The following is a 57,499-nucleotide window of genomic DNA, read 5'->3' on the forward strand; positions in this document are numbered from 1 at the left end:
TGTCCAGTCTCTCACTTTCCCCCCCCCCCCCCACCAAATATGCGTCGCGGAATCACATTCGTCACAGACTCAATTGTCGGAATTATTCGGAAAGATCAGTCTGCACGCGGCCCGCAGCGGCCCAGTCCCGTTGTTTGCTGTTTTCCACCGCACCGGCCCGCACGGCGCGGATTTTTGTAAGGGCTGCATCTGCCGGTTCCCCCAGTTCCACCATCAGGCGCATGACCATCATACCCGACCGCCCGCGACCGCCAAAACAATGGGACAACACCTTGCCGCCGTTTTGCAACACACGCCGCGCCGCGCGGGAGGCTTCGGGCCAGTTTTCCTCGGTATTGCTTTTGGGTGCGCCGAAATCCGCTATGGGCAGATGTATCCACTGCACGCCAGCCTCTGCCAGACGGTCTGGCAGATCGTTTGATCCGGCCCGCTCCATTTCGGCGCGGGTGGTCATGGTCAGAACCAGATCTGGATTCCAGCGCAGCAGCGCAATCATATCCGCATCCATCCGGCCCCCGCGTCCGGGAAGCGGGGAAATGCCCAGCGTTCCGCGCGAAAGGGGGATCGGGTATATGGTGAAGTCTGGCATGATGCTTTAGGGTTTTGTAAGGGATACGAATCTAACGTGGTACAGGGTAGGTTATGACGCAAGAGGCAAACACAGGCTATCAGGTTCTGGCGCGCAAATATCGTCCCGCCACCTTTGAAGACCTGATCGGTCAGGATGCGATGGTGCGCACCCTGAAGAACGCTTTTGCAGCGGACCGGATCGCCCATGCCTTTGTTCTGACTGGGATTCGCGGCACTGGCAAAACTACGACAGCACGGATTGTCGCCAAGGGGATGAACTGTATCGGGGCGGACGGGCAGGGCGGGCCGACCACGGACCCTTGCGGTGTTTGCGATATGTGTGTCTCTATTTCCGAGGGGCGTCATGTGGACGTGATGGAAATGGACGCAGCCTCTAATACCGGTGTGGCCAATATCCGCGAGATTATCGATTCCGTGCATTACCGCGCAGCATCTGCACGGTTCAAGATTTACATTATCGACGAGGTTCACATGCTGTCCAATGGCGCCTTCAACGCGCTGTTGAAAACGCTGGAGGAACCCCCCGAACACGTCAAATTCATCTTTGCCACGACCGAGATTCGCAAAATTCCCGTCACGGTGCTCAGCCGGTGTCAGCGGTTTGATTTGCGCCGGATCGAACCGGAAGTGATGATCGCCCATCTGCAAAAGATTGCGGAAAAGGAAAACGCACAAGTGGCCGAGGACGCGCTGGCGCTAATTGCGCGGGCCGCAGAAGGTTCGGTGCGCGATGCCATGTCGCTGCTCGATCAGGCGATTGCCCACGGGGTTGGCGAAACCAGCGCCGATCAGGTGCGTGCCATGTTGGGGCTGGCGGATCGCGGGCGGGTGCTTGATCTGTTCGACATGATCATGAAGGGCGATGCGGCCGGGGCGTTGAACGAATTGTCGGGACAATATGCCGAGGGCGCCGATCCGCTGGCAGTGCTGCGGGATCTGGCGGAAGTGACCCATTGGGTTTCCGTCATCAAAATCTCGCCCGAAGCCGCAGACGATCCCACCGTTTCACCGGATGAACGGACGCGGGGCAAGACCGCTGCGGAAAGCCTGCCGATGCGGGCGCTGACGCGCATGTGGCAGATGCTTTTGAAGGCATTGGAAGAGGTCTCGGTCGCGCCGAACGGGATGATGGCGGCTGAAATGGCGATTATCCGGCTGACCCATGTGGCCGAACTGCCAAGCCCCGAAGATCTGGTGCGCCGTTTGCATAATTCTCCGCCGCCCCCCCCGATGCCCGGAGGTGGCGCAGGCGGCGGTGCAGGCGCCCCGACACAGGGCGGTAGCATCCCCAATGCAGGCACGATCGGCGGCGGTCCGGCGTCCGGTGCACCTGTTGCGATGATCGCCGGCGGCGGCGCTATGGCGTCGGGCCAGCCGGAATCCGAACAGGCGCTGGCGCGGTATGTGTGTTTTGATCAGGTGGTCGATCTAATCCGCGCACGGCGGGATATGAAGCTGCTGGTGGAGGTAGAAAACTATCTGCGACTGGCCAAATACACACCGGGACGGATTGAATTCCAGCCCACCGATGATGCGCCGACCGATCTGGCCTCGCGGCTGGCGGCGCGGTTGCAAACATGGACCGGGGTGCGCTGGGGGGTGTCGGTTGTCTCTGAAGGTGGTGCGGAAACTGTCGCGGAACAAAAGGCCGCCCATCGCAGTGATTTACAAGGCCGCGCCATGCAGCATCCGCTGGTGATGGCGGCGATGTCCCGTTTTCCGGGGGCAGAAATCCGCGATATTCGCTCTTTGGAAGAAATCACCGCCGATCCCGAAGAAGAACTCGAAGCGCAAATGCTCGACGATGACTGGGACCCGTTCGAGGACGATTGAGCCGGCGAAAGGCGCTATTGGGACAGCACAGGTTCGATGTAAACCGTGGCTTCCATCGGGAAATGGTCTGATCCCACATGCGGACCGCGCCCGAAGGACACCATTTTAACCTTTTCAGTCACGAAAAGCTGGTCGATGGGAAAGCGCAGCAGCGGATGTGTCGCATCAAAGCTGGAATAGAACCCGCGCCCCACACGGGGGTCGAGGAAATCGCCCTTTTCCTTGATGTGTTTGGAGGTGCGGGACCAAGCCACATCGTTGAAATCCCCCATGCAAATTACCGGAAGGCCGAGTCGGTGGGCGATGGTTGCCGCTTTTAGAAGCTGCGCATCCCGTTCGTCCGTGTCCTCGCCCGGAATAGGGGGTTTGGGGTGCAGCCCGATATAGCTGAACCGCGCCCCGTTCGGGGCCACCAGCAGGGCAGTTGCCGTGGGGGTGTCATTGCTGCTGAGAAGTCGGAAGGCGAATTCCTCCACCACAAGGTTTGTGGCAAAGATCATTCCGTAGTGGGTTTTGTGGGGGTGATATTCCACAGTTTCATACCGGGACAAGGCCTCGGCCAGTGATGCACGCCAGGTGTCATCCGTTTCCATCAGCAACAGAACCGCGGGCTGCTCTTTTTTGATGTAATCGGCAATCCGGTCGCGGTCTTCGTTTTCTTTCAAAACGTTGATCGAGGTCACGGTAAAGGTTTCCGCCTCGGGGTGAAGCGGCTCCAGTGCCAGTTCGCTTGGGTAAAGCGAGGTGTAGGGCATGATTTTGGCCGACTGGTAGCCAAGGATTGCAAGGCTGAGGATGGTGATCCACAAGAAACCGGCCGGACGCAGCCAGAGCGTTGCAAGGCAGCAGACTGCGGCCAATGTTGCAATATGTAAACGCGGAAAGTCCCAACCCCTGATCCACCACTCGTTTGACGGGATGAACGGTAGCGCTGTTGTTATGGCGACGGACAGAAAAACCAGCCAGAGCAGCGCCTTGTAGAGTGTGACCATTAACGAGCTTTCCTTTGTGTTTCGGAACCTTGGCTTCAAAAAGCTAGTGCGCTGGTGCCTTATAGGAAAGAGTTTTGCATGTTCTTCGTTAAATTACCTGCGTTTTGACGCGTTGCAGCGGTGTTTTGAGTATTTTTGGAACATTGAAGCCCTTGGGCGTCAGGCCGCGGCGGGCTTGGGGGCAGGGCGGAGCACTTCGGTGAGCGCGGCGCAGATCACCAGCGCCGATCCGGCCAGTTCAGGCCAGCCGAACGGTTCGGACAAAAAAAACGCGCTGGTGGAGATGCCGGAAATGATTTCGCCGGTGAGCAGAAAAGACAATAGTGTCGGGTTTAACCGTCTGGCGGACCAGAGCGTGACAACCAGCACGGGCGCGATGTAAAGCATGCCACTGGCGAGGGCGAGCAGCATGGGTTCCAACGGATCAGCCGGTGTTGGCAGGCTGTGGCCGGTGCCAAAGGCAAGGATGGCCCCGATCACCATGCCGCCGGTACATCCGAACAGACCAAGGGTTCGCGCGCCAATGTCCGGACCGGTGAAGATCAGGGCAGAACCAACGGCCCAGCACATCCCTGACAGCAACGCCAGCAAATCGCCGGCGTTCCAGTGGGACAGGCTGATCTGGCCCCGAAAGATCAGGGTGACGCCGCCTGCCGCAAGCAATAGCGCCAGCCCGTTGATCCAGCGCAGGCGGCGGCCCATGAACATCCATTCAATGGCAATGGCCCAAGCCGGTGCGAGATAAAACAACAGAACTGCGCGGACCACCGTGGTTTCGGTAATTGCGGCGGAATAAAGCATCATGGCTCCACCGATCAATGCACCGCTGGCCATGACCCGCAGATCAATGCGGCGGTTTGCGCGGCGGGCGAAGAATAACAGCAACAGGACCGGAAGCGCCCCTGCGTTCATGGCTGTGCCAGCCCAAGCCCCGTCCAGTCCGGATGATTCGAGTGCGCGCACCGGAAGCCACCACAGCCCCCAAAACAGGGCGCAGATGAAGGCGAGCCACACCGGAAGGTAGGAAGTTCTGGTCATTTAATATATGCTTTCGTCAATCGATGGCCGGCGACGACCAATTTTTGCAATAAAAACTTGTCAGGTGCCGGGCAACTCTATTTATATTGATTCATCAGTCAATAAAAACACAACAGGGAGAAACACATGAAGAAACTATTGTTGTCCGCCGTCTCGGTTATGGCACTTTCCGCTGCGGCGCAAGCGGCTGAACTGGGGGCTGTTGACGAGCCGATCAAACTGGCGGTGAATGAATGGACCGGTCAGCATATTTCGACCCATATGGCGGGGCGGATGCTGGAAGCGGCAGGTTACACCGTAGAATACACCACGGCGGGCTATATGAACATGTGGCAGGCGATGGCCGATGGCGAGGTCCATGCTGCGGTTGAAGTCTGGTCGTCCAACGTGTCCGACCAGTTTGCCAAACTGCAAGCCGAGGGCACTGTGACCGAAATTTCCGATCTGGGTCTGGTGGCACGGGAAGGCTATGCCTATCCAAGCCACGTAGAAGAAATCTGCCCCGGTCTGCCTGCGTGGGAGGCATTGAAGGACTGTGCAGGCAAGTTTGCCACTGCAGAAACCCTGCCGATGGGCCGTTTGGTGGATTATCCGGCGGATTGGGGCACACCGGGTGCAGATCGTGTGACGGGGCTTGGCTTGCCGTTCAAGGCGGTTCCGGCAGGGTCCGAAGGTGCGTTGATTGCGGAATTGCGGGCCTCTACCGAAAAGAAATCCCCCTTGTTGATCGTGTTCTGGCAACCCCATTGGGCGATGTCGGCTTATGATGTGAAATTTGTTGATCTGCCTGCGGCGGAAGAAGCCTGTTTCACCGATGCGTCATGGGGCGTGAACCCGAATGAAACCAGTGACTGTGATTTCAGCGCTTCGCGGGTGTTCAAAACGAGCTGGTCTGGCTTTGAAGAGAAATGGCCTGCGGCTTATGAAATCCTAAAGAATTTCAAGCTGGACACCGAAACTCAGCAACCGCTCATGGGGGCTGTAGATGTGGACGGCAACGCGGTTGAAGAGGTTGTCGCGGAATGGATGGCTGCGAATGAATCCAGCTGGAAACCCGTTGTAGATGCGGCGATCAACTAAACCATGACAGGGACAGGCGGGCCGGACACTCCGGCGATTGCGGTGGATGGTCTGTGGCAGGTCTTTGGCGAGGGTGCCAGACCTGCGCTGTCCGAGCTATTAACACCCGGTGCGGCCACAACGGATGGTGTGGCCCGCCGGTTAAAGGAGCAGGGGTTGATCCCTGCGGTGCAGGACGCCAGCTTTACGGTGAAAGAGGGCGAGCTGTTTGTGATTATGGGGCTGTCGGGGTCGGGTAAATCCACCCTGATCCGCTGCATGTCCCGTCTGGTGGAACCGACGGGCGGTAGTGTTCTGATGGCGGGCGAGGATATACTTGCCGCCAGCAAGCGCCGGATGATCGAATTGCGCCGCGAGAAGCTGGGCATGGTTTTCCAGCATTTCGGTCTGTTTCCGCACATGAGCGTCATCGACAATGTGGCCTTCCCGATCAAAATGAAGGGGGTTGGCCTGAAGGAACGCCGTGCGCGGGCGATGGAGGTGATCGAGCTTGTCGGGTTGGGCGGGCGCGAGGATGCCTACCCGCGTGAGCTTTCAGGCGGGCAGCGGCAGCGTGTCGGCATTGCACGGTCGCTGGCGGTGAATCCTGACGTGTGGTTTCTGGATGAACCGTTTTCGGCGCTGGACCCGTTGATACGGCGGCAGTTGCAGGACGAGTTTTTGAATATTCAGGCCACATTGCGTAAATCCATCGTGTTTATCACCCATGACATCGGGGAAGCGCTGAAGCTGGCCGACCGGATTGCGATCATGCGGGACGGGGTCATTGTGCAGATCGGCACGCCGAGCGAGATCGTTCTCAATCCGGTGGATGATTACGTGGGCGAATTCAGCCGCGACATTCCTAAGGGCCGCCACATGACCCTTGCCGCACTGATGGAACCTGTGCGGGGCGAGACCGATGCGGGCGGGCCGGAGTTGCGCACTGCAATGACACTTGATGACGCGCTAAGCGCCTGTGCCCTGACCTTCCAGCCGATGGCTGTGCGGGACGGGGATGGCAAAGTGGTCGGGGTGCTTCGCCCCGAGGCACTGGCCCGCGCGGTGGGCGAGGCGCATTCCTCATGACGGCGCGATCACCCCTGAAGGGGGCTTTGGACAGCAAGGGCAAACAGGCGGCGGCGCTGGTGGTGCTTGTGGGGCTGGTTTGTCTGCTGGCGACCCCCTATGCACCGTGGCTGGTGGCCTGGCCTTCGGTGCTGACGGTTCCGATGTCCGACTGGATTTCCCAAGGGCTCGGCGTGTTTTTCGAGGCTATTAAACCGGCGATGCGCTGGGTGAGCTGGGTGCTCGGCTTTGGCATGGCGGGGGCCAACTGGCTGCTGGTGTCAACGCCTTGGGTGGTGGTGATCGGCGTCACAACCGCCATTGGCTGGTATCTTGGCGGTCTTAAAATGGCGGCACTCGGCTTTTTCGGTCTGCTGTTTGTGCTGGCCTCCGGTTACTGGGTCGAAAGCATGAACACACTGGCGCTGGTGTTTGTCTCGGTGCCGCTGGCGCTGTTGCTCGGCACGGCGATTGGTATTCTGGCCTATGAGGTCAGCCGCGTGAAAAAGGCGGTTGAGGCGGTGCTGGACCTGATGCAGACCATCCCGACCTTTGCCTATCTGACACCTTTGCTGTTGTTGTTCGGCTTTGGTCCGGTGGTCGGGCTGATTGCCAGCGCGATCTATGCGGCCCCCCCTATGGCGCGAAATGTGCTTTTGGGGCTGGAACGGGTGGACTCTGACATCAAGGAAGCGGCTGTCATGTCCGGTGGCACCCGTGCGCAGCAGTTGTTTCTGGTGGAGTTGCCCAGTGCCATGACGCAGATCATGGTCGGCGTGAACCAGAGCCTGATGGCTGCGCTGTCGATGGTGATCATCGCCGCCGTTATCGGCGGATTTAACGATATTGGCTGGGAAGTCCTGCTGACCATGCGCAAGGCGCAGTTCGGGCAATCCTTTCTGGCAGGGCTGGTGATTGTGGTTTTTGCCATCGTGATCGACCGCATGTCCGGTGCCCTCGCGCAGGAGCGTCGCCGCTATTCCACACGGGTGGTCTGGTGGATCATCGTGGCCTCGCTTGTGGCGGCGATTGCCTTGCGGGACATCCTGCCTGCGGCTGGAACGCTCAGCTATTTTGGCGGTGTTGCGGATACGGTTGATCAGTCTGTCGGGGATTTTACCCGCAATTACGGGTCCACGCTCGATACTGTGAAGAACACGGCTATGTTTTATGTGCTGCTGCCGTTGCGGATCGGGCTGGATGATGCGGTTTTGCCCTTCACTTGGGGGTTCCAGTGGACTTCGGCCATGTCCGCTTGGGTCTATGCGATCGGTGTAGTTGTTGCGGCGGTGCTTGCCTGGCAGGGACGCCTGACGCTGGGACTGTGCCTGCTGGTGCTGATCGGGGTGATTGAAACCGGTGTTACACAACTGCCGTGGATTTTTGTGCTGGTGGGCGTCGGGGCTTTGGGATGGGTGTCTTCTGGCTGGCGGTTGTCGGTGCTTTGTGTCGGTCTGTTGGGGTTGATCCTGATTTCCGGCCTTTGGGACCGCGCCTTGCTGTCGCTTTATCTTTCGGGTGCGGCGGTGTTTACCTGTGCGGTGCTTGGCGGGGCGCTGGGGCTATGGGCCGCGGTAAGCACGACCGCTTGGGCGGTGATCCGTCCGGTCTGTGACATGTTGCAAACCATCCCACTGTTTGTCTTTCTGATCCCGATGCTGATGTTCTTCCAGATCGGAGAGTTCAGCGCCTTTCTTGCGATCATTGCCTATGCCATCGTGCCGATGATCCGCTACACACGGCACGGGCTGGTGACAACGCCGGACGACATGATCGAGGCAGCAACCTCAAGCGGGGCGACGGAGTGGCAGATCCTGCGCGAGGTGCGGGCACCTTACGCGGCACCGACGATCCTGCTCGGGTTGAACCAGACGATCCTTTATGCCTTTGCCATGCTGGTAATTGCGGCCCTGATCGGCACCACCGGACTGGGGCAATCCATCTACATTGCGCTTGGCCGCGCGGATGTGGGGCTTGGTATTACTGCAGGGGCGGCGATGGCTATGCTTGCACTGGTGGCGGACCGGCTGGTGCAGGGGTTTGCCGAAGAACGCCGCAACGCGCTGGGGCTGTAGCCTGCGCGGGCACTGAAATCATCGGGGGGGGGCTTGCGTCCCTCCCGAACCGCGACCCACAGGCAGGGTGAGGGTCGAAAGTGTTTACTTGGCGGAAATATCCTTTAAGAAGACCACAGGAACAGCGCAGGTGCGTATGGTTCCCGCCGGGGGATGGCCCTCGAAACATGCGCGATGACGGGATGACACGGGCTACATTGCTAGCTGCTGAAGCCCCCTCTCCAGAACCCCCGCCCGCTGAAGGGTGGTTAATCGAATAGGATGTTTGCGGCCCTGAGGCAGATCGGGAGAGCGGAGCATCTCTAACATGTTTGAGAAAGGAACACCGGATGGATAGCAAAACCTGTATCTTGATCGGCGCACCTGTAGATTCCGGCAAGCGCCGGCAGGGGTGTCTGATGGGACCGGATGCCTACCGCGTTGCCGGTCTGGCCGATACGCTGACGGCGCTTGGTTTTAACGTAGAGGATCGGGGTAATGTGGCGATGGGTCCGGTTGAGCCCGCCAGCAGCGAAAATCCCGAAGTCTTTGCGCTGGGCGAGACGATTGCTTGGACCAAATCCCTGAAAACGGCGGCGCGGGATGCGATGGCACAGGGGTTTCCCATATTTATGGGGGGCGATCACAGCCTGTCGCTCGGGACGGTTTCGGGTGTTGCTTCTTTTGCGAAAGAAAAGGACCGGCCGCAGTTCGTTTTGTGGCTGGACGCCCATAGCGATTACCACTCGCCGCTGACCACCGCATCGGGCAACCTGCACGGAACGCCGGTGGGGTATGTCTGCGGGCGGGACGGATTTGTCGGTTTCCCCGAACTCGAAGCGCCGGTGCCGCCGTCGCAGGTCTGCATGATCGGGCTGCGCTCTGTGGACGGGGCGGAAAAGGCGGAAATGGCCCGTCACGATTTTATCCTGCATGACATGCGGGCGATTGATGAAAACGGTATCGCGCCGCTGCTGCGGGGGTTCTTGCAACAGGTGGCAGAGCAAAACGGGCTGCTGCATGTCAGTCTTGATGTGGATTTTCTCGACCCCTCTATCGCACCTGCGGTGGGCACAACCGTGCCGGGTGGTGCGACCTTCCGCGAGGGCCATCTGGTGATGGAGATGCTTTGTGACAGCGGGCTGGTCAGCTCCCTCGATCTGGTGGAGCTGAACCCGATCCTTGACGAACGCGGCAAGACCGCCACGCTGATGGTGGATCTGGTGGCAAGCCTGATGGGACGGCGTGTCTTTGACCGCCCCACCGAGAGCTTTTCCGGCCTGAAAACCGGCCCCGGCGTGCATTGACGCGCCCTAAGACAAGATGACTGGAGATATGAAAATGACCAAACTGAACCCTTCAAAGCTCGCCATGGTGCCCTTTGTCAGCGTTGAAAACATGATGCGGCTGATCCATTACGTCGGGCTGGAAACTATGCTGACGGAAATAGCCGATTATATCGAGGAAGATTTCAAACGCTGGGAACTGTTCGACAAAACCCCCCGCGTGGCAAGCCATTCTTCCGAAGGGGTGATCGAACTTATGCCCACCTCGGACGGTGAGGTTTACGGTTTCAAATACGTAAACGGCCACCCCAAGAACACCAAAGAGGGATTGCAGACCGTGACGGCATTCGGCCTTCTGGCAAATGTCGGCAACGGCTATCCGGTGCTGCTGTCGGAAATGACAATCCTGACGGCCCTGCGCACGGCAGCGACCAGCGCGATGGTGGCTAAACATCTGGCGCCCAAAGGGGCGAAGACCATGGCGATGATCGGGAATGGCGCGCAATCAGAGTTTCAGGCGCTGGCGATGAAAGCCATTGTCGGGGTGGAAAAGCTGCGGATGTATGACATCGACAGCGCCGCCACAGCCAAAGCGATGAAGAACCTGGAAGGGCAGGGGCTGGAACTGGTGGCCTGTAAGACGCCGGAAGAGGCGATTGAAGGCGCAGAGATCATCACCACCTGCACCGCCGACAAGCAATATGCCACGATCCTGACCGACAATATGGTTGGTGCAGGTGTGCACATCAACGCCATTGGCGGCGACTGCCCGGGCAAGACGGAACTGCATGCAGACATCCTCAAGCGGTCGGATGTATTTGTCGAATACCCGCCCCAGACACGGGTAGAGGGTGAAATCCAGCAGATGCCGGAAGATTTCGCCGTGACCGAGATGTGGCAGGTGATCAACGGCACCGCCAAGGGCCGGAGCTCGGACCGTCAGATCACCCTGTTTGACGGTGTCGGCTTTGCGGTCGAGGATTTCTCTGCCCTGCGTTATGTGCGGGACCGTTTGAAGAATACGATGTTTTATCAGGATCTCGACATGCTGGCCGATCCCGACGATCCGCGCGATTTGTTCGGAATGGTCCAGCGGGCCGGATAACCGGACACAGAAAGATCCCCCTCCGGTAAGGAGGGGGATGCCTGCGGCGCGGATATTTGTCGAAAATGGAAGCGGAGTCTACCCTTCCACCGAGGCAAGCAGGGCGGCGTTGCCGCCTGCGGCTGTGGTGTCGATACAGATGTGGCGTTCCAGCTTGCAACGATCCGCCAGATCGTCGCCAGTCACCAGCGGGATCAGGCGGCCTGCACGGGCGGCGAGGGCGCGGCGGGCGGCGGTTTGATCTTCGGACGTGGACCACAGGGCGACGAGATCGAAGCCTTGCAGGGTTTTCAGGGCCTCCGGTGACAGGGTGCCGTCAATTCCGTTCGTAACTTTCGGTGCAACCTCAAGTGCTGCACATCCGTTCTGGCGGGCGATGCGGGCCTGATCGGCTGCGGCTTGCGCGGTTGGGCCAAGGCACAGGACTGTGCCCCGTCCAAAGACCGAGAGCTGGTTGCTTTCGCCCGTGGGTCCGGGCAGCAGTTCGGACGACAGGCGCGGGCGGCGGGTTGCATTCATCGTGTCGAGCGCGGATTGCACCGCTGACACCTCTGCCGCTGCACCGTCAGTGGCGGGCAGGTGGGTTGTTTTGGTCGCCGTGAACCGTTTGACATAATTCGGGCCGCCGGCTTTGGGTCCGGTGCCTGACAGTCCCTCACCGCCGAAGGGTTGGGAGCCGACAATCGCGCCGATCTGGTTGCGGTTGATATACATATTGCCCACATTCAGACGGGCCGTGACCTGATCAATCCGGTCGTCAATCCGCGAGTGCATTCCGAATGTCAGGCCAAAGCCGGTGTCGTTGATGTCATCGACAATGGCGTCGAGCTGGTCAGCGCGGTAGGTGGCCACGTGGATCACGGGGCCAAAGATTTCCTGTTCCAGATCCTTGATGCCGTTCACCTTTATAACGGTGGGTGCAACAAAGGTGCCAGTGTCGGGCGTACGCAGTTCTTTCAGCACGCGGCCTTCCTTGCGGGCAGCGGTGATATGGTCGCGAATGCCCTTGGCAGCGCCTTCATTGATCACCGGACCGACGTCTGTGGCGTAACTCCACGGGTTGCCCAGAACCAGTTCGTCCATCGCCCCGAAGAGCATTTCGAGGAAGGGTTCAGCTACGTCTTCCTGCACATAGAGGACACGGAGGGCCGAACAGCGCTGGCCTGCGGATTGAAAGCCCGAGGCGATGATGTCGCGCACCGCCTGTTCGGGCAGGGCGGTGCTGTCCACGATCATGGCGTTCAGCCCGCCGGTCTCTGCGATCAGGGGCGCATCAGGGCTGGCGTGTTCGGCCAGCGATTTGTTGATGGTTTGCGCGGTCGCGGTAGAGCCGGTAAAACAGGTGCCGTTAATCTGCGGGCTGCCGGTCAGCGCGGAACCGATGTCGCGGCCGCGACCGGGCAACAGTTGCAGCGCGGACAGGGGCACGCCTGCGCGGTGCAGCAGGGTTACGGCAATAAAAGCGGTCAGGGACGTGGGTTCTGCCGGTTTGGCAAGCACTGCGTTTCCGGCGGCTAGGGCGGCTGCGATCTGGCCGGAAAAGATGGCGAGCGGGAAGTTCCAAGGGGAAATGCAGGTGAAAATGCCACGGGGCTCGGTCGGGGCAAGGCGTTCGGCCTCATCCGCGTAGTAGCGTAGGAAATCCACCGCCTCGCGCAGTTCGGCAATAGCATCCATCGGGGTTTTGCCCGCCTCGCGGGTCAGAACCGCAAAAAACTCTCCGAAGTTGTCTTCATAGAGGTCGGCAGCTTTGCGCAGGGCTTCGGCCCGCTCAGAGGCTGGCGCGCTCCAGACCTGCGCCTTGGTGATAGCGGTTTCGGCGTCTTCGCGGCTGGCTTGTAGCACATGGCCCACCGTGTCTTCGGGGCGCGCCGGATTTGTGACCTCAAGGGATTCCTGTCCCTGCACATCGGCCACCAGCAGCGGTTTACCCTGCCATTGGTGATCCAGAAACGGGGTGCGGGCCGCGTCGATTTCCGCCAGATCGTCCAGATCGTGCAAATCCCAGCCACGCGAGTTTTTGCGGGGCGCAAAGATGTCCGTTGGCAGGGCAACCGGACTATGTGGCGTTGTGGCAAGGGCTGCAAAAGGATCGGCGGCGACTTCCTCTGGCGGGGTGTTCTCGTCGATAATCTGGTTTACAAAGCTGGAGTTCGCACCGTTTTCCAACAGGCGGCGCACCAGATAGGCCAGCAGGTCCCGATGGGCCCCCACCGGGGCATAGATCCGGCAACGGGTGCCTTCGTTTTGCAGAACGATGTCATGCAGCGCTTCGCCCATTCCGTGCAGGCGCTGGAATTCAAAGTTTGTCTTGTCCTCGGCCATTTCCAGAATAGCGGCGACGGTGTGGGCGTTGTGGGTGGCGAACTGCGGATAGATGCGGTCTGTCATCCCCAGCAGCTTTTTCGCGTTGCAGATATAGGCCACGTCCGTTGCGACCTTGCGGGTAAACACGGGGAATCCGGTTGTGCCTTCCACTTGGGCCCGTTTGATTTCCGTGTCCCAATAGGCCCCTTTTACCAAACGCACCATAATCTTGCGGTCCAGATCAACGGAAAGCTGGTACAGCCAGTCAAGCACTGCTGAGCAGCGCTTTCCGAACGCTTGGACCACCACGCCGAACCCGTCCCATCCTGCCAGATCGGGATCGCGCAGCACGGCTTCGATCACGTCGAGGGACAGCTCCAGACGGTCTGCTTCTTCGGCGTCAAAGTTAAAGCCCATACCGGCCTTGCGCGCCATTCGGGCGAGACGGCGGGTGGAGGCGGTCAACTCGCGCATGACGCGCTCGCTCTGGCCGACTTCGTAGCGGGGGTGCAGGGCGGAGAGCTTGATCGAGATGCCCGGATTTTCGCGGATGTCATCGGATTTGCAGTGTTTTGCCAGTTGGGTGATGGCATCGGCGTAGCTGTCGTAAAACTTGTCCGCGTCTTTTGCAGTCAGCGCGGCCTCACCCAGCATGTCATAGGAATAGGTGAACCCCTTGCGGGCCTTGGCACTGCCGCGAGAGACGGCTTCCTTGATGGTTTGCCCCAAAACGAATTGCGCCCCCAGTTCCCGCATGGCGCGGGAAACTGCGGTGCGGATCACGGGTTCCCCAAGGCGGCGCACGGCGGATTTCAGCGTGGCGGCGATACCGGGTTCTTCGTCGTGGAGCACCTTGCCCGTCAGCATCAGCGCCCATGTAGACGCATTCACCAGCGAGGAGGAGGATTTCCCCAGATGGCTGCCCCAGTCCGAGGGGGCGATTTTATCCTCGATCAGCGCATCTACGGTTTCGGAATCCGGCACCCGCAGCAGGGCTTCGGCCAGACACATCAGCGCGATGCCTTCATCTGTGGACAGACCGTATTCGGCCATGAACACTTCCATCATACCCGTGTCACCGCTGCTGCGAATGTCTTTGACCAGCGTGCAGGCGCGATCGGTGGCGGCCTGTTTTAATGCATCCGGAATTGCGCAGTCGGTTTGCAGGTCTGTCAGAATCCGGTTCTCATCCGCGAGGTGCAGGTCACGGATATTCTGGCGCAATTGGGTAAGAGAGGTCATGGCGTTTCACCTGAAAGAGTTATGCTGGGGTGATAATACCACGTTTGTTTCGGGCAGATTGCCTAATGTTATTGCCCCTGATCCCGAAATGATCCAAATATAGGCGGTAAATCAGTCCAAAAGGGTGTCGAGATGGCAGTTGATGGGCAAATAGACGGATTTGATCGAAAGATCCTTGCAGCCTTGCACAGGGACGGGCGCATGGCGATCACGGAACTGGCGGCTTTGGTGGGTTTATCCAAGACGCCCTGTCAGTTGCGGGTCAAGCGGTTGCGTGAAACCGGATACATTCGCGGATTTCGCGCTGTACTGGATCTGGACAAGCTGGGGCTGGATCACATTGCCTTCGTCGAGGTCACGCTTTCGGACACGCGGGAGGCGGCCTTGCAAGCCTTTAACGCGGCGGTCGGTGCGGTCACAGAGATCGAGGAGTGCCACATGATCGCGGGCGCCTTTGATTACCTTTTGAAAGTGCGCACCAGAGACATCAAAAGCTATCGCGCGATTCTGGGCGAGGTGATTTCCAACCTGCCCCATGTTGCAAACAGTTCAACCCATGTGTCGATGGAATCGGTCAAGGATGCGGGGCAAAACCCGGCGTTTTAAGGGGGAAACCTTTCCCGTTCGAAATCCGCGTCATGGAACTGTTACACAAACGCGGAACAAGTGTCACATAACTGCAATATGAGCGTCACATCGGCTGCGTATCACCGCCTCATCCGAGACGAATCGGACCGTATGAAAAAATGGGAATGGACCTCATGTTTACAAAAACGCTTTGCGTATCCGCTATTGCTCTGGCCTCTGCTGCTGCTGCGCCTGCTTTCGCCCGTGATCAAATCAAAATCGTTGGATCATCTACAGTATTTCCCTTCTCCACGACTGTTGCCGAACGCTTTGGCAAATCCACAGAATTTAAAACCCCCGTTGTAGAGTCCACAGGCTCCGGTGGCGGTCTGAAACTGTTTTGTGCGGGTGTTGGCGATGAAACACCGGACATCACCAATGCGTCCCGCCGGATCAAAGAATCCGAAGTGCAAATGTGCGCCGATAATGGTGTGACAGATATTGTCGAAGCGAAAATCGGTTATGACGGCATTGTTCTGGCCAACTCCAAAGAGTCCGCGCAAATGTCGATCTCTCTGGGTGATCTGTTCATGGCGCTGGCCAAGGATGTTCCAGGCGCAGCAGGGGAGACAACTCCGAACCCCTACACAATGTGGAATGAAATCAACCCTGATCTGCCAGCGGTGAAGATTGAGGTTCTGGGCCCGCCACCCACTTCCGGCACACGGGACGCCTTTGTTGAACTGGCTATGGAAGGCGGTTGTAAGACTGTTGATTGGGTCAAGGACCTGAAGAAGTCCGACAAGAACGCCTATAAATCCCTGTGCCACACCATCCGCGAGGACGGGGCCTATGTGGAAGCTGGCGAGAACGACAACCTGATCGTGCAAAAGCTGCAAGCCAACCCGAATGCCTTTGGTATCTTCGGCTACTCCTTCCTTGAACAGAATGCTGATGCGGTTCAAGGGTCCATGATTGACGGTATTGCCCCTGAATTTGAACTGATCGCTGAGGGTGACTACCCCGTATCCCGTTCCTTGTACTTCTATGTGAAGAAAGCCCACGTTGGCGAAGTTGCTGGCATCGAACAGTTTCTTGCAGAGTTCACCTCTGAAGATGCTTGGGGTGAGGAAGGTTATCTGGCGGACAAAGGTCTGATCCCGATGACCGAAGCAGAGCGTGAGCAAGGCGCAAAAGCAATCAACGGTCTGATGAACCTGTCGATGTAACCGACCTGAACTTTCGGGGCGCCTGACATCGGGCGCCCCTTAGCCAAGACCAAAGGATATGGCAGATGGCCACTTCTGAAAGCGCGACCATTGATCTGGTTCATTCCCAGCGCAAAAAAGGGTTTGAACTGTTTGTGATGGGGGTGTTGATCCTGTGCTCACTGGTGGCAGTTGCTGTCACAGTGGGCATTGTTTTGTCTCTCCTGTTTGAGGCTTTCCGCTTTTTTGAACGGATTCCGCTGACGGATTTCCTGTTTGGCACCCAGTGGAGCCCGCAAACCGCCCTGCGTGCCGATCAGGTCGCCGCAGAAGGCGCGTTCGGGGCGGTGCCGCTGATCACCGGCACGCTGCTGATTTCATTCATTGCCATGTGTGTGGCAACGCCGCTTGGGTTGATGTCCGCGATTTACCTGTCGGAATACGCCAGCAAGCGCAGCCGTAACCTGATCAAACCCGCGCTGGAAATCCTCGCCGGTATTCCTACGGTGGTTTACGGTTTCTTTGCAGCCCTGACCGTTGCGCCCCTGTTGCGCGCCGGCGGGGAAAGTGTCGGGCTTAACGTGTCCTCCGAGAGCGCGCTGGCAGCGGGGTTGGTTATGGGAATGATGATCATCCCGCTGATTTCCTCTCTGTCGGACGATGTGATCAACGCGGTGCCACAGGCGCTGCGGGATGCGTCGCTTGGCATGGGGGCGACCCATTCCGAAACCATTCGCAAAGTCGTGCTGCCTTCGGCCATTCCGGGAATTGCCGGTTCACTGCTGCTGGCGGCAAGCCGTGCGATCGGAGAAACCATGATCGTTGTGATGGCGGCGGGGCTTGCGGCCAATCTGACCGCCAATCCGCTAGAGGCTGTCACCACGATCACCGCACAAATCGTTGCGCTTTTGACCGGCGATCAGGAATTTGACAGCGCCAAAACCCTGTCTGCCTTTGCCCTTGGTCTGGTGCTCTTTGTTACGACGCTGGTGCTGAATGTCATCGCCCTGCGCATCGTCAGAAAATATCAGGAACAATATGACTGATTTCATCACTCCTTCCACCCAGTTAAAGAGCCGCAAATCGGCGGAACAGCGGTTCCGGTGGTATGGTCGCGGTGCGATCTTTGTCTCGCTTGCCTTTCTCGTCGTGATGGTCGGTTCGATCCTTTACAAAGGCTCCGGCGCGTTTACGACCACGGATGTGGCGATCGTCGTGGACCTTGGCCCTGATGCTGTGGACCCTGCCAACCCGCAGGACGCACGGTTTGAGAAAATCGTAAAAGACGCGCTGAAAGCCCGCTTTCCCGAGGCCACCAAACGGGCCGACCGGCGCAAACTTTACGGTCTGGTGTCCAATGATGCAGGATTTGAACTGGAGCGTTTTGTTCTGGCAAATCCGGATGCAATCGGCACACAGGCGCGGGTCTGGTTTCGTGCATCGGATGATTTTGACATCCTGTTGAAAGGGACTGTGGATCGGGATGTCGATGAATCAGAACGCCGGTTGAGCGATCAGGAAATCGGCTGGATCGACAGGCTGGTTGCGGATGGCGATGTGAAGCGCGGCTTCAACTGGTCTTTCTTTACCAACGGCGACAGCCGCGAGCCCGAGCTCGCCGGTATCCTGAGCGCGCTGGTTGGCTCGGCGTTGACCCTGCTGGTGTGCTTTTGCTTTTCCTTTCCTGTGGGCATTCTCGCTGCGATCTATCTGGAAGAATTTGCGCCGAAGAACAGGTTTTCCGACATTATCGAGGTGAATATTAACAACCTTGCGGCGGTGCCTTCGATTGTATTCGGACTGCTGGGGCTTTCGATGTTGCTCAACACCTTTGGCATGCCGCGCTCTTCGCCGCTGGTGGGGGGGCTGGTGTTGTCCCTGATGACATTGCCGACGATCATTATCGCCGCAAGAGCCAGCCTGCGGGCAGTGCCACCGTCCATCCGCGAAGCCGCCCTTGGCATGGGGGCGAGTCCGGTGCAGGCCACTTTCCATCACGTCGCACCACTGGCCCTTCCCGGTATCCTGACTGGGACGATTGTGGGCATGGCGCAGGCGCTGGGGGAAACGGCGCCGCTGCTGATGATCGGTATGGTGGCCTTTATCGTGGATGTGCCCCAATCCATTCTCGAACCGGCCACAGCGCTGCCGGTGCAGATTTTCCTCTGGGCGGATGCGCCGGAACGGGCCTTCCTTGAAAAAACATCCGCAGCGATCATCGTTTTGCTGCTCTCCCTGATAACAATGAACCTGCTTGCAATCGTCTTGCGCCGCCGGTTCGAAAAAAGGTTCTAAGAATATGTCGAAGACTGCCATTATCTCGGCCAAGGACGTGAACGTCTTTTACGGGGAAAAACAGGCGCTGGACAAAATCAATCTGGATATCCCCGAAAACAAGGTGACATCCCTGATCGGCCCGTCAGGGTGCGGCAAGTCCACCTTTCTGCGCAGCATCAACCGGATGAACGATCTGGTGGACATTTGCCGCGTGGAAGGCAGCATCACCATTAAAGGGCAGGATATATACGCGCCCGAAGTGGACGTGGTCGCGCTGCGGGCCAAAGTGGGGATGGTGTTTCAGAAACCGAATCCGTTCCCGAAATCTATCTACGAAAACGTTGCTTATGGGCCAAAGATACACGGGCTGGCCAAATCCAAGACGGATATGGACGAGATCGTGGAATGGTCACTGATCAAGGCAGGGCTCTGGAAAGAGGTGAAGGACCGGCTTGACCAGCCGGGCACCGGACTGTCGGGGGGGCAGCAGCAACGTCTGTGTATTGCGCGCACCATCGCGGTCAAACCGCAGGTGGTTCTGATGGATGAACCCTGTTCTGCGCTCGACCCGATTGCCACGGCGATCATCGAAGAGCTGATCGACGAGTTGCGCAGCAACTTTACCATCGTGATCGTGACCCATTCCATGCAGCAGGCCGCGCGGGTGTCCCAGCGCACCGCCTTTTTCCACCTTGGAGAACTGGTAGAGAGCGGTTCGACAAAAACGATCTTTACCTCTCCGGAAGATGAACGCACACAGAATTACATTATGGGCCGGATCGGCTAGGAGCAGAGACATGGAACACACGCATATTGTAACCCGGTTTGATACCGACCTGAAGAAAATCGAAGCGATGCTGGTGGATATGGCCGCAAAGGTGGGCGATCAGGTTCTGAACGCTGGCAAGGCACTGGTGGACGGCGATGAAGCGCTGGCCAAAAAGGTTGCCAAGTCGGACAGTGAAATCAACGCGCTGGAAAACAAGATCGACGACAAGGCGATCCGTTTGATTGCCCTGCGCCAGCCAATGGCCGAAGATTTGCGCAGCGCGATTACCACGCTGAAAATCTCCTCCTCGCTGGAGCGGATGGGCGATTATGCCAAAACCCTGTCTTACCGCGTGCGGGCGGTGGATGATTTCTCTGCAATGAATGCGGTCCTGCGCACCTTGTCCGAGACCTCGGGCAAGATCGCGGCGATGCTGGCGATGGTGATGGAAGCCTATGTAGAACGGGATCTGGCCAAAGCCGAAGCCGCCAGTGCGATGGATGACGAAATCAACGATCGCACCGACGCGCTGTTCCGCGAATTGCTGACCTACATGATGGAAAATCCGCGCAATATCGAACCCTGCACCCATTTGCTGTTCATTTCCAAAAACATGGAACGCTCCGGTGATCAGGTTAAAAACATAGCCGAGCAGGTGCACTATCTGGTTACAGGGGAATTGTACGAACAATGAGTGGTGGTCCGAAAATACTGGTTGTTGAGGATGAAGCCTCTCAGCTTGAGATGCTTGTCTATAACCTAAGCGTGGAAGGCTATGAGGTCTTCAAGGCAGAGACCGGCGAAGAAGGGCTGTTGATCCTCGAGGAACAGTCCATTGACCTGATTGTCTTGGACTGGATGCTGCCCGGAACCTCGGGGCTGGAAGTCTGCCGGCAGGTGAAGCGGAACAAGGACACCAAGACTATTCCGGTGATCATGCTGACCGCGCGGGGGGAGGAAGACGACAAGATTCGCGGGCTGGATACCGGCGCGGATGATTATGTGGTTAAACCCTATTCCGTGCGCGAGTTGATGGCGCGGGTGCGCGCCGGATTGCGGCAGGCCACGGGGCAGTTGGGGACCGATTTGCTGGTCTATCAGGGGCTGAACATGGACCTTGTGCAGCACAAGGTCACGCTGGCCGATGCGGTGATCCCGCTGGGCCCGCTGGAATTCAAACTGTTGCGGGTGTTTATGGAAGCGCCCGGACGGGTCTGGTCACGGGATCAACTGCTGGATCGTGTTTGGGGCGACAACCTGAACGTGGATACCCGCACCGTAGATGTGCATATCGGACGGCTGCGCAAGCAACTGGCCAAGGTCAGCGATCTGGACTTTGTGCGCACGGTGCGCGGCTTTGGCTATTCCCTTGATACCACCGCTTGAGAACGCCACGGTTTACCCCTAGCTTGCGCAGATGGAATGGCGCGATGAAGGGGTGATCCTGTCCGCACGGCGGCACGGCGAAAGCTCTGTGATACTTGAGGTTCTGACCAAGACCCACGGGCGGCACGCTGGCGTGGTGCGCGGTGGTGCGTCCCGCAAGCTGGCCCCTGTATTGCAACCGGGCAACCAGGTAGAGGTCGAATGGCGGGCGCGACTTGAGGAACATCTCGGCGGTTTTCATGTGGAATTGCTGCATTCCCGCAGTGCCATTATGGGCGACCGCGCCGCGCTGGCGGCCCTTGGTTCGATCTGTGCGCTGGGCGGGTTTGCGCTGCCAGAGCGTATGGAACTGCCGGAAATATACCAGCGCACCATTGATCTGGTCGATGCTTTGGAAACGGGGCAGGGCTGGCAGGCGGATTATGCCATCTGGGAACTGAGACTGCTGGAGGAACTGGGCTACGGGCTGGATCTGGGGTCTTGTGCGGCGACAGGTTCGACGCAGGAACTGATCTATGTTTCGCCCAAAAGCGGGCGGGCGGTAAGCCGCTCCAGCGGTGCGGCCTATGCGGACCGGATGCTGCCCCTGCCGGTATTCCTGCAACTAGAAGGGGCAGAGGCGGAGTCGCCGGAGATTCTGGATGCGCTCAAAACCACCGGTTATTTTCTGGAGCGCTGGCTGGCACCGGCCCTTGGCAACCGCCCCCTTCCAGAAGCCCGCGGGCGTCTGGTGCATCTGCTGGCGCGGCGCGCGAAAAAAGACGCAGCAGAGGATAGCGGAACGGGGTAATCACCCGAAGCGTTTATTGCAGGCGGTATTCCAACAGGCCGCCGGCGTCATTGGTTAACAACAGCGTGTCGCCCTTGCGCTCGACCATGGTCACTTCGCTGAAGGCTTTGAAATAACGTCCCTCAAGCTCCATTTCCGGACAGGCCCGCCGCGTGGCTCCAACAGCATTCGTATCAAACCACGGCAGCGGGGCGGTCTGTTCGCCAAAATAGCTGTTACAGGGCGCTTGCCCTGCAAGTCGGCCTTTTTCGGGGAAGGTCAGGGTGATCGGCACCTCAATCGCTTCTCCGTTCAGGCGCACCAACTGCCATTGGTCTTCAGGCCCGCTGACACCGGAGATGGTTTCATCCTTCTGGCAGGCAGACAGGGACAAGGCAAAGGCGAGGGAGGCGAGGAGAATTTTCATGGGGGGTAAGTCTCAAAAAAACCGCGCTTCAGCAAGCGCGGTTCACAAGGACCGGCGGAAATCCGCAGAGGGAGCTTGGCACTCCCGTCTGCGCCGGAATCGGGATCAGTTGCGGCCCACTTCAAGCAGGCGGCGGGCGATGACTGTCGCCTGAATTTCTGCGGCCCCTTCAAAGATGTTGAGGATGCGGGCGTCACACAGCACGCGGCTGATGGGGTATTCCAGTGCAAAGCCGTTGCCGCCGTGAATTTGCAGCCCGTTGTCCGCAGCCGCCCATGCCACGCGTGCGCCAAGCAGTTTTGCCATGCCCGCCTCAAGGTCGCAGCGGCGGTCGTGGTCTTTTTCCCAAGCGGAGTGATAGGTCAACTGCCGTGCGATCATGATCTCGACCGCCATCATGGCGATTTTGGATTGAATGCGCGGGAAATCCAGCAGTTGTTTGCCAAACTGCTTGCGTTCCTGTGCGTATTGCAGCGCGATTTCCATCGCGTTCTGCGCCACACCAATGGCGCGGGCCGCTGTCTGGATGCGGGCGGATTCGAAGGTCTGCATAAGCTGTTTGAAGCCTTGACCTTCCGCACCGCCAAGCAGGTTCTCACCCTTCACCTTGAAGTTGTCAAAAGCCAGTTCGTATTCTTTCATGCCGCGATAGCCCAGCACCTCGATCTCGCCGCCGGTCATGCCTTCGGTGGGGAAGGGCGCGTCATCCGTACCCGGTGTCTTTTCCGCAAGGAACATGGACAGGCCGGAGTAATTGGTGGTGTCAGGATCGGTGCGCGCGAGCAGGGTCATCACATTGGTGCGCGCGGCGTGGGTGATCCATGTCTTGTTGCCGGTGATCGACCAGTCGTCCCCGTCCTTGACCGCGCGGGTGCGCAGGGAGCCGAGGTCAGAGCCGGTGTTAGGCTCGGTAAAGACCGCTGTTGGCAGTGTCTCGCCGGAGGCAAGCTGGGGCAGCCATTTCTGTTTCTGTTCTTCGGTGCCACCGCCGATAATCAGTTCAGCCGCAATTTCCGAACGGGTGCCAAGCGAGCCGACCCCGATATAACCCCGCGACAGTTCCTCGGAGACGACCACCATAGAGGCTTTGGACAGGCCAAAGCCGCCGTATTCTTCGGGAATGGTCAGGCCGAACACACCCATTTCCGCCAGTTCCTTGATGATCTCCATCGGGATCAATTCATCCTTCAGATGCCATTCATGGGCGTATGGCATCACCTTGTCGTCGGCAAAGCGGCGGAACTGGTCGCGGATCATTTCCAGTTCTTCGTCAAGTCCGGTGGCGCCAACAGTCGCGGCACCCTCCCGTTCCAGCATCAAAGTAACCAGACGGGCGCGGGCGGCCTGTGTGTTGCCTTCCTCTGTCAGGGTCTGGACGCTCTCCACCGCCAAAGCCTTCTGGTCCTGTTGCGACAGGCCAAGATCCTGAAGCCGGACCACTTCGCCTTGGGACATGGGAATGCCGCCCCAGATCTGCCAGAGATATTCGCCAAAGCCGATTTGCAGCAGCAGCTGTTCCAGCTCGCTGAATTTGCCGTCCTGTTCCAGTCGCGCGGCCCATTTATGCATCTGCCGCAGGGATTCCAGATAGGTCGCGAACCACGCAAGCCCGTGTGTCGCGAACTGGTGTTCCTCAAGCGCTTTGCCGTTCAGACGCCCGTCGATGTTGACTTGCTCGGAAAGTTTCTGACGGGCGCGATCCACCACGTTTTCAACAGCAGGGATGGCAGCGGCGCAGGTGTTCAGCAGATTGGGCAACAACATATTGGATTCGTCCTTGTGAAGGCTTCAGGTGTTGCCGTCTGAAGTAAGTGGACTGCCGGAGTGGGTCAATGCTGCAACGCAATAAAAATGCTGTAATGCGGCAAAATGTGTAAGATTGTTGCGGCTCGTGGGTCCAGCGGTCCTGCGCTACAGGGCTGCCCGCAAAAGCTGGGCGGCAACGATCACGACGATTGACCCCGCCGCAAGTTCGAGAACCGGCACCGCCACGCGCAGCACCGGGGCAGAGCGCAAACCTTGCAGTGTGCTTTCACGCAGACCCACGGCAGCCAGTGCTACAGCGACTGTGACGCTGGCAGTGCCCAATGCCATTGCAAAGGTGCCCATGATGCCAGCGGTCACAATTCCCATCCGCCACGTCAGGATCAGCAGGAAGATCGCGCCGGTGCACGGACGCATTGCGATGGCCCCTACCAGCACCAGAAGATCGCGCAGCGAAGAAACCCGTGCTGCCTCTTCGGGGGTGGGGCCGTGTCGGTGGCCACAATCGGCGCAGACTTCGCCGTGCCCTGTGTGGTCATGGGGCTGAACATGGGCGGCAATGTGGGGCTGACGGTCACGCCAAAGCCTGCGCAATCCGCGCAAGACCAGCCACGCGCCCACCAGCAGGATCGCGGCATAGCTTGCCGGGGCGAAAAAATCCTCTGCCGCCCCGACCAGTTGTTTGCTGCCCCATCCCAGTATCAGAATACCGCAATAGACCAGAACAACCGCCGTAACCGCCTGCGCCAGACTGGACACCAGCGCAATTCCGGCAAGCCGGAGCATCGCTACACGCGCGCCCAACCCGTAGCCGCCGATCAGGATTTTGCCATGTCCCGGACCGACCGCATGGAAGAACCCGTAGGCAAAGCAGACCCCCATCAGGCCGAGCGTCGCCCCCGGATCTCCCGCACGCAAACCGCGCAGCGCACCAGCCATGGCGTTCTGGAAGTCCCGTTGCATGGAGGCGGCCCAAACAGCGATGGCGTCAAACCCGCCGCCGATCCACAAAAGAAGCATTGCCGCCGCCGCTCCAACGGCGAAAATCAGGAGGATGCGCATTCTAGAAATACCGTATCTGCAAAGAGTTCACCAACCTCGGGGAAGCTGTCATCCCCGTCATATTGCGCAGAGTTTTCGCCGTAGAGCAGGCTTTCGACTGCATCATAGGCTTTGGGTAAATCGGCGGCTGTGATGGCCAGTGAACAGGCGGGGTTGTCGATGACTTCGACCCCGTGATCGAGCGTATAGGCGCTGTAAAACGTGGGGTCGTAGACTTTGACTATGGTTTCGCCAGCTGACGGTTCGATACGGTTCAGCAGGGGACGGATGTGCCATGTCAGCAGGCGACCGTCCTCAAGCGCGGCTCCGGGTTCCAGCGGCGGGCCGAGCGCGACCGCGTCATCGTTATGGGTGACATAGAGATCGCCTTCAAAGCCTTCGACCCAATTCGTATCAAAACCGGCGAGTTTTTCCTGTTCTTCCACAGTGATGGTGCCGTCGCCGTCCTGATCGAGTTCCAGTTCTTCCAATTGGAGGAGGGAGTAAAATTCGTCATAGGACCAGAACACACGCAACGCGGCCAGCTTTCCATTGTCGTCAAACAGAAAATGGACACCCGCATCCACATAAACATGGGGATGGGTCACAGCCGGTAACGGGGTGAGAGCCAGCAGAGCGGTAAGGGTGAAACGTTTCATAGCAGAATTTTAGGCAGGCTGTGCGGTACGGGCAAGCGGAGAGTTCAGGACATAGGCGCAACACCGCTGGTCGTGCGGCGGCGGCGGTGAGGCGTAGATGAGAGGTGCTAGGGCCGGGGCGGAGTCATAGGGCAGGGGCGCTTGATCACCCTGCAAATATGAAGCGTCATAAATGAAGCTTCATAATAGAAGCTTCTTATATGAAGCTTCACAATTAAGGGTTTGTTAAGAAATGCGCCCCCCCGCGCAGGTAAGGGCTTCGACCGCGGCGGGTGTGTCTTTGTGACGGGCGCTTGACCTGACCGCTACAGCCTTCAGGACAGCAGCATCTGCCGTGTGGTGGGGATAACCAGCAGTACGACCAACAGGATCTGCGCAATCAGGATCAGGTTCAGAACCAGTGCAAACGGCTGTTTGCGGGTCTTGTGGCGCAACGCATATTGCCCCCATTTCGCCCCAAGCGATCCGCCAAGAATAGCCAGCGCCAACAGTGTATTTTCAGGCACCCGCCAGCCGCGTTTTTCGGCCTGCCGCTTGTCATGTTGAAACAAACCAAAGGTAATCAGATTGATCACGCCCATATAGGCGCCAAGCAGAAGGAAGAAATTTATCATGGCATCCGCAAGAAAAAATGGCCGGAGCAGAGACTCCGGCCAATTCAATTAACCGTCAGCGCAGGCTTAACCGGCTTTTACTTTTTCCGCCAGCACATCATCGCTCACATAGTCTTCGTATTGGGCGAAGTTGTCGCTGAACATCTGCACCAGCTTGGCCGCATTGCGGTCATAGCTTTCCGGATTGTCCCAGGTGCGGCGCGGATCAAGCAGGACATCTGCAACCCCTTCGCAAGAAGTTGGCACGTCAAAGCCAAAGTTTTCATCCTTGCGGAATTCCACATCCTTCAGCGTCCCGTCCAAAGCCGCTGTCAGCAAGGTGCGTGTGGCGTGGATCGGCATCCGCGAGCCGGTGCCATAGGCGCCCCCAGTCCAGCCGGTGTTCACCAGCCAGCAGGTCGCACCGGATTGCGCAATCCGGTCGCGCAGCAAGGCGCCATAGGCTTCGGGACGGCGCGGCATGAAAGGCGCGCCAAAGCAGGTAGAGAATGTCGGCTGCGGCTCGGTCACGCCCCGTTCGGTGCCAGCCACCTTAGAGGTAAAGCCAGACAGGAAATGGTACATCGCCTGCGCCGGTGTCAGCCGCGCGATCGGGGGCAGGACACCAAAGGCATCACAGGTCAGCATGATGATGTTGCGCGGCGTGCCGCCAAGGCCGGTGTCCGAAGCGTTGGAAATATAATGCAGCGGGTAGGCGCACCGCATGTTGGCGGTCAGGCTGTCATCGTCAAAATCCAGCTCTTTGGTGAACGGATCGTAAACCATGTTCTCGATCACGGTGCCGAACTTCTGCGTGGTCGCATAGATTTCCGGCTCTGCCTCTTGGGACAGGTTGATCGTCTTTGCATAGCAGCCGCCTTCAAAGTTGAAGGTGCCGTTGTCCGACCAGCCGTGTTCGTCGTCCCCGATCAGCACACGGTTCGGGTCCGCAGACAATGTCGTCTTGCCGGTGCCCGACAGGCCGAAGAAAACTGCCACATCGTCTGTGTCGTCCTTGGCGTGGTTGGCAGAACAATGCATCGGCATGACACCCTGATCCGGCAGCAGATAGTTCAGCAGGGAGAAGACGGATTTCTTGTTCTCGCCGGCGTATTCCGTGCCACCGATCAGAATCAGCTTCTTTTCGATAGAGATCGCAATGACCGTATCGCTGCGACAGCCGTGTTTGGCTGGGTCGGCCTTGAAGGACGGGCAGTTGATCACGGTATATTCCGGAACGAAACTGTCGAGCTCTTCGGGTTCGGGGCGGCGCAGCATGGTGCGGATAAACAACGAGTGCCAGGCCAGTTCGGTGATCATACGCACGTTGACACGATAGTCGGGGTCGGCGCCGCCGAACAGATCCTGCACGTAATAGTCCTTGCCCCCCATATGGGCGCGCATATCGGCGTGCAATTGGTCAAAGGCATCTGCAGCCATAGGCGGGTTGTTTTCCCACCAGATAGTGTCTTTGACCGATGGCTCGTCGACCACGAATTTATCTTTGGGGGAGCGGCCGGTGAATTTGCCGGTGGAGACGAGAATCGTGCCGCCCTGACCCAGCTCACCTTCGCCTTTTTTGATCGCAATCTCGATCAGCGCAGATTCCCGCAGGTTGTAATGTGCAGTTGCGACGCCGGTAATACCGGTTTTTTCCAGCGTCTGGGTCGGATTTACGCGACCTGCTTCCATATTAATGCTCCTCAAAGCGGGCGCGGGTTTCGCGGCCAGCACTTGAATTTAACGATTATGGTCGTTGGGGACCCATGGTTTTGTGCCGTTCCAGCACCGCGGTTTGTATAGCACCATCGTCTTTGAATGGAAGGCTCGGGGGCGGGCAATACCGCGCAGTTAACGTTAACTTTGCGAAAAAGTTTTTCTTCGAACGTTAAGAAAGTGTGACTCAAAGGACAAAATTAGCAAAAATTGTGGCGAAAAATAGACCACTTAACCCAAAACCGTTTGCTTCGTTAACCGAGCATAACCTAAATGAGCGTAATTATAAAAATAATGCAGGCAAGTATCGAGGGCAAAAATGGCACGAATTGCGTTGGTCGATGACGACCGGAATATCCTCACTTCAGTCTCTATGACGCTGGAAGCAGAAGGATACGATGTTTCTACTTATAATGACGGGCTACAGGCGTTGAACGCCTTCACGGACGAGCTGCCGGACATGGCCGTGCTCGACATAAAAATGCCCAGAATGGACGGTATGGATCTGCTCAGCCGCTTACGGCAGAGAACGGACATGCCTGTGATTTTCCTGACCTCCAAAGATGACGAGATTGACGAAGTGCTCGGTCTGCGCATGGGCGCTGACGATTACGTGCGCAAACCCTTCTCCCAGCGTCTTCTGGTGGAACGGATCCGCGCGATTCTGCGCCGTCAGGAAGCCAAAATTTCCGACGCCGGAAAGACCGACGATGCACCGAATGAAAACCTGATCGAACGGGGCGATCTGACGATGGACCCGTTGCGCCATGCGGTGACATGGAAGGGTAAACCGGTCAGTCTGACCGTCACGGAATTCCTTTTGTTGCAGGCACTTGCCAGCCGTCCGGGGTTTGTCAAAAGCCGCGACCAGTTAATGGATGTGGCCTATGACGATCAGGTTTACGTTGACGACCGTACCATCGACAGCCACATCAAACGCCTGCGTAAAAAGATGCGTAGTGTTGATGACGACTTCTCGGCAATCGAGACGCTCTACGGTATCGGGTACCGGTACACCGAGTAATGGCGTTGCTGGCGGACGAACATATAACGGAAAAACCGCGCGGGGGCCGGGGATTTTCGTTGGGACGCATAGCAAAAGCTATCGGATTGCGCGGCGGCTCCGGCTTGCTGCGCTCTTTCGGGTTGGAACATCTGACGCGCGTCCGCACGTCGGCGCTGGCGCGGCGCATTATTACCTTCAACCTGATTGCTTTGTGCATCCTTCTTGTGGGGATGTTGTATCTTAACCAGTTCAAAGGCGGTGCGGTTGTTGAAAAACAGACCAGCATGCTGATCGAATCAGAGCTGTATTCCAGCGTGATCGAAGCAAGACTGCTGGATGAACGCACGCCGAACAGCGCCCTGATCAGCGGTCTGCCGGTATCCGAAGGTTTGATCGCGCGGGTTTATCTTGGTGACAGTGCGCTGGCAGCGCAGGTTGACGGCGGACCAAGCCCGTTCAAGGCGGGCAGCGGTATTCTGGCGTGGCTGGGCCGCGCGATGGATGTGCTTCCCGGTTTGCGGAACATGGGGGGCGGGAATACCCGCATGTCCGAGCAGTTCTTCGCGGACGAACTGTCCCGCGCTGCATTGTCCGGTCAGGAACTCATCCGCCGCGCCTCAACCCAGAGCCACGAAACAGTGCTGGGGGTCGGGCGTCCGATTCTGGTGGACGGAAATGTGGCGGCGGCGATGGTGCTGACCTCGCAGCCGGGCTATCTGGACGGGTTGATCCATACGGAACAACAGGCCGTGTTGCGCCTGTTCCTGCTGGCGGTTGTTGTCTCGGTCGTGCTGTCCGTTGTTCTGGCCAATACGATTGCGAATCCGATCCATGATCTGGCGCGCGCAGCCGAGGCCGGAACCACCCGTGAAGGGCGTCAGGGCGATGCGGCACGGGTGCGAATCCCTGATCTGTCGGGGCGTCCGGATGAAATCGGCCGTCTCAGCCGTGCCATGCGGGACATGACCTCGGCGTTGTATGACCGGATCGACACCAACGAAGAATTTGCAGCCGATGTTGCCCATGAGATCAAGAATCCTCTGGCCTCGCTGCGGTCTGCGGTGGAAACCCTGCGGATTGCCCCCGAAGGCGATGGCCGCCAGAGGTTGCTAGATGTGATCGAACATGATGTGCGGCGTCTGGACCGTCTGGTCAGCGATATTTCCAATGCCTCCCGTCTGGATGCGGAACTGGTCAAGGAAGAGGAAGAACCCTTCGATCTGACGCTGATGCTCAGCCGGATTTCCGATTTCCACAGCCATGAAGCCAATGACAAAGGTGTGGAACTGATCTGGGATGCACCGGCCAAGCCGATCGTCTTTGACGGGATGGAGGCACGACTGGCGCAGGTCTTTGTGAACCTGATCTCCAACGCTGTGTCCTTCTGCGGCGAAGGCGATGCGGTGCGGGTTTGGGCACGGGAAAAAGACAACCGTGTGTTGGTCGTGGTGGAAGATACAGGTCCGGGCATCCCCGAAGAGGCCCTGACCAAAGTCTTCACTCGCTTTTATTCCGAACGCCCCGAGAGCGATTACGGCAATAACTCCGGTCTGGGGCTTTCGATCTCCAAACAGATCGTCGAAGCCCATAAAGGCGTGATCTGGGCGGAGAACATCCATCCGCAAGATGCTGAAGACGGCGATGCCCCGTTGGGGGCCCGCTTTGTGGTCGGCCTGCCGGTCTGATCCGGCGGCAATGACCGACTTGATTGAAAAAAGCCCTGTCCACGGCACTGCGGTTGCAGTCAACGGGCAGGGCTTTTTGATTATGGGGCCGTCGGGATCAGGTAAATCCGGTCTCGCGCTGCAAATGATCGCGCTGGGTGCCGATCTGGTTGCGGATGATCAGGTGCTTCTGACGCATCGCGCGGGTCAGGTCTGGATGTCCTCACCAGCCCCGCTGCACGGGATGATAGAGGCCCGCGGCATCGGATTGCTGCGCCAGCCCGCGGTACAAGCGGCCCGCCTGAGCCGTGTTGTCGATCTTTCAGCCGAACCCGAGACGCGAATGCCACACCCCCGAAGTGTTCACGTAATGGGGAGCAGAATTGACTTGCTAAAGGGGCGCAATATTCCAAATCTGGCATCTATTCTGCTACTCTTGGGACGTGATGGACCAGTCGATGGGCGTTAGGCGCACGACGGTCCGCCGCGCATTGGGCTGTTATGATTGAAAGACCGATCAAGGATGTGAACACGACGGTAGTTCTTGTCACCGGACCGTCCGGCGCCGGCCGCACCACCGCTATCAACGCCTTTGAAGATCTGGGCTATGAAACCATCCACAACATTCCGCTGGCGCTGTTGCACCGTCTGATCACGGGGCCGTCTGTCGGGCGGCCTATGGCGCTCGGGATTGATGTGCGGACTCGGGATTTCTCGGTCAGCGGTGTGTTTGAAATTCAGGAAGCCTTTGCCCAGAGCAGTGAATATGAACCCTCGCTGCTTTTTCTGGACTGTCAGGCCGACCGTCTGTTGCAGCGCTATTCCGAAACGCGCCGCCGTCATCCGATGGCGCTGGCCGAAACGCCGGCACGCGGTATTGAGCGGGAAGCTGAACTGCTGGCCCCGTTGCGGGACCGTGCGGATATACTGATCGACACCACGACTTTGACGCCTCACGAGCTGAAAGCGGATATTGGCGAGTTGTTCGGGGCGGAAAACTCAACCGGTCTGGCCGTTTCGGTCCAGTCGTTTTCTTACAAAAGGGGGGTGCCGCGCGGTGTGGACATGGTCATGGACTGCCGCTTTTTGCGCAACCCTTACTGGGATGAGTCCTTGCGCGGTAAAACCGGCATGGATGCAGAGGTGCTGACCTATGTGCGCGGGGATGCCCGCTATGAGCCGTTCTTTTCAAAGCTGAAAGATTTGACCTCACTGCTGTTGCCTGCCTATCGTGACGAAGGAAAAGCGCATTTCAGTATCGGGCTGGGATGCACAGGTGGACAACACAGGTCTGTGGCTCTGACAGAAGAATTGGCCAAAGCCCTTGCGGCCGACGGTTGGCAGGTGTCTAAGCGGCACCGGGAAATGGAACGGCGCAAAAACGCCTGAAGGTTTGTGAAGGAGTGATCCGGTTGATCGGGATCGTGATAGTTGCGCATGGGGGGCTGGCCAAGGAATATCTGGCCGCAGCCGAGCATGTGTTAGGTAAGCTGGAAAATGTCGAAGCCATTCCAACCGCCGCTGAGGTGGATCGGGACGCCAAGCAAAACGAGATTTGTTTGGCCGCGGACCGTGTGGACGAAGGCGACGGCGTGGTTGTGGTGGTGGATATGTTCGGGTCCTCGCCAAGCAACCTTGCCATGAAAGCCTGCTCCGGTTCGGGACGCAGGATCATGTATGGCGCCAATCTGCCAATGCTGGTAAAACTCGCCAAATCCCGCCGGTTGCCGCTGGATGTGGCCGTGGAACAGGCGATTACAGCCGGCAAGAAATACATCAACGCCAGTAATGGCCTTCAAATCCCTTAAAGAAAAGGTGCTCTGTGCGTTTGGATCTCGATATCATTAACGAAAAGGGCCTGCACGCGCGGGCTTCGGCCAAATTTGTAGAAACGGTGGAAGCCTATGATGCGCAGGCAGTCGTGGCCAAAGACGGCATGGAAGTGGGGGGCGATAGCATTATGGGTTTGATGATGCTCGCGGCTTCCAAAGGCAGTCAGATTACGATAGAGACCAGCGGAAACCAATCGCAAGAGCTGGCAGAAGCGCTGCGTGAGCTCGTGGGCGACTTCTTTGGCGAAGGAAAGTGATGACTGAAAAGCAAAGTGTGATCCTTGAGGCCACAGGCGGGACCGAACCGTATAAGGCCTCGGAGCTTACTTATGCAGGTTCATTCGATTCTCCCCTCAAGCGGATATTGATCCAGGTCATCGAGAATCTGACAGGGCGTCTGAAACTGTTGTGGCTGGTGCGCCAGTGGGAGCGGGACGAAAATCGTGATCCGGATTTTTGGAAATCGGTTCTGGACCGGCTGGACATCAAACTGACCACGCCGCAGGCGCAGCTCGATTATATCCCGAAGGAAGGTCCGCTGGTTGTGGTGTCCAACCATCCGCACGGGCTGGTGGACGGGATCGTTATGGCCCATCTTCTGAGCCATGCACGGGACGATTATAAAATCCTCGCGCGTGCCTTTCTGCGCCATGTGCCACGGATCGACAAATATCTGTTGCCGGTGGCCTTCCCCCATGAACCGGATGCCATCCAGACCAATATCCGCATGCGCAAGGAAGCAATCAGCCATTTGAAAGAGGGCGGATGTATCGCGCTGTTTCCGGCCGGTACCGTGGCCACCAGCGACACGTGGTTCGGCCCTGTGGTAGATCCCGAATGGATGCCCTTCACCGCGAAAATGATCCGCCAGTCCGGTGCGCAGGTCTTGCCGGTGTTCTTTCCGGGTGCCAACAGCCGCGCCTATCAGATTGCCAATAAATTGTCGGTGACGCTGCGCCAGTCGCTTTTGCTGCATGAGATCAAACACGCCATGCACAAGGATCAGGCTGTGGTCGTCGGAGAGCTGATTTCGCCTGAGGATCTGAAGTCTTTTGAAAAAGACGGCCCCGGTTTGATGAAGTTTCTCAAACAGAAAACCTATGATCTGAAACCGGCCTGAGGGTTTGAGTATTTCCGGAACATTGAAGCCGGTGGTTCAGATGTCTTGCGAGCGGTCGCCCAAGAGATAGCGGGGGCCTGTGCCCCGTGTGGCGGCCTTGTCAGCGGGATTATAGAGCGCGCAGGATTTCAGGGACAGGCAGCCGCAGCCGATACAGCCGTCCAGCTTGTCCCGCATGGCTTGCAGGGCGGTGATTTTTGCGTCGAGATGGCTTTTGAAATGGGTGCTGATCTTTGCCCAGTCCCGTTTTGTCGGGGTGCGTCCCTGTGGCAGCCGGTCCAGTTGCTGTTTGATCTGGGCGATGGAAAATCCGAACTGTTGGGCAATCAGAATGAACGAGACGCGTCGGATGTCGGCCCGCAGAAAGCGTCTCTGGCCGCCGGAATTGCGATTGGGGAACAGCAAGTCTTGGGATTCGTAGTAGCGCAATGCGGAAACGGCCACGCCGGTCCGTTCGGATAAGTAACCGATTGATATGGTTTTTTCGACTTTCGGGGGCATTGAAAAAATTCCTTGACCTAAAGTTAGGTTGAGGTCGTAGCCTAGTGTTGTCAAGCGATCAGATCAAGAAGGAGACTGTTATGGCCGAGGTAAGACTGGAACATGCAAATATTACCGTAAGCGACCCGGCACGGACCGCGAAGATGCTGGACGATATATTTGGCTGGAAGATCCGATGGGAGGGCGAAGCGATTGATGCGGGACGGTCCATCCATGTGGGCGGGACAGACAGCTATCTGGCGCTGTATCACAGTGGCACATCGCAAAATGCCGCCGGTGACAGTTATACGACAGTCGGCGGATTAAACCATCTGGCGGTGGTTGTGGATGACTTGCAGGCGGTGGATCGCAAGGTCCGCGCCGCCGGGTTCACCCCGGGCGAACACTATGACTACGAACCCGGAGAGCGGTTCTATTTCCACGATCACGACGGGATCGAATTTGAAGTGGTCAGTTACCGCTGACCACTTCGCAGTTCCGAACGAAGCTCTTGGAGCGTGGCCTTTGCCGAGTTGGATTTTGGTGTCCAGAGGCCGCGCTCGATGGCTTCGAGCAGCCTTTCGCAGATTTCGCGCAGGGCCGGGGCATTGTGGTCATTGATGAAATCGCGGGTGTCTTCATCCTCGATAAAGGCGGCGTGGACCAGATCGAAATGATGCGATTTCACCGCGCCTGTGGTGGCTGAGAAGGCAAACATGTAATCAACCGTGGCGGCGATCTCAAACGCCCCTTTGTAGCCGTGGCGTTTCACACCGTCGATCCATTTCGGGTTCACCACGCGGGAGCGCACCACACGGGAGATTTCTTCGTCGAGCGTGCGGATGACAGGGCGTTCGGGGCGGGAGTGATCGTTGTGATAGATCGGGCGGTCCTGTCCCTGAAGCGTGGAAATTGCCGCCGCTGCGCCGCCTTCGAACTGGTAGTAATCATCGGAATCGAGCAGATCGTGTTCGCGGTTGTCCTGATTCTGCACGATGGCTTCGGTTTGGGAGAGGCGCGTTTTCAACGCTTCCTTGGCGCGGGTGCCTTCGGTTTTTGCGCCATAGGCATAGCCGCCCCATTCAAGATAGGCTTCACCCAGATCGGCTTTGTCTGCCCAGAGCCTTTCGTCGATCATCGCCTGCAAGCCTGCGCCATAGGCGCCCGGTTTAGAACCGAAGACGCGGAAGGCGGCTTCCTCGGTGGCCTCGTCGCGCAGGCGGGCGGCGGCGGGGTTCTGATCGGCGGGTTCGTCCAATGCCATCACCGCGCGAGCTGCGGAATCCACCAGTGCCATTTGCTGCGGGAAGGCATCGCGGAAGAAGCCCGAGACCCGCAGTGTAACATCGACGCGGGGACGGCCAAGCACGGATAGCGGCAGGATTTCAAATCCGGTCACGCGGCGGTTTGCGCTGTCCCATTGGGGTTTGACCCCCATCAGCGCCAGTGCTTGTGCGATGTCGTCGCCACCGGTGCGCATGTTGGCGGTGCCCCATGCGGTGATCAGCAGGGTACGGGGCCAGTCACCAAAGTCTTGCAGGTGGCGTTCAATCAGCAGGTTGGCGGATTTCCAGCCGAGCTTCCATGCGGTGGGCGTGGGCACGGCGCGGGAATCCACCGAGAAAAAGTTGCGTCCCGTAGGCAGGACGTCCATCCGGCCCCGTGTCGGTGCGCCAGAGGGGGCAGGGGCGACGAACCGACCGCTTAGTGCTGTAAGCAGGCCCTCTGTTTCGGCAGGGCCACAGGCGCGGACGGTGGGGCGGATGTGGGTTTCGATATGGGCAATGACTTTGGCCGTGGTTGGCAGGCCCGTGACATCTGCGCCCGTGATCAGGCGGGTTGCGAGCAGTTCGATACGTTCCACCGTGTCGCCATTCGTGCGCCACGGGCTGTCATCCAGATCGCTTAACTGTTGCGGGCGCGGGCCGTTCCAAGGCTCGGCCATAGCGCAGTCCAGCGGATCAAAGCCGAGGGTCAGGTCAGTCGCAATCGCCCGTTGCAGCGACGCATCCCCGCCGGTTCCATCGCCGCGGGGCACGCGGGCCAGTGCTGCGATCAGGTCGGTTTCCAGCCGGTCGGTGGGGGAGGCGCCGAAAATGTGCAATCCATCGCGAATCTGGGATTCTTTCAGTTCGCACAGGTATTCGTCCAGTTTGGCGAGGTCGTTTTCCTCATCCCCAGAGGTCATGCCTGCGTCCGTGTCGATGCCGGTGGCCGAAGTCAGGGCCAGAATTTCGCGGCGCAGATGGGTCAGGCGGCGGGGATCGACCCCTGCGGCCTCATAGTATTCATCAACGAGGGCTTCAAGATCGCGCAGCGGGCCGTAGGTTTCGGCGCGGGTCAGGGGCGGTGTCAGATGGTCGATAATAACCGCCTGTGCTCGGCGCTTGGCCTGTGTGCCTTCTCCTGGATCATTGACGATGAACGGGTAGATATGGGGCATCGGGCCGAGGATCGCCTCTGGCAGACAGGTTTCAGACAGGGCCAGCGCCTTGCCCGGAAGCCATTCAAGGTTGCCGTGTTTGCCCATATGCACGATCGCATCGGCGCGAAACTGGTTGCGTAGGTAAAAGTAGAAGGCGAGATAGTTATGCGGCGGCACCAGATCGGGGGAGTGGTAGGTATCGGTCGGGTCGATGTTGTAACCGCGTGCGGGTTGCATGCCCACCACTGCGTTGCCGAAGTGGAAAATCGACAGGGCGAAATGCCCGCAGTCGAGTTCTCCGGCGGTGTAGAACGGGTCGGCTTCGGGTTTGCCCCAGCGGTCCTCGATTTGTGCCCGCACATCGTAGGGCAGTTGGGCATAGGCGATCTGGTAGTCTGCCATCGACATTTCCACGCCGCCCGTCCGGTCTGCGCGGTCGGTCAGCCAGTTTGTCGGGCCCGCCATGATCTGCGTCATCAGCGCATCGCTGTCTTCGGGGATGTTGCGGATGGTATAGCCTGCACTGTCGAGCGACTTTAGCGCCGCCACTGTGGAGGCAGGAGTGTCGAGGCCGACGCCATTGGCCAGCCGGCCGTCTTTGTTCGGGTAATTCGCAAGGATCAGGGCAGCGCGGCGGTCCTGTGTCGGGGTGTGGCGCAGGCTGGCCCAGTTTTTCGCCAGTTCGGCCACAAATTCTATCCGGTCCCCGACCGCGCGGTAGGTGGCAATGGGGCATTCGGTGGCTTCGTCAAAATAGGCTTCGCCCTTGAAGGACACGGCGCGGGAGAGAATGCGACCGTCCACTTCGGGCAGGGCAACGTTCATGGCGATGTCGCGGGCCGACAGCCCGTTCAGACCGGAGGCCCAGCTTTCTTCGGAAGCGCCCGAAAGGACCACCTGAAACACCGGCGCTGCGTTGGCAAAAGCTGCGGCAAGCGGGTTGGTCGTCGGTGCGTCACCGGCATGGGGGGAGCCGACCGCGAAAGATGTGCAGTTCAGGATCACCGCAGGCGGTGCGGCGGTGAAGAGGGATTCAAGCGTTGCGGTTGAGATCGGGTCTTTCAGCGAAGCCACAAAAACCGGCAAGGGGTTGAGACCGGCCCGCAGCAGGGATTTGGTCAGGCGGTTGATCGGGTGCAGCCCTGCGCCCTGCACCAGCGCGCGGTAAAAGACGAGCGGAACCACCGGGGCATCCGGTGTCCAGCTTTGCTGTAGGGTTGCGAGGTCGGCAATGCCTGCACCCGGCCAGTAGATACCAGCCCGCAGCAGGGGTTTGGCGGGGGCGGGTTTTTCGCTGCCCTGTACCATCGCATTGGCGTAGGAGAGGAAGTTGGCGTTATTCTCGGGGCCGCCTTCGACCATATAGGCCCAGAGGTTTTCCCAATCCTCGCGCGGGACGGTTGAGAGCCGCCAGAGGTCCTCGTCCGGTTTGTCATCTCCGGGGAGCGCGGCAAAGGGAATGCCCTGCTGCCCGAGGTGTATGGCGTATTGTTCCAGCCCATATTTCCAGTAGCCTGTACCGCCAAGGCATCGCGCAATGACCAGTCTGGATTTTGTTGCACAGTTTTCGATGTGCAGGTCCACAGACATCGGGTGTTGCAGGTGGGTCAGATTGGCCAGCCGCAGGGTCGGGGCGTCGGCCAGTTCTGCACGTGCTTCCGACAGGCCGGCCAGTTCGGTATCAGCGGCAGAGATGAACACCACATCGGCCGGGGTCTGGCCCAGATCTACGGGTTCATTGTCGTCAATCGTGCCGGGCTGGGCGTTCAATAGGTGCATATCGGGCAGGGCCTGTGTTTGGCGCGGGGGCCGGATTTGAGTATTTGTGGAACATTGAAGCGGGAGAGCCGCTTAAACTTTGCGTTCCATGAAGAGGCTGGCGGGGTGGTCGGGATAGTCGCCAAAGGGTCCGCAATAGGTAAACCCGTGCTTCTGGTAGAGCTTTTGTGCAGCGGTCAGCGTATCCCCCGTTTCAAGCCGGACCAGTGGCAGGTTCTGGCTCCGCGCGATTTTGACCAGTTCCGAGACGAGCGCATCGGCGGCACCTTTGCCGCGGGCCTCCGGGGTGGTGAACATGGACTTGAGTTCGCCGTAGCCGCCCTTGTTGGCCAGCGCCCCGCAGCCGATGGTGTCGGTGCCGTCCTTTACCACCAGAAAGGTGATTTGCGGCGTGCAAAGATCGTCGATTTCCAGATAATGGCAGCTCTCGGCGGGGAAGAGTTCGTTCATTAATGCGTGGCTGGCCTGAAGCAAACGGGTTGCTTCAGGGCTGCGGGGATCGCCTTTTAGAACGGTGAGGCTCATGCGTTGAGGGCCGTGGTGATGGCCGCCTGATCGAGACCGGATTCACCGATCACCACAAGGCGGGTTGTGCGGGTTTCTTGGGCCGTGAAGGGACGGTCGAAATAGGTGTCCACACGGGGACCAACCGCCTGAAGGGTCAGGCGCATCGGTTTTCCCGACACTGCAGCAAACCCTTTGAGGCGCAGGATGTCGTGCTGGCGGATCACATCGGCAACCTGCTTGGCAAAGGCGCTAGGGTCGGTGATTTCGGCCCGCTCAACCACGAAGGATTCAAACTCGTCGTGACCGTGGCTGTGCTCGTGGCTGTGCGCATGATCGTGGTGGTGATCGTCGTCATGATGGTCGTCTTCATCGTGATGGTGATGGTGGTGGATTTCGTGACGGGCGTCGAGGTCGTCCTCTGCGCCGATCCCCTGACCGAGCAACACGTCAACGGGCAGCGCACCCATAGAGGCTTTGACCACCTGCACGCCGTCGCGACTCTCGGATTTCAATTTGGTCACAAGGCTGGCGGATTCATCGTCGGACAGCAGGTCGGACTTATTCACAACGATCATATCGGCACAAGCGATCTGGTCTTCGAACAATTCGGACAGCGGGGTTTCGTGATCAAGGTTTTCATCCATTGCGCGCTGCGCATCCACCGCCGCCACGTTATGGGCGAAACGGCCTTCGGTTACGGCTTTGCCGTCGACTACAGTCACAACACCGTCAACCGTCACACGTGTGCGGATTTCCGGCCAGTTAAAGGCGCGGACCAGCGGTTGGGGCAGGGCAAGGCCGGAGGTCTCGATCACGATATGATCGGGGGCGTTTTCACGCTCCAGCAGCTTTTCCATCGTGGGAATGAAATCATCGGCCACGGTGCAGCAGATACAGCCATTGGACAGTTCCATCACATCGTCTTCGGTGCAGGTTTCATCGCCGCAGCCTTTGAGGATGTCTCCGTCCACGCCAAGATCGCCAAATTCGTTGATGATCAGCGCGATGCGTTTGCCATTGGCGTTTTGCAGCATGTGGCGGATGAGGGTTGTTTTGCCTGCGCCCAGAAAACCTGTGACGACTGTGGCGGGGATTTTAGCGGGCATGGAATGATCCGTTGTTGTTGGTGAATGGGGTTTGCGCTATGCGACGTCGGGAACGGGTCTAACGCGGGAGAGTGCTGTGCGCCATAGGGTGATTGTTTGCGCCACGTGCCGGAACAAGGGCGAGGCGGATTTTGCCGGACCGGAACTGGCCAAAGCGCTGCGGGACAGTTTTGCAGCGGACCCTTTGTTGCAGGATTTTACGGTGGAAACCCATGACTGCCTGTCCGCCTGTGCCAAACCGAACAGCCTGTCATTCAGGGCAGACGGCAAAGCGGCGTATCTGTTTGCGGGGGTCGATCCCGTGGCGGATCGCAGCGATATTGCGGCTTTTGCGCGACTGTATGCACAATCTGGCGATGGCTGGATTGAGGATGCGCGGCCCGCAGGCCGGTTGCGGTTCTGTCTGATCGGGCGAATACCGGCGTAGGCTCCACCTGTCGGGGTTGGGCATGTCAGCGGGCTCATGGGGCGTTAACTTGCAATTCGACCCGCACGGGTTGGCCGTTGACGTGGATCGGGCTGTGTGAATTGGCGTTTAGCTCTACGGCAATTACGTGATCCCCCGGTGTCAGATCGTCAAGGTGGAACCAGTTGCCGTAAAGCCGCGCGCGTTTTACGCCGTCCACATAAATATGCGCATGGCCGGTGTTGGGGGTATCCGCTGCGTTCACAGCATCCGGCGTGAAGGTGAAGTTCTGCGTTGTCAGTTCCAGATTGAAGCCTGAAACAGAATCGGGATGCAGCACCGCGCCAAGTGTCGGGGCCGTGCCGTCATCCGCCACGCTAAGAGCCTGCATCGCGCTGTGATCATGCGCTCCGGTCGCGCCGTGGCCGGTGGCATGGTCGTGCCCGTCCAATGTGATCCCCTGGGACGCCGCCCAGAGGAACCCGATGCCTGTTCCAAAGAACAGGCCAATGACGAGAAAGGCAATCGGATTGCGCATGGCTCAGGCTTCCTTGTTCCAGAAATAGCCTGCGAGCATGCCAAGGATTGACCAGCTTGCCAAGCCCACGCCAAGCGCACGGGCTGCGAAATGTGCGGCGATTTCAGGGGGCACAGGACCGGTGAAAACATCCGGTTCGGGGGCGCCGATGATATGAGGCACCGCAAGACAGAGCAGTGCCACCGCCCAGATTACCGGAGATCTTCCAAAGGCCACCAGCCACAGGCCAAGCGCGCTGAGCGCAACCGTGCCAAACCACCAGACCTGCCGTGCAGCCACATCCGCAGCAGCGGCACCGGGCAGTTCGGGGGGCAGACCCATCGCAGGGGCCAGTTGAACAGCAACGAAGCCGGCGATGCCCCAGAGAATACCCCTGCGCGGTGTGATTTCGTGGCCCTGTTCGCTGGCGAGTGCGATGCCAGCCACCAGCAGGAACGCATAGCCGGTGTAGATCACGGCGGTGAACAGGACGCTCAGCCCGTCGCGCAGGGGATCAAAGCCCGGCAGTTCCGTATGGGCAGGGGTTCCGGCACCCGATGTGCCGAAATGCTGCATCACGCCGCTTTCAAACAGTTCGGAGTGGAGCAGGAGGGGTTGGACAAGCAGGAACTGCAACAGGGCAGCGGCGAAAGCAGTGATAAATCCGGCGAAAATCGCCGTGGTCAGAATACGGGTCAGCATAATAAATCCATAGATGCCACAAGGATCGTCCCGCTCGGGATAATCCGCTTGCAGCTGTTACTGGAATCCGCAGACCGGCAGTACGCGCAGGACCAGAGGTTCACCGCGACGCATACACCGAAAGCCAGTACGCAATTGCGCGCTGGCTATCCTGTCGGATTGATGTTGTGAGTTGCGCCGGTGATCCGGCGCCGCTGCACGCTTAGTGGCAGGGAAAGCCGGTGGCGTGACGCACATCATGGGCGGCATCGTGCAATGTGGTCGCCTGCACATGGCCTGCAATTGCGATCAGCCCTGCGCCGACAAAGGCGGCAAAGGCGATTGCAAGAATGTTGCTGCCAACGCGGGCTTGGGATTTTACTGCGACTTTTGCTTGAGTATTCATATATTGGTCTCCTTGTGCCGCCACTCCCGACAGCATGGGTTAAGGTCCGGTGCCGGGCTGGTCTCCTGACTCGCGGGTCGTAACGATTGTGCGGCCTTCCCGGAAACACCCAGTGGCTTGTTTGCACATCGCTCTCCGCACACAGTCGCGGGGGCGGTTGTGGCGTCGGGCCCCGGAGTTCGGTCCGCCCTGTCCACATTCCCAATTAATCCCCGACGCTTCGCGCCTTAGTGGGGAACCTTGCCCTTTCTTTTTGACCGCAATCGGGGGGGCAGGTCAAGCTGCTTTGCGACAGGATGGACGAAAGCTGCGGCAGCCCGCGCCATACCGGTCCCGCATTGGCAATATATTGTGGATAACTTTGACGGGCGGCCCAAATGCAGGGGAAGGCGGTTGACTCGAAAGCCGCCGTTCCAGATTTTGGCGGTTCATAAAGAATCAACAAGGCTGGCCCGTTGCAGTTTTCCAAAATCCGTCTGACCGGCTTCAAAAGCTTCGTGGACCCGACCGAGTTAATCATCTCGGACGGGCTGACGGGGGTTGTGGGGCCGAACGGCTGCGGCAAATCCAATCTGCTGGAAGCCTTGCGCTGGGTTATGGGGGAAAACCGTCCGACCGCCATGCGGGGCGGTGGCATGGAGGATGTGATCTTTGCGGGTGCGGCCTCCCGTCCGGCGCGTAATTTTGCAGAAGTGATGCTGACGCTCGACAACAAAGAGCGGCTTGCACCGGCGGCCTTTAATGACGCGGACACGCTGGAGGTGGTGCGCCGGATCACGCGGGATGCGGGATCGGCCTATAAGACCAACGGCAAGGAAGCCCGTGCGCGGGACGTGCAGATGCTGTTTGCCGATGCCTCTACCGGTGCGCACAGCCCTGCACTGGTACGGCAGGGGCAGATTTCCGAACTGATCAACGCCAAACCCAAAAGCCGCCGCCGTGTGCTGGAAGAGGCTGCGGGGATTTCCGGACTGTACCAGCGCCGCCACGAGGCAGAACTGAAGCTGAACGGGGCGGAAAGCAACCTTGCGCGGCTTGACGACGTCATTGAACAACTCGACAGCCAGTTGAACGCGCTGGCACGACAGGCGCGGCAGGCGGCACGGTATCGCGCCATTCTGGAAGAGCTGCGCCAGTCCGAAGGGCTGCTGCTTTATCGTCGCTGGCGCGAGGCGGACCAGTCGCTTGCCAAGGCAGTGGAACAATTGCAACAGGCGACACAGCTTGCAGCGGCAGGGCAGGGCGGTGCGGCCAAGGCTGCGGCGCTGCGCAAGGAACTTGAAGGCAAGGTGCCGCCGTTGCGCGAAGAAGAAACCGTCGCGGGGGCCATCTTGCAACGGCTGAGCGCAGAGCGGGATGCGCTCGGGGATCAGGAGAGCCGTGCGCGGGCGACGATTGAAACCTTGCAAAACCGGATCGAACAGCTTGGCAAGGATATTGACCGCGAAACCGGCCTGAACCGCGATGCGGAAGAAACCATCAAGCGGCTCGACTGGGAGCAGGAGGCCCTGCTTAAAGCGTCTGAAGGGCAGGAAGAACGGATCGAAACAGCAGCAGCCGAGGCCAAAACCGCTGCGGCTGTGATGCAGGAAAAAGAGGCGGATCTGGACCGGCACACCGAAGACGTGGCCCGTCTTGCGGCCCGTCACCAGTCTGCCCACCGTCTGTTGCAGGACGTGCGCGGCGCACAGAAAAAACGTGAAGAACAGGCGGAAACCGCCGCCCAAGCAGTGACCAAGGCCAAAGAGGGTCTGGCACAGGCCGAGGCGCGTTTGTCCGAAGCCAGCAAAACCCATAGCGTGGCACAGGAAGCGGCTTTGCGGGCTGAAGCACGGTTGGGCGAAATCGAAATCCGCCGCGCCGAGGAACAAGCCCGCGACAGCGATGCCCGCGCCGCCCTGTCCGAAGCTGAAGGGGAGGCGAATGCCCTGAACGCCGAAGTGGGCGCTTTGGAGCGGGTGATCGCGCGGGACCAGTCGGGCGGTGCGCAATTGCTGGACGAGGTTCGTGCGCGCAAGGGCTATGAGGCGGCGCTGGGGGCGTCGCTTGCGGATGATCTGAAGGCTCCGGTTGTGGGGCCCGCGGGTGTGTCCGGTTGGGCGCAAATGCCCGATTACGAAGCTGCCGCCGCGCTGCCGCAAGGGGCAAACCCGCTGGCGGAATACGTGACTGCGCCCGATGTTCTGTCGCGCCGTTTGTCGCAAACCGGCGTTGTCGCGCGGGAGCAGGGCGCGGCCTTGCAGGGCGCGTTAAAACCGGGCCAGCGGTTGGTGAGCGTCGAGGGCGATCTGTGGCGTTGGGACGGCTACCGTGCGGGTGCCGATGACGCGCCGACGGCGGCAGCTTTGCGGTTGCAACAGGTCAACAGGCTCGAAGATCTGCGCGAGTCCCATCAGTCTGCCGCGCAAGCTGCTGCCACCGCGCGGGAGGTATTTGAAACCGCCCATGCCGCGTTGCAAGACACAATTGCCGCCGATCAGGAAGCCCGCCGCGCCCGCAAGGTAGCGGATGAAACCGCCAACAGCGCCACCCGCGCCATGAGCCGCGCCGAGGCAGATCGTGATATGCTGTCAGGGCGTGTCGAAACCCTGACCCAGACGCTGGCCCGTTTGCAGGAAGAAGCCCTGGCCGCGACCACAGCCGTGAAAGAGGCCGAAGCCGCCGTGCGCGAACTTGGCGATCTAGATGCGGCGCGGGAAACGGTTGAGGCATTAAAGGTAGCGGTTGAGGCGGCGCGGATGACCATGCTGACCAAGCGCAGCATCCACGACGAACAGCGCCGTGACGGCGAGGCGCGGGTCAAGCGCCGTCAGGAGATCACACAAGAAGTCAGCGGCTGGCGGCACCGTCTGGAAACCGCAGAGGCCCGTATTGCAGAGCTTGCCAGCCGCAAGGAAACCTCCGAGCAGGAGCTGAAAGACGCTACAGCAGCGCCGGACGAAATCCGCGCCAAGCGCGAAGAACTGGGCCGCGAGATCGAAAAGGCGCAGGAGCGGGTAAAGGCCGCGTCTGACGCGCTGGCGGTGGCGGAAACCAACTTGCGACAGGCCGAACAGGGCGAGCGGGACGCCGAGAGAGCCGCTTCCGAGGCCCGCGAAGCCCGCGCCCGTGCCGATGCCGTTGCCGACTCAGCCCGCGTTCAGGTGGACACCGCTGCGGATCGTATCCGCGAGGAGTTGGAAATCTCGCCAGAAAGATTGCTGGAACGTTTGCAGGCCGATCCCGAAGACATGCCCCCCGTGCAGATGATCGAAAACGATGTGGCCCGCTTGCGCCGCCAGCGGGATTCCCTTGGTGCGGTGAACCTGCGGGCTGAAGAGGACGCCAAAGAAGTGACCGAAGAGCGGGACACGCTGGTCACGGAAAAGGCCGATCTGGAAGAGGCAATCAAGACCCTGCGCTCTGGCATTGCCAGCCTGAACAGGGAAGGGCGCGAACGGCTTCTGGCTGCCTTTGACGAGGTAAACAGCAATTTCTCCCTGTTGTTCAAACATCTGTTTGGCGGCGGCGATGCCAATCTCGTTCTTGTCGAAAGCGACGATCCGCTGGAGGCAGGGCTGGAGATCATGTGCCAGCCCCCCGGCAAAAAGCTGAGCACCCTAAGCCTGCTGTCCGGCGGCGAGCAGACGCTAACCGCGCTGTCCCTGATCTTTGCGGTGTTTCTGGCCAATCCGTCACCGATCTGTGTGCTGGACGAGGTGGACGCGCCGCTGGATGATGCCAATGTGACGCGCTTTTGTGACCTGCTGGATGAAATGACCCGCCGCACCGATACGCGGTTCCTGATCATCACCCACCACGCCGTCACCATGAGCCGGATGGACCGGCTGTTTGGTGTCACAATGGCGGAGCTTGGTGTCAGCCAGTTGGTGAGTGTCGATCTGCAACAGGCTGAACGTCTGGTGGGGTGACAGGGCGCGTGTCGTTCTGATCGCCCTTGCAGTGGCCGCAGAGATAGACTCTAATTTGGCCAGCCACCAATACAGGAGCCGGCCATTTTCAGCAGCGTAACCCTTTCGCAAGCCAAAGCGCAGACATGGGATGTAATCATCGCAGGCTCAAGCTTTGCGGCGATGTTCTTTCTGCGCGGCCTGCCCGAAAACCTGCGGGTTCTGGTGGTGGAAAAAGGCAGCATCCAGCCCCACGCCGACCAGTTGCAGCAGGGTATCCTTGTGGATGAGGAAATTCCCGTCGATAACCGTTCCGGCTATCGCAAGCACTGGAAGGCGCATACGCTGTTCGGGGGCAATTCAAACTGCTGGTGGGCCTGCACGCCGCGATTTCACCCCAATGATTTCCGGCTGAACAGTCTATACGGTGTCGGGATGGACTGGCCTTTGGGCTATGACGAATTGGAGCCGCTTTACGGCGAAGTGGAACAGCTGATGGAAATCTCCGGCGGGGGATCGGATCATATCCTGCCCCGCAGCACGGCCTTCCCGTTTCCGCCCCACGCCCCGAGCCGGACAGATATGGCGTTGCAGGCTCATTCGCGCAACTGGTTTGCCCAGCCGAGTGCCCGTTCAAATGGCGGGCGGCGGGCGCAGTGCTGTGTGAACGGGATTTGCAATCTATGTCCGGTAAATGCGAAATTCTCGGTCCCAAACAGCGTTGATCTGTTTGCCCGTGAAGGCGTCTTTCTGTTGCTGGACAGTGAGGTTCGGGCCGTTGATCTGGCCGGATCGGTGGCAAAAGGGGTTCTGGTGCGTGATCCGAAAGGTGCTGAACATCTGTTGAAAGGCGATCTGGTGGCATTGGGGACCAATGCAATCTGGAATGCGGGCATCCTGCTGCGATCGGGTGTGCGATCTGCTGCGCTGGGCCGGTATCTGCACGAACAGGTTGCGGTGACGGTTTTGCTGGACCTCGGAGCGGGGCAAAGGAACTATTACGGTGGCACGTCGATTACCGGACACGGTTACGATCTTTATGACGGGGCGCATAGGTCGGACTACGGCGCGATACTGATGGAGAACCACAACGCCCCCGCTGCGCTACGGGCCGAGCCGGGGCGCTGGACAGAACGGATGCTCCTGAAACTGATTGCCGAGGATTTGCCCGTTGCCGACAACCGCGTGGTGTTGCGGGACGGCGAAGTCGTGACAGAATGGGGCGGGCATACAGACTACGGGTTCAAGGCGCTGGATGCGGCGGTAGCGAAACTGCCGGACATCCTGCCGTTTGACATCGAAGGACAGGTCGTCAGCCCGCGACTGATTTCAGAGGATCATATTCAGGGGACGCACCGGATGGGCGTTAATCCGGCGGACTCGGTGGTTGATCCGGAGTTAAAATGTCACGGCGTGCGCAACCTGCTGGCGCTCGGGGCGGGGGCCTTCCCGACCGGACCGGCGGCGAACCCGACTCTGACCCTGTCGGCCCTGTCCTTGCGTGCGGGGAGGGCGGTGTGATGAGTGTCTCTCGCAGAACCCTTTTGCTGTCCGGTGGGGCTGTCGTCGCTGCCGCAGGGCTTGCAGCTTTCACCTTTCGCCCGCAAGGGTTTGTTGAAATCGGACGCGCAGCGCTGCGGCGGGTTTACGGGCGAAATCTGCCGTCCGAGGTCGTTGAACCGTTTCTTGCCGAAGCAGATGCATTTTTGCGCAGAGAGACCAAACTGCCTTCTGCGCAAACGCTCTATTCCATGGATGGGGTCTTTGGCTTGCCCGAAGGCTATGACGGCGCGGACTGGATTGAGGCCTTTATGATCCACCGTTTCGCCATGTCGAGCACTGTCATTGCTGCGGGAGAAACAGGCGAGCCGGTGGAGTATACCGGCTTTTTCGACCCTCATGGTGCGCCCTGTTCCAATCAGCTTTCGGCCTTTAACGCGCCGCTTTAGAGCTTTGAGAGCAATCCGGTGGTGGGCCAAGCGTCTGCAGGAAGACCAAGGCGGATTTGTTCCTGACGCACGGCATCGCGGGTTTTCGCCCCCAGTATTCCGTCTACTTTGCCCACGTCATACCCGCGCGCCTTCAGCTTTTTCTGAAGGGATTTCATCTGGCTATCAGACAGACCCGGCTCGGGGGAGCCTTCGTCAAAACGCGGTGCGCCGGCAAGGCGGGTCGCGAAATAGGCAGCGGTGGTCACATAGACCAGCGACTGGTTCCATTCGAGATAAACCTTAAAGTTCGGCAGGGCCAGAAACGCCGGACCTTTGCGGCCCTGCGGCAGCAACAGAGAGGCTTGCAAGCTGCCGTTTGGCATGGTCACGCCGCGCGCTTTGACACCTGCGGCGGCCCATTCAGACACGCTGCGGCTGGTGTGCAGGCCGGTCTGCGCCCAATCGAGCGTTTGGGGCACGGTGACTTCGACCAGCCACGGTTCGTTCGGGCGCCATCCGTGGTGGGAAATCACATTGGCACCGGACATCAGCGCATCCGCGGCGGAGGTTTTCAGAGACACATGCCCGTCACCATCCCCGTCTACCCCCCGTTCGATTATGTCCTTGGGCAGCATCTGCACCATGCCGATTTCCCCCGCCCAAGCGCCTGTGGTCTTGGCAGGCGAGAAATCTCCCCGTTCAAACAGGGTCAGGGCTGCGAAAATCTGCGGACGGAACAGTTCGGGGCGGCGGCAGTCGTGACTAAGGGTGAGGAGCGCGTTCAGCGTGTTAAAATCCCCCTGCACCGCGCCGAAATCGGTCTCCAGCGCCCAGAACGCCAGCATGACAGCCGGATCAACCCCGTAGGTTTTCTGGATGCGGTCAAACACAGAGGCATATTTCTGGCGGTTCGCCTTACCTTTGGCCATGCGGTTTGCACTGATGACCCGTTTGGCGAAATCGGTGAAGTCCAGTTTGAACACGCCCTGCGCACGATCCGCAGAAATCACCTTCTGATCCTGCCGCGCATGGGCCAGAAACTGATCCACCTTGGCGGGATTGTGACCCTTGGCGACGGCTTCTTCTTTGACGCCAGAGAGAAAACTGCTGAACGAACCGCCACAGGACTGGGCAAAAACAGGGGTGACGAGGGTTGAGATCAGCGCGGTTGCCAAAAGGTATTTCATAAAGCAGTCCATCCTGTAACGGGTGAGAATTTGACGCGAAGGAACACAGGCACCCCCCGCAACGCAAGCACAATCGCACTGCGCGGCATCTGTCGGCAAAAGACAGCAAAGCAGCAGGCAGGGGCATCACTTTGTGCGTTTCAGCCTTGAACTTTCCCTTGCGGCATCCCTAACTGTAATCAAACGAACCAAATCACAGGAGAAGACCATGGGTTTGCGTATTAACGATGTTGTGCCGAATTTCACCGCCGAGACGGATCAGGGCACGTTCGACTTTCACGACTGGATTGGCGACAGCTGGGCGATCCTCTTTTCCCACCCGAAAGATTTTACCCCTGTGTGCACCACGGAATTCGGCGCCGTTGCGCAACTGGCCGATGAATGGGAAAAACGCGGCACCAAAGTGATGGGCGTGTCTGTGGACGGTGTGCCGGACCACAAGAAATGGAAAGTAGACATTGAGAAAGTCTCTGGTGCGAAAGCGGGTTTCCCGATCATCGCGGATGAGGGGCTGGAGGTGTCCAAAGCCTTTGATATGTTACCAGCCGAAGCCTATCTGCCCGATGGACGCACCCCTGCGGATAGCGCAACCGTGCGTTCTGTTTTTATCATCGGACCGGACAAGCAGTTGAAACTGTCGATGACCTACCCGATGACAGTGGGACGCAACTTTGCCGAAATCCTGCGGGCGCTGGATGCGCTGCAAACCACGGCGAAACACGGGGTTGCAACGGGGGCGAACTGGCAAACCAGCGAAGATGTGATCATTCCGCCGGCCGTTTCAGACGAGGATGCCAAAAAGAAATTTGGCGAATTTGAAACTGTTCTGCCTTACCTGCGCAAAACCAAACTGCCAGCATAACGCGCGTCATTATGCACGGCGGGTCCACCTGCCGTGCAACGCCTCACGGCTTTGGCCGTTTACGGGTGGAAAAATCCCAAACCCTGCGGTCATCCCCTGTTTGCGCCCTTTTCAACTGTGGCTTATAGAGACAGTTAACATCTGTGTGATCCAGCTGGTTGGCCGGGATCTCTACAGGATAAGGGGGGCTGTGTGCGCGAACTCTTCGTCACAAATTTTAATCCGAACTTCACCGGAGTCTCTGCCACGGCGGCAGGGGTTGTCGGGGTGCAGCAGGAACAGTTCGATCTGGCGCTGGTGGGTGAACCCTTGCCCGGATGTCCTGCGCCGATCAGTCGGAAAGCTGCGATAGCCGCCAGCAAGACGCCCCCGAAGGACCGCCCCTTTGCAATCTGGCACGTGCGTCGCAACCCCGAAATGCGGGTGGCGGTTTGGGCGCGGGATGTGTTGCGCCGCCCGATCCGGATTGTTTTCACCTCGGCGGCACAACGGTTTCATTCCGCCTATCCCCGCTGGCTGATCAACCGGATGGATGCGGTAATCGCAACAACACCCGAGGCAGCAAAATTCGTGCCCCATGTGCGGGCAGTGGTGCCCCATGGTGTTGACACAGAACGGTTTTCCCCCGGTTCGGATCGCGGCACGGATTGGGCTGCGCTTGGCTTTGGCGGCGGGTTCGGGATGGCCACGGTGGGACGTGTGCGGCCGGAAAAGGGGACGGACCTGTTTGTGGAAGCGATGATCCGCATCCTGCCGGATCACCCTGATGGCGTAGCGCTGGTCGTCGGGCGGGCGGCACGGGAACATCGCGGGTTCGCGCAGGACTTGAAAAAACGCGCTGCGGCTGCCGGATTGTCCGATCGCATCCTTTTCGTCGGAGAGCTGCCTCCCGAAAAGCTCCCCGCTTTGATGCGCGGAATTTCCCTGCTGGTGGCACTGCCCCGCTATGAAGGCTACGGAATGACCCCGCTGGAGGCGATGGCCTCGGGCGCGCCCTTTGTGGCGAGCGACACAGGCTATTACCGTTCCTTCAGCGGCGAAGGCGCAGCGGGTCGTGTGGTGGGGCAGGAAGACGTCGACGGTGCCGTGTTCGAAATAAACCGGCTGCTGTCGAGCCAAGACACGCTGTCCAGCATGTCCCGCACAGCAGTATCCCGCGCGCGGGAATTTCACAGCATCCAGGGCGAAGCCGACGGAATCGCACAAGTCTATGAGGCATTATGGCAGAACGGATAGAGACGCTGATCATCCATCTGGCCCGCGCAACAGGGCGGCGGGGGCAGGTGGACAGGTTGCTTTCGGATACTCCGTATCCTGCACGGGTCATTGATGCGGTGGAGGGCAGCGTTTTATCCGCTGAGCAGCAAGACCGCGTGCTTGCAGATCACCCCTTGTTCAAGCCCCGCTATCCCTTTCCCCTGAACGCCGGAGAACTCGGGTGTTTTCTCAGTCACCGGACAGTCTGGCAAATGATCGTAGACCAAGGGTTGTCTGCGGCGCTGGTTCTGGAGGACGATGTGGCGCTTGTTGACGGGTTTGACCGGGCCGCAACCTTTGCAGCACAGCATGTAAATACGCTCGGCTATATCCAGTTTCAGGTGCGACCCGTGCCGGAATGTAAAACGGTTGCGCGCGGCGAAAATGTCTCAATCGTTCAGCCGAAGGTCACACCACTGCGAACTTCGGCGCAGATGGTCAGCAACGCGGCGGCGGTCAGATTGCTTGCCCTGACAAAGCAGGTGGACCGTCCTGTGGACACGTTCTTGCAAAGCCATTGGCACACCGGATTGCAACTGGCTTGTGTTGTGCCTTCGGGCGTGGAAGACCGCACGGCACAATCTGGTGGCAGCACCATTTCTACCCGTAAGCCGATTGCGGAAAAGATGAAGCGGGAATGGATGCGGGCGCGTTATCGGGCGGCTGTAAAAGGACGTAGTAGAAATGGCTAACCCTCTGAGCAGGCTAGTATTTAACCAACGGCACGGCACGCGGATTAAAAGCGGGCGGGTTTCTTTGCGCGCGAAAATCGGCAAGGGTGTCAAGATCCAGCGGGGCAGTTACCTCGATCGGCACAGCGCAATCGGCGCTTACAGCTATCTGGGCAACAATTGCACGGTTTCGGTGGCTAGGATCGGGCGGTATTGTTCGATTGCGGACAGTGTGATCATTGGTCCGGGCGAGCATGATCTTGACGCGGTATCGACCTCTGCGGAGTTTGCCCGCGACGCCTTTGCAGAACTTACAGCCAGCCCCTGTGAGATCGGCCATGATGTGTGGATCGGAGCGCAATGTGTGATTTTGCGGGGGGTGCGGATCGGGAACGGGGCAGTTATCGGCGCCAATTCTGTGGTAACAAAGGATGTGGCACCGTTCGAGGTTGTTGCTGGCAGCCCGGCACGGGTTATCAAGAAACGGTTTTCGCAAGACCGTGAGCAAGCCATCGCCGCGAGCGAATGGTGGAGACTGGACCGTGATGCCGCTGCCGCAGAGATCACGCGGTTGGAGGCAGAGACATGATTTCGACCCGTATTCGCGGCGGGCTGGGCAACCAGTTGTTCCAGTATTGCGCCGGACGGGCACTGGCGCTGCGTCACGGAGTGGATCTGTCGCTGGACCTGCGGGATTATGACCGCCCCAAAGCCTTTAAGGTCGGGCTTGACCATTTCAACATCACAACCGTTCCGGCGGAAAACCTGCCCCCATCCAAAGAGGATGGGGCGTTAAAAGTGCTGTCCAAGGTGTTGCGCGGCGGCGGGATGAAAACCTACCGCGAAGCTTCAATGGGCTATGATGCGGGGTATGAGCATCTGGGCGATAACACCCATCTCAAGGGCTACTGGCAATCGGAACGCTACTTTGCGGATTTTGCGGCGCAAATTCGTGAGGATCTGCAGATTGTGACGCCTCCGAATGCCAAGAATACCGAGATGCTGGCGGAAATCTCAGGCTGTACGGCGGTATCCCTGCATATCCGGCGGGGGGATTACGTCAGCAACGAAAAATATAACGCGGCCCACGGCACCTGCGATCTGAATTATTACGTACGGGCGGCAGGCTTAGTTGCAGAGCAGGTGGAAGCGCCGGTTATCTATGCGTTTTCGGATGATCCGGCTTGGGTGGCCGAGAATCTGAAACTGCCGTTTGAAGTGCGCTATGTGGGGCATAACGACGGAGATACAAACTATGAGGATTTGCGGCTTATGGCGGCCTGCAAGCACCACATCATCGCCAATTCCTCGTTTTCATGGTGGGGGGCGTGGCTGAACCCCGATCCGGTGAAAACAGTTGTCGCGCCAAGCCGCTGGTATGCTGACCCTGACAAGAGCAACCCTGATATTCTACCGGACAGTTGGTTAACGATCTAGACGCCCCTGACCATCAGCCGCGTTTTTCCTTCATGCGTTTACGAAATCGGGCCATGCGCAGATCGAAACCGGGTGCGAGCGTAGAAATCCCGCGCCGAACGATCATTTCGGGGAGGCTGCCACGACTGCCCTTTTCCGGCGGCAGCGCACGTTCGGCGTAGATCATCCGCTTCGGTCCGGACGCTGCGGGTGTGTCCATCCCCTGTTTCGCCAGCCGCGCGAAAAGGCCAATCGTGTTGAAGTCCTCCAGCAAAAGCTGGCGGGTGCTGCGCAAGGTATCGAGCCTGTCTGACCACAGATCGTCCGCGCGGGCCTGCATCATCCGGTTGATCGCCTCTTCGGGGCGGTCCATGTCCAGCGGCACGATGGCGTCAGCGGGCAGTTCATCGGTCACATTGGTGCAGCCGACATAAAACGGCAGCGCCCAGCAGAGTAGCGGATCAGAGAGCTTCTCTGTCCAGCTATACCGCCCCGCGCCGTTTTCGAGCGCGAGATGATATTTATGGGGGAGAAGCGCGTCCATTTTGTCATCAACAGGTTTGAAACCGCGCCCGTAAAGTTCGATGTGTTCGGGGATTTTGTCTTTCAACACCTCAATAAACGCGAGACGTTTGCGGTGATATTCGGTGCTGGCCTTGGTGCTGGTGACGATGGAGATTTTGTCATCTTTGGCGGGCGGCTGTAGCGCTTTGAAGTGGTCATAGCCAAGTGCCCCGTCAAGATTGGCAAAGTCCACTCCGGCGAACCACAACAAGCAGTAATTGTGGTCGAGCCGTTCGGTTTCAAGCGGCTTTTCCCCCGGTGCGACAACCACGGCAAACTGGTTCAGGAAGGCGGCAGAATAGGGGTGAATTTCCTCCGGCTCTCCGGCAACGAAAAAGGTGCGGGCGCGGGGGAGGGTGGTTTGCAGTGACCATGACGCTCGGGTGTAGATAATCAGCACATCGGCAGCGGGATCTACTTCTAACCCGAAGGTAAAACGCACACCCTGAAATTCCGGTTGTTTGTCCGGTGTCTGCTTCAGGAACAGGCGCGGGTCTATGTCTGTCAGGATATGGGCGTGTGGGGGCATGATCGCTTTGGCATTGGGTGTGATTTCCATTGTTATAGCGTGGAAAACATGTGCTGACATAAACAAAAGGCCCTGCAGTGTGCAGGGCCTTTCGCAAATTCCAAACAGGGTGCCGGAAAGATTCCGGCGTGGCCTGTTTTATTCGGCTGCGGCGATTTCTTCGCCGGTTTCCTGATCGACAACTTTCATGGACAGGCGAACCTTGCCACGATCGTCAAAGCCCATCAGTTTGACCTTTACGGACTGGCCCTCGGAGACAACGTCTTTGGGGTGGCCAACACGCTCGTTTGCCATTTGGGAGACGTGCACAAGGCCGTCGCGCTTGCCAAAGAAGTTCACGAATGCGCCGAAGTCCATCACCTTCACAACAGTGCCGGTGTAGACGGTGCCTACTTCGGGTTCTGCTGCGATGGACATGATCATTTCGCGGGCGGCCTCGATTTGCGCACCGTTGGAAGAAGCGATCTTGATCACACCGTCGTCGTTGATGTCGACTTTTGCGCCGGATGTTTCGACGATCTCGCGGATCACTTTACCACCGGAACCGATCACTTCGCGGATTTTCTCCGGATTGATGTTGATGGTTTCGATGCGCGGTGCATGCTCGGAGAAAGCCCCTGTTTCGGACAGGGCTTTGTTCATCTCGTCCAGAATGTGCAGACGGCCGTCTTTGGCCTGTGCCAGCGCTTTTTCCATGATCTCGGTGGTGATACCGGCAACCTTGATATCCATTTGCAGGGAGGTAATGCCGTTTTCCGTACCAGCCACTTTGAAGTCCATGTCACCAAGGTGGTCTTCGTCACCAAGGATGTCTGTCAGAACAGCGTATTTGCCATCGTCTTCAAGGATAAGGCCCATAGCAACACCGGCAACCGGTGCTTTCAGGGGAACGCCTGCGTCCATCATGGACAGGGAGCCGCCGCAAACAGACGCCATAGAGGAGGAGCCGTTTGATTCAGTGATCTCGGACACAACGCGGATGGTGTATGGGAAATCAGTTGGCGCAGGCAGAACAGCCTGAAGGGCGCGCCATGCCAGTTTGCCGTGACCGATTTCACGACGGCCCGGACCCATCATGCGACCACATTCACCGACCGAGTAGGGCGGGAAATTGTAGTGCAGCATGAAGTTGGAGCGGAACATACCTGTCAGCGCGTCGATCATCTGTTCGTCGTCGCCGGTACCAAGTGTGGTCACAGCCAGCGCCTGTGTTTCACCGCGGGTGAACAGGGCGGAGCCGTGGGTCCGTGGCAGCAGGCCGGTTTCGCCAACAATCGGACGCACGGTGGACAGGTCACGCCCGTCGATCCGCTTGCCGGTGTTCACGATGTCGCCGCGCACAACCGAGCTTTCCAGCTTTTTCATGGCGGTGGACAGGTTTGCATCTTCGCGGTCTTCTTCGGACAGACCTTCGATGATTTTCTCGCGGGCTGCGGAAATCGCGGCTGTGCGTTCCTGTTTGTCCGTGATGGCAAAGGCTGCACGGATGTCGGCTTCACCGATTGCCGTGATCTTGCCAAGGATGTCGGAGTAATCCGGTGCCTCAAAGTCGAACGGCTCTTTGGCGCATTCTTCGGCCATGTCGATGATCAGGTCGATCACCGGCTGGATGGAGTCATGTGCGAATTGAACCGCGCCGAGCATTTCAGCTTCGGAAAGCTCGTAAGCTTCGGATTCAACCATCATCACGGCGTCTTTTGTACCGGCCACAACCAGATCAAGGCGCTGTTCAGGGTTGTTGCGCAGTTCGTGCATGTCATCCACAGAGGGGTTCAGCACATATTCGCCGTCTACGAAGCCAACGCGGCAGCTGCCGATTGGACCTCTGAAAGGGGCACCGGACAGTGTCAGCGCAGCAGACGCTGCAATCATTGCCACCATATCGGGATCGTTTTCCAGATCGTGGGACAGAACGGTCAGTGTCACCTGTGTTTCGTGTTTGAAGCCCGGAATGAACAGGGGGCGGATCGGACGGTCGATCAGACGCGCTGTCAGGGTTTCTTTTTCGGTCGGACGGGCTTCACGTTTGAAAAAGCCGCCCGGAATTTTACCGGCGGCGTAGTATTTTTCCTGATAGTTTACGGTCAGCGGGAAGAAATCCATTCCCGGCTTTTCTTTTTTGGCGAAAACAACAGCGGCCAGAACAGATGTTTCACCCAAAGTGGCGATAACTGTGCTGTCGGCCTGACGTGCGATCTTGCCTGTTTCGAGGGTCAGCGTCTCGCCGCCCCATTCAATTGATTTTTTGACTTCGTCAAACATACTTTTTCCTGTCTAGGCTACCGGGCCTTCCCGCATAGCCTTAGTTGTTTGGATGCCCCATTGCATCCCGCCCCGTACCATCGTTTGCAGCGGCGGGGCCGTATCACTGCATTTCAGATGGGCTCCCATACAGCAGCTTGACAAAAAAGGAAAGCAAAAGGGCGTTTCGGGCGGTATTGGTGGATCAGGGCTGCTTTGCCGCTTTGGAGAAGGCAAAGACCAGTGTCGGGGCGAGCACCATCGCCGCCATGAGTGCAAAGCCGAGCCGGTAGCTCTGCTCTGCGGGCAGGCTGGCTGTTTGCTGGATCACCACGCCGAACAGGGTCTGGAACGTGGGAATCGCTGCGACTGCGATGATCGTGTAGAGGCTGGTGGCGCGTCCGATCGCGGCGTCAGGCACGACTTGGCGCAGTTGCGCAATGAGCGGAACATAGAACTGCTGGGCAAAGATCATCACGAATAACAGGACGTTAGCGGCCCAAAGCGGCATATCCGGTGTCAGGGCAAGGACAGATAGGCTGGCGACCGAGGTCAGAGCCCCTGTCAGGATCACACTGTAGCGGGAAAACCGCCCCCAGCGGTCAATGAAACCATAAGCCGTACCAGAGGCCATAGTTGCGCAGAAGAACAGCATCTGGAACAGGCCGGTTTCTTCCAGCGAGAGGGCGTGAACGGCTTTGTAATAGGGACCACCCCAAAGGCCGGTGATCGCGGTGATCGGCGCCCAGATTACGCAGGACATGATCAGAACGGGGCGCACCCTGTCGTCTTTTAACAGGTCGAGGAATCCGGGGGCAGGACCGCTTTGATCCGGTTGATCGACAGGGTCTTTCTTGGTGACAAGAAACACCGCAGCAGCAAATGCGGCGGTAAAGACGGAGAGGCCGATAAAGACGTTGATCCAGCCGAACCGCGCGATGCCGACCGCCAGCGGATAGGTGGCCAGCAAGCCGCCAAAGCCGCCGAGTGTCACCATTAATCCGTTCAGGAACCCGAACTGGTTCGCCGGAAAATTCCGCGCCAGCAGCATATACATGCCAACGCCGCCCACAGACAGGCCAAGTCCCAGCAGGATGCGGGCGAGGATCAGGGTGGTGAAGCTGGAGGTGAAGGTGCAAGCCAGCGTTCCAAAGGCGAGGATCAGCAGGAAAAGACTGATGATGCGGCGGGGGCCGACTCGGTCCAGCAGCGAACCGATAAACCCTTGCGCGACGATATTGACGATAAAGATGACGGAAATCACCAGACCA

At 58.8% G+C, this 57,499-nt stretch carries 51 protein-coding genes, 1 pseudogene and 1 riboswitch (1 of these 53 cut by a window edge); of the genes and pseudogenes, 31 read left to right on the plus strand and 21 right to left on the minus strand.

The window, feature by feature from the left end; all coding sequences use genetic code 11:
• Positions 1-82: 82 nt before the first annotated feature.
• Positions 83-589, minus strand: a complete 507-nt coding sequence (locus BFV97_RS15730) for a phosphatase domain-containing putative toxin (protein WP_069301357.1) — start codon at positions 587-589, stop codon at positions 83-85.
• Between the two features lie 53 nt (positions 590-642).
• Between BFV97_RS15730 and BFV97_RS15735 the strand changes: the two genes are divergently transcribed.
• Entirely contained in the window at positions 643-2,424 is a 1,782-nt protein-coding gene (locus tag BFV97_RS15735) for a DNA polymerase III subunit gamma/tau (RefSeq protein WP_069301358.1), read from the plus strand.
• Between the two features lie 14 nt (positions 2,425-2,438).
• On the opposite strand, the gene BFV97_RS15740 is transcribed toward BFV97_RS15735, so the two are convergent.
• Positions 2,439-3,416, minus strand: a complete 978-nt coding sequence (locus BFV97_RS15740) for an endonuclease/exonuclease/phosphatase family protein (RefSeq protein ID WP_069301359.1) — start codon at positions 3,414-3,416, stop codon at positions 2,439-2,441.
• Positions 3,417-3,575: 159 nt separating this feature from the next.
• The gene (locus tag BFV97_RS15745) at positions 3,576-4,454 is read right to left on the minus strand and encodes a DMT family transporter (RefSeq protein WP_069301360.1); all 879 of its coding nucleotides are present in this window, start codon (positions 4,452-4,454) and stop codon (positions 3,576-3,578) included.
• Positions 4,455-4,580: 126 nt separating this feature from the next.
• Here BFV97_RS15745 and BFV97_RS15750 point away from each other — a divergent pair, with 126 nt between their 5' ends.
• The 5 genes from BFV97_RS15750 (at position 4,581) to BFV97_RS15770 (ending at position 11,026) form a co-directional block, all read left to right on the plus strand.
• Positions 4,581-5,534, plus strand: a complete 954-nt coding sequence (locus BFV97_RS15750; RefSeq protein WP_069301361.1) for an ABC transporter substrate-binding protein — start codon at positions 4,581-4,583, stop codon at positions 5,532-5,534.
• Between the two features lie 3 nt (positions 5,535-5,537).
• Positions 5,538-6,602 (plus strand): quaternary amine ABC transporter ATP-binding protein, encoded by a 1,065-nt coding sequence (locus BFV97_RS15755; RefSeq protein WP_069301362.1) that lies wholly within the window; start codon positions 5,538-5,540, stop codon positions 6,600-6,602.
• Positions 6,599-8,656: an ABC transporter permease gene (locus BFV97_RS15760; protein WP_069301363.1), complete on the plus strand. Its 2,058-nt coding sequence runs from the start codon at positions 6,599-6,601 to the stop codon at positions 8,654-8,656. The genes BFV97_RS15755 and BFV97_RS15760 overlap by 4 nt, the downstream gene beginning before the upstream one ends.
• 329 nt (positions 8,657-8,985) lie before the next feature.
• Complete coding sequence (gene rocF, locus BFV97_RS15765) at positions 8,986-9,942, plus strand: arginase (protein WP_069301364.1); 957 nt, start codon at positions 8,986-8,988, stop codon at positions 9,940-9,942.
• Positions 9,943-9,976: 34 nt separating this feature from the next.
• Complete coding sequence (locus BFV97_RS15770) at positions 9,977-11,026, plus strand: ornithine cyclodeaminase (RefSeq protein WP_069301429.1); 1,050 nt, start codon at positions 9,977-9,979, stop codon at positions 11,024-11,026.
• 78 nt (positions 11,027-11,104) lie between these two features.
• Here the strand turns inward: BFV97_RS15770 and putA are convergent, their stop codons facing one another.
• Positions 11,105-14,575 (minus strand): bifunctional proline dehydrogenase/L-glutamate gamma-semialdehyde dehydrogenase PutA, encoded by a 3,471-nt coding sequence (putA, locus tag BFV97_RS15775; RefSeq protein WP_069301365.1) that lies wholly within the window; start codon positions 14,573-14,575, stop codon positions 11,105-11,107.
• A 132-nt stretch (positions 14,576-14,707) separates the two neighbouring features.
• On the opposite strand from putA, the gene BFV97_RS15780 reads away from it, so the two are divergent.
• The 8 genes and pseudogenes from BFV97_RS15780 (at position 14,708) to recO (ending at position 21,572) form a co-directional block, all read left to right on the plus strand.
• A complete protein-coding gene (locus tag BFV97_RS15780) occupies positions 14,708-15,181 on the plus strand; it encodes an Lrp/AsnC family transcriptional regulator (RefSeq protein ID WP_069301366.1) in 474 nt (157 codons plus the stop codon).
• Between the two features lie 155 nt (positions 15,182-15,336).
• On the plus strand, positions 15,337-16,371 hold the full coding sequence (locus BFV97_RS15785) for a PstS family phosphate ABC transporter substrate-binding protein (RefSeq protein ID WP_069301367.1): 1,035 nt from the start codon (positions 15,337-15,339) through the stop codon (positions 16,369-16,371).
• 125 nt (positions 16,372-16,496) lie between these two features.
• Positions 16,497-17,396 (plus strand): annotated as a pseudogene (pstC, locus tag BFV97_RS15790) (phosphate ABC transporter permease subunit PstC); the annotation flags it as partial.
• Complete coding sequence (gene pstA, locus BFV97_RS15795) at positions 17,389-18,645, plus strand: phosphate ABC transporter permease PstA (RefSeq protein ID WP_216635971.1); 1,257 nt, start codon at positions 17,389-17,391, stop codon at positions 18,643-18,645. The pseudogene pstC and the gene pstA, both read left to right, overlap by 8 nt.
• Before the next feature lie 4 nt (positions 18,646-18,649).
• The gene (gene pstB / locus BFV97_RS15800; protein WP_069301370.1) at positions 18,650-19,414 is read left to right on the plus strand and encodes a phosphate ABC transporter ATP-binding protein PstB; all 765 of its coding nucleotides are present in this window, start codon (positions 18,650-18,652) and stop codon (positions 19,412-19,414) included.
• A gap of 10 nt (positions 19,415-19,424) precedes the next feature.
• Positions 19,425-20,090 carry a phosphate signaling complex protein PhoU gene (phoU, locus tag BFV97_RS15805; protein ID WP_069301371.1) on the plus strand — a complete coding sequence of 222 codons (666 nt, stop codon included), beginning with the start codon at positions 19,425-19,427 and terminating at the stop codon, positions 20,088-20,090.
• Positions 20,087-20,782 (plus strand): phosphate regulon transcriptional regulator PhoB, encoded by a 696-nt coding sequence (phoB, locus tag BFV97_RS15810; RefSeq protein WP_069301372.1) that lies wholly within the window; start codon positions 20,087-20,089, stop codon positions 20,780-20,782. The genes phoU and phoB overlap by 4 nt, the downstream gene beginning before the upstream one ends.
• A gap of 31 nt (positions 20,783-20,813) precedes the next feature.
• The gene (gene recO, locus BFV97_RS15815) at positions 20,814-21,572 is read left to right on the plus strand and encodes a DNA repair protein RecO (protein WP_069301373.1); all 759 of its coding nucleotides are present in this window, start codon (positions 20,814-20,816) and stop codon (positions 21,570-21,572) included.
• Positions 21,573-21,585: 13 nt separating this feature from the next.
• Here the strand turns inward: recO and BFV97_RS15820 are convergent, their stop codons facing one another.
• From BFV97_RS15820 to BFV97_RS15845, 6 genes are all read right to left on the minus strand, one after another.
• Positions 21,586-21,978: an META domain-containing protein gene (locus tag BFV97_RS15820; protein WP_069301374.1), complete on the minus strand. Its 393-nt coding sequence runs from the start codon at positions 21,976-21,978 to the stop codon at positions 21,586-21,588.
• A 105-nt stretch (positions 21,979-22,083) separates the two neighbouring features.
• A complete protein-coding gene (locus BFV97_RS15825; protein WP_069301375.1) occupies positions 22,084-23,742 on the minus strand; it encodes an acyl-CoA dehydrogenase family protein in 1,659 nt (552 codons plus the stop codon).
• A 147-nt stretch (positions 23,743-23,889) separates the two neighbouring features.
• A complete protein-coding gene (locus tag BFV97_RS15830) occupies positions 23,890-24,804 on the minus strand; it encodes a nickel/cobalt transporter (RefSeq protein ID WP_083225689.1) in 915 nt (304 codons plus the stop codon).
• Complete coding sequence (locus BFV97_RS15835) at positions 24,789-25,442, minus strand: DUF1007 family protein (protein ID WP_069301377.1); 654 nt, start codon at positions 25,440-25,442, stop codon at positions 24,789-24,791. Before BFV97_RS15835 ends, BFV97_RS15830 begins: the two co-directional genes overlap by 16 nt.
• A 314-nt stretch (positions 25,443-25,756) precedes the next feature.
• Entirely contained in the window at positions 25,757-26,056 is a 300-nt protein-coding gene (locus tag BFV97_RS15840) for a DUF1294 domain-containing protein (protein WP_069301430.1), read from the minus strand.
• A gap of 66 nt (positions 26,057-26,122) precedes the next feature.
• Entirely contained in the window at positions 26,123-27,727 is a 1,605-nt protein-coding gene (locus tag BFV97_RS15845) for a phosphoenolpyruvate carboxykinase (protein WP_069301378.1), read from the minus strand.
• A gap of 343 nt (positions 27,728-28,070) precedes the next feature.
• On the opposite strand from BFV97_RS15845, the gene BFV97_RS15850 reads away from it, so the two are divergent.
• From BFV97_RS15850 to BFV97_RS15880, 7 genes are read left to right on the plus strand one after another with little or no spacing between them, the layout of a single operon-like run.
• Positions 28,071-28,775, plus strand: a complete 705-nt coding sequence (locus BFV97_RS15850; protein ID WP_069301379.1) for a response regulator transcription factor — start codon at positions 28,071-28,073, stop codon at positions 28,773-28,775.
• Positions 28,776-28,834: 59 nt separating this feature from the next.
• On the plus strand, positions 28,835-30,442 hold the full coding sequence (locus BFV97_RS18520) for a sensor histidine kinase (RefSeq protein ID WP_245667769.1): 1,608 nt from the start codon (positions 28,835-28,837) through the stop codon (positions 30,440-30,442).
• 10 nt (positions 30,443-30,452) lie between these two features.
• Positions 30,453-30,890 carry an HPr kinase/phosphorylase gene (locus tag BFV97_RS15860; protein ID WP_069301431.1) on the plus strand — a complete coding sequence of 146 codons (438 nt, stop codon included), beginning with the start codon at positions 30,453-30,455 and terminating at the stop codon, positions 30,888-30,890.
• A gap of 32 nt (positions 30,891-30,922) precedes the next feature.
• Positions 30,923-31,810: an RNase adapter RapZ gene (gene rapZ / locus BFV97_RS15865; RefSeq protein WP_069301380.1), complete on the plus strand. Its 888-nt coding sequence runs from the start codon at positions 30,923-30,925 to the stop codon at positions 31,808-31,810.
• Between the two features lie 23 nt (positions 31,811-31,833).
• Positions 31,834-32,229 (plus strand): PTS sugar transporter subunit IIA, encoded by a 396-nt coding sequence (locus BFV97_RS15870; RefSeq protein WP_069301381.1) that lies wholly within the window; start codon positions 31,834-31,836, stop codon positions 32,227-32,229.
• 14 nt (positions 32,230-32,243) lie between these two features.
• On the plus strand, positions 32,244-32,510 hold the full coding sequence (locus BFV97_RS15875; protein WP_069301382.1) for an HPr family phosphocarrier protein: 267 nt from the start codon (positions 32,244-32,246) through the stop codon (positions 32,508-32,510).
• The gene (locus tag BFV97_RS15880) at positions 32,510-33,373 is read left to right on the plus strand and encodes a lysophospholipid acyltransferase family protein (protein ID WP_069301383.1); all 864 of its coding nucleotides are present in this window, start codon (positions 32,510-32,512) and stop codon (positions 33,371-33,373) included. Before BFV97_RS15875 ends, BFV97_RS15880 begins: the two co-directional genes overlap by 1 nt.
• Before the next feature lie 36 nt (positions 33,374-33,409).
• Here BFV97_RS15880 and soxR read toward each other — a convergent pair whose 3' ends face one another.
• Entirely contained in the window at positions 33,410-33,874 is a 465-nt protein-coding gene (gene soxR, locus BFV97_RS15885) for a redox-sensitive transcriptional activator SoxR (protein WP_069301384.1), read from the minus strand.
• 80 nt (positions 33,875-33,954) lie between these two features.
• Here soxR and BFV97_RS15890 point away from each other — a divergent pair, with 80 nt between their 5' ends.
• Positions 33,955-34,338, plus strand: coding sequence for a VOC family protein (locus BFV97_RS15890; RefSeq protein WP_069301385.1), 384 nt, complete (start codon positions 33,955-33,957; stop codon positions 34,336-34,338).
• Here BFV97_RS15890 and cobN read toward each other — a convergent pair.
• The 3 genes from cobN to cobW form a co-directional block, all read right to left on the minus strand.
• Positions 34,329-38,057: a cobaltochelatase subunit CobN gene (gene cobN / locus BFV97_RS15895; RefSeq protein WP_069301386.1), complete on the minus strand. Its 3,729-nt coding sequence runs from the start codon at positions 38,055-38,057 to the stop codon at positions 34,329-34,331. The genes BFV97_RS15890 and cobN overlap by 10 nt on opposite strands.
• A 72-nt stretch (positions 38,058-38,129) precedes the next feature.
• Positions 38,130-38,582, minus strand: a complete 453-nt coding sequence (locus BFV97_RS15900; protein WP_069301387.1) for a GNAT family N-acetyltransferase — start codon at positions 38,580-38,582, stop codon at positions 38,130-38,132.
• A complete protein-coding gene (cobW, locus tag BFV97_RS15905) occupies positions 38,579-39,670 on the minus strand; it encodes a cobalamin biosynthesis protein CobW (RefSeq protein WP_069301388.1) in 1,092 nt (363 codons plus the stop codon). The genes BFV97_RS15900 and cobW overlap by 4 nt, the downstream gene beginning before the upstream one ends.
• 76 nt (positions 39,671-39,746) lie before the next feature.
• Here cobW and BFV97_RS15910 point away from each other — a divergent pair, with 76 nt between their 5' ends.
• Complete coding sequence (locus BFV97_RS15910; RefSeq protein WP_083225691.1) at positions 39,747-40,097, plus strand: DUF1636 family protein; 351 nt, start codon at positions 39,747-39,749, stop codon at positions 40,095-40,097.
• A gap of 34 nt (positions 40,098-40,131) precedes the next feature.
• Here BFV97_RS15910 and BFV97_RS15915 read toward each other — a convergent pair whose 3' ends face one another.
• The 3 genes from BFV97_RS15915 to BFV97_RS15925 form a co-directional block, all read right to left on the minus strand.
• Positions 40,132-40,614, minus strand: coding sequence for a hypothetical protein (locus tag BFV97_RS15915; RefSeq protein WP_069301389.1), 483 nt, complete (start codon positions 40,612-40,614; stop codon positions 40,132-40,134).
• A gap of 3 nt (positions 40,615-40,617) precedes the next feature.
• A complete protein-coding gene (locus BFV97_RS15920; RefSeq protein ID WP_069301390.1) occupies positions 40,618-41,295 on the minus strand; it encodes a CbtA family protein in 678 nt (225 codons plus the stop codon).
• 202 nt (positions 41,296-41,497) lie between these two features.
• On the minus strand, positions 41,498-41,680 hold the full coding sequence (locus BFV97_RS15925; protein WP_069301433.1) for a CbtB domain-containing protein: 183 nt from the start codon (positions 41,678-41,680) through the stop codon (positions 41,498-41,500).
• Positions 41,681-41,718: 38 nt separating this feature from the next.
• Positions 41,719-41,938, minus strand: a riboswitch (cobalamin riboswitch).
• Positions 41,939-42,135: 197 nt separating this feature from the next.
• Between BFV97_RS15925 and smc the strand changes: the two genes are divergently transcribed.
• From smc to BFV97_RS15940, 3 genes are all read left to right on the plus strand, one after another.
• The gene (gene smc / locus BFV97_RS15930) at positions 42,136-45,591 is read left to right on the plus strand and encodes a chromosome segregation protein SMC (RefSeq protein WP_069301391.1); all 3,456 of its coding nucleotides are present in this window, start codon (positions 42,136-42,138) and stop codon (positions 45,589-45,591) included.
• A gap of 162 nt (positions 45,592-45,753) precedes the next feature.
• The gene (locus BFV97_RS15935) at positions 45,754-47,091 is read left to right on the plus strand and encodes a GMC oxidoreductase (RefSeq protein ID WP_083225692.1); all 1,338 of its coding nucleotides are present in this window, start codon (positions 45,754-45,756) and stop codon (positions 47,089-47,091) included.
• Positions 47,091-47,519, plus strand: a complete 429-nt coding sequence (locus BFV97_RS15940) for a hypothetical protein (RefSeq protein WP_069301393.1) — start codon at positions 47,091-47,093, stop codon at positions 47,517-47,519. Before BFV97_RS15935 ends, BFV97_RS15940 begins: the two co-directional genes overlap by 1 nt.
• On the opposite strand, the gene BFV97_RS15945 is transcribed toward BFV97_RS15940, so the two are convergent.
• Positions 47,516-48,688, minus strand: coding sequence for a lytic murein transglycosylase (locus BFV97_RS15945; protein ID WP_069301394.1), 1,173 nt, complete (start codon positions 48,686-48,688; stop codon positions 47,516-47,518). The genes BFV97_RS15940 and BFV97_RS15945 overlap by 4 nt on opposite strands.
• Before the next feature lie 208 nt (positions 48,689-48,896).
• Between BFV97_RS15945 and BFV97_RS15950 the strand changes: the two genes are divergently transcribed.
• From BFV97_RS15950 to BFV97_RS15970, 5 genes are all read left to right on the plus strand, one after another.
• Positions 48,897-49,550: a peroxiredoxin gene (locus tag BFV97_RS15950; protein WP_069301395.1), complete on the plus strand. Its 654-nt coding sequence runs from the start codon at positions 48,897-48,899 to the stop codon at positions 49,548-49,550.
• 192 nt (positions 49,551-49,742) lie between these two features.
• Complete coding sequence (locus BFV97_RS15955; protein WP_069301396.1) at positions 49,743-50,786, plus strand: glycosyltransferase family 4 protein; 1,044 nt, start codon at positions 49,743-49,745, stop codon at positions 50,784-50,786.
• On the plus strand, positions 50,771-51,499 hold the full coding sequence (locus tag BFV97_RS15960; protein WP_069301397.1) for a glycosyltransferase family 25 protein: 729 nt from the start codon (positions 50,771-50,773) through the stop codon (positions 51,497-51,499). Before BFV97_RS15955 ends, BFV97_RS15960 begins: the two co-directional genes overlap by 16 nt.
• Positions 51,492-52,067: a CatB-related O-acetyltransferase gene (locus BFV97_RS15965; RefSeq protein ID WP_069301398.1), complete on the plus strand. Its 576-nt coding sequence runs from the start codon at positions 51,492-51,494 to the stop codon at positions 52,065-52,067. Before BFV97_RS15960 ends, BFV97_RS15965 begins: the two co-directional genes overlap by 8 nt.
• On the plus strand, positions 52,064-52,915 hold the full coding sequence (locus BFV97_RS15970; protein WP_069301399.1) for an alpha-1,2-fucosyltransferase: 852 nt from the start codon (positions 52,064-52,066) through the stop codon (positions 52,913-52,915). Before BFV97_RS15965 ends, BFV97_RS15970 begins: the two co-directional genes overlap by 4 nt.
• A 13-nt stretch (positions 52,916-52,928) precedes the next feature.
• On the opposite strand, the gene BFV97_RS15975 is transcribed toward BFV97_RS15970, so the two are convergent.
• From BFV97_RS15975 to BFV97_RS15985, 3 genes are all read right to left on the minus strand, one after another.
• The gene (locus BFV97_RS15975; protein ID WP_069301400.1) at positions 52,929-54,047 is read right to left on the minus strand and encodes a hypothetical protein; all 1,119 of its coding nucleotides are present in this window, start codon (positions 54,045-54,047) and stop codon (positions 52,929-52,931) included.
• A 78-nt stretch (positions 54,048-54,125) separates the two neighbouring features.
• Complete coding sequence (gene pnp, locus BFV97_RS15980) at positions 54,126-56,249, minus strand: polyribonucleotide nucleotidyltransferase (protein WP_069301401.1); 2,124 nt, start codon at positions 56,247-56,249, stop codon at positions 54,126-54,128.
• Positions 56,250-56,433: 184 nt separating this feature from the next.
• On the minus strand, positions 56,434-57,499 hold the 3' portion of the coding sequence (locus tag BFV97_RS15985; RefSeq protein ID WP_083225693.1) for an MFS transporter. Its footprint extends 149 nt past the window's final position; the window shows 1,066 of its 1,215 coding nt (coding positions 150-1,215); its start codon lies beyond the right edge, outside the window; it ends in the stop codon at positions 56,434-56,436.

The organism is Neptunicoccus sediminis, assembly GCF_001719615.1.
Classification (GTDB): Bacteria; Pseudomonadota; Alphaproteobacteria; order Rhodobacterales; family Rhodobacteraceae; genus Amylibacter; species Amylibacter sediminis.

Bases quoted from the DNA above. Each gene is read 5' to 3' on its own strand.
- BFV97_RS15740 (WP_069301359.1), bottom strand. From the start codon at position 3,416: ATGGTCACACTCTACAAGGCGCTGCTCTGGCTGGTTTTTCTGTCCGTC.
- cobN (WP_069301386.1), bottom strand. From the start codon at position 38,057: ATGCACCTATTGAACGCCCAGCCCGGCACGATTGACGACAATGAACCC.
- rapZ (WP_069301380.1), top strand. From the start codon at position 30,923: ATGATTGAAAGACCGATCAAGGATGTGAACACGACGGTAGTTCTTGTC.
- BFV97_RS15900 (WP_069301387.1), bottom strand. From the start codon at position 38,582: ATGAGCCTCACCGTTCTAAAAGGCGATCCCCGCAGCCCTGAAGCAACC.
- soxR (WP_069301384.1), bottom strand. From the start codon at position 33,874: ATGCCCCCGAAAGTCGAAAAAACCATATCAATCGGTTACTTATCCGAA.
- cobW (WP_069301388.1), bottom strand. From the start codon at position 39,670: ATGCCCGCTAAAATCCCCGCCACAGTCGTCACAGGTTTTCTGGGCGCA.
- pnp (WP_069301401.1), bottom strand. From the start codon at position 56,249: ATGTTTGACGAAGTCAAAAAATCAATTGAATGGGGCGGCGAGACGCTG.
- BFV97_RS15950 (WP_069301395.1), top strand. From the start codon at position 48,897: ATGGGTTTGCGTATTAACGATGTTGTGCCGAATTTCACCGCCGAGACG.
- BFV97_RS15975 (WP_069301400.1), bottom strand. From the start codon at position 54,047: ATGTCAGCACATGTTTTCCACGCTATAACAATGGAAATCACACCCAAT.
- phoU (WP_069301371.1), top strand. From the start codon at position 19,425: ATGGAACACACGCATATTGTAACCCGGTTTGATACCGACCTGAAGAAA.
- BFV97_RS15850 (WP_069301379.1), top strand. From the start codon at position 28,071: ATGGCACGAATTGCGTTGGTCGATGACGACCGGAATATCCTCACTTCA.
- BFV97_RS15925 (WP_069301433.1), bottom strand. From the start codon at position 41,680: ATGAATACTCAAGCAAAAGTCGCAGTAAAATCCCAAGCCCGCGTTGGC.
- recO (WP_069301373.1), top strand. From the start codon at position 20,814: ATGGAATGGCGCGATGAAGGGGTGATCCTGTCCGCACGGCGGCACGGC.
- BFV97_RS15890 (WP_069301385.1), top strand. From the start codon at position 33,955: ATGGCCGAGGTAAGACTGGAACATGCAAATATTACCGTAAGCGACCCG.
- BFV97_RS15940 (WP_069301393.1), top strand. From the start codon at position 47,091: ATGAGTGTCTCTCGCAGAACCCTTTTGCTGTCCGGTGGGGCTGTCGTC.
- BFV97_RS15755 (WP_069301362.1), top strand. From the start codon at position 5,538: ATGACAGGGACAGGCGGGCCGGACACTCCGGCGATTGCGGTGGATGGT.
- BFV97_RS15825 (WP_069301375.1), bottom strand. From the start codon at position 23,742: ATGTTGTTGCCCAATCTGCTGAACACCTGCGCCGCTGCCATCCCTGCT.
- BFV97_RS15920 (WP_069301390.1), bottom strand. From the start codon at position 41,295: ATGCTGACCCGTATTCTGACCACGGCGATTTTCGCCGGATTTATCACT.
- BFV97_RS15880 (WP_069301383.1), top strand. From the start codon at position 32,510: ATGACTGAAAAGCAAAGTGTGATCCTTGAGGCCACAGGCGGGACCGAA.
- BFV97_RS15965 (WP_069301398.1), top strand. From the start codon at position 51,492: ATGGCTAACCCTCTGAGCAGGCTAGTATTTAACCAACGGCACGGCACG.
- BFV97_RS15785 (WP_069301367.1), top strand. From the start codon at position 15,337: ATGTTTACAAAAACGCTTTGCGTATCCGCTATTGCTCTGGCCTCTGCT.
- BFV97_RS15935 (WP_083225692.1), top strand. From the start codon at position 45,754: ATGTTCTTTCTGCGCGGCCTGCCCGAAAACCTGCGGGTTCTGGTGGTG.
- BFV97_RS15860 (WP_069301431.1), top strand. From the start codon at position 30,453: ATGACCGACTTGATTGAAAAAAGCCCTGTCCACGGCACTGCGGTTGCA.
- BFV97_RS15945 (WP_069301394.1), bottom strand. From the start codon at position 48,688: ATGAAATACCTTTTGGCAACCGCGCTGATCTCAACCCTCGTCACCCCT.
- BFV97_RS15845 (WP_069301378.1), bottom strand. From the start codon at position 27,727: ATGGAAGCAGGTCGCGTAAATCCGACCCAGACGCTGGAAAAAACCGGT.
- BFV97_RS15730 (WP_069301357.1), bottom strand. From the start codon at position 589: ATGCCAGACTTCACCATATACCCGATCCCCCTTTCGCGCGGAACGCTG.
- BFV97_RS15960 (WP_069301397.1), top strand. From the start codon at position 50,771: ATGGCAGAACGGATAGAGACGCTGATCATCCATCTGGCCCGCGCAACA.
- BFV97_RS15830 (WP_083225689.1), bottom strand. From the start codon at position 24,804: ATGCGCATCCTCCTGATTTTCGCCGTTGGAGCGGCGGCGGCAATGCTT.
- BFV97_RS15970 (WP_069301399.1), top strand. From the start codon at position 52,064: ATGATTTCGACCCGTATTCGCGGCGGGCTGGGCAACCAGTTGTTCCAG.
- rocF (WP_069301364.1), top strand. From the start codon at position 8,986: ATGGATAGCAAAACCTGTATCTTGATCGGCGCACCTGTAGATTCCGGC.
- BFV97_RS15820 (WP_069301374.1), bottom strand. From the start codon at position 21,978: ATGAAAATTCTCCTCGCCTCCCTCGCCTTTGCCTTGTCCCTGTCTGCC.
- phoB (WP_069301372.1), top strand. From the start codon at position 20,087: ATGAGTGGTGGTCCGAAAATACTGGTTGTTGAGGATGAAGCCTCTCAG.
- BFV97_RS15835 (WP_069301377.1), bottom strand. From the start codon at position 25,442: ATGAAACGTTTCACCCTTACCGCTCTGCTGGCTCTCACCCCGTTACCG.
- BFV97_RS15770 (WP_069301429.1), top strand. From the start codon at position 9,977: ATGACCAAACTGAACCCTTCAAAGCTCGCCATGGTGCCCTTTGTCAGC.
- BFV97_RS15915 (WP_069301389.1), bottom strand. From the start codon at position 40,614: ATGCGCAATCCGATTGCCTTTCTCGTCATTGGCCTGTTCTTTGGAACA.
- putA (WP_069301365.1), bottom strand. From the start codon at position 14,575: ATGACCTCTCTTACCCAATTGCGCCAGAATATCCGTGACCTGCACCTC.
- pstB (WP_069301370.1), top strand. From the start codon at position 18,650: ATGTCGAAGACTGCCATTATCTCGGCCAAGGACGTGAACGTCTTTTAC.
- pstA (WP_216635971.1), top strand. From the start codon at position 17,389: ATGACTGATTTCATCACTCCTTCCACCCAGTTAAAGAGCCGCAAATCG.
- BFV97_RS15840 (WP_069301430.1), bottom strand. From the start codon at position 26,056: ATGATAAATTTCTTCCTTCTGCTTGGCGCCTATATGGGCGTGATCAAT.
- BFV97_RS15750 (WP_069301361.1), top strand. From the start codon at position 4,581: ATGAAGAAACTATTGTTGTCCGCCGTCTCGGTTATGGCACTTTCCGCT.
- BFV97_RS15780 (WP_069301366.1), top strand. From the start codon at position 14,708: ATGGCAGTTGATGGGCAAATAGACGGATTTGATCGAAAGATCCTTGCA.
- BFV97_RS15735 (WP_069301358.1), top strand. From the start codon at position 643: ATGACGCAAGAGGCAAACACAGGCTATCAGGTTCTGGCGCGCAAATAT.
- BFV97_RS15760 (WP_069301363.1), top strand. From the start codon at position 6,599: ATGACGGCGCGATCACCCCTGAAGGGGGCTTTGGACAGCAAGGGCAAA.
- BFV97_RS15745 (WP_069301360.1), bottom strand. From the start codon at position 4,454: ATGACCAGAACTTCCTACCTTCCGGTGTGGCTCGCCTTCATCTGCGCC.